The following is a 57,671-nucleotide window of genomic DNA, read 5'->3' as shown; positions in this document are numbered from 1 at the left end:
GAGACTCTTCAGCGGCTGCGCTTCGACAACCGAGGGCCGAGCATCGTCCGGCTGCACGAGGGGCGACTGCGTAACCTGCAGACCCGTCGCGCCGAAGTCCGCCACGAGCTGGCCGGTCGTAAGGAGCTCGAGATATCGCTGACCGCGGTTGCAGTCGCCCTCATCGAATCGGCGGAGCCCACTCCTTCTCCATATACCAAGGAGTAGGCGGCGTCGGGGTCGTCTCTTCGGCGCTGCGCAGCACCAACTGCGCGTGGTCCCGGCCACGGATCACCGGCCATCGGTCGACCCGCATGTGCACCCGCTTACCGGAGCCGTGCCGGATCAGGATGCGGCCGTCGCAGTAGAGCTTGAACCCCATGTTGCGGCCAAAGGTCAGGCTCACACCGTCCATAGTCTGGCCGTCGAACTTCAGTCCGAGCGGTTCCCCGTTCGTCGCGCGTATCCGCAGGCGGCCGGTGCCGTGCTGCGGCCCAGGGAAGTTCCGGCCGTGGCATTCGTAGCCGAGGTCGGACTGTCCGTTCAGCACCTGCCACGGCTCGTAGAACGGGGTGTACGCGGCATAGAGGGTCTCCTGCCGGAGCTGCCCGCTCTCCTCCCATTCGACGACGAAGTCGAAGCCGGGGCGGTGCAGGTTGAGTCGCTCGTAGCCCGCAGTGTCGGCGAGACCGGCCACGATCGCCTCGTCGGGCTCCACGCCGGCGTTGTCGAACACCTGCGCATTCGGAAAAAGGGCGCCGATGCGTCGCTCCACGTACGGAATGCGGCTCATACCACCGGCGAGCAGCACGTAGTCAATGTCGCGGCTCAGCTCCGCCGGTCCGAGCCCGCGCAACTCGGAGGGCGACCGGTTGCCGCGCTCGGTCAGCCGGGCGGCGCGCAGGGCGGCCCAGACCAACTGCTCGGCGGCGTCCATCTGCGGTCGGAAAGCATCCTCCAACCGCTCACGGGTGTAAGTCAGCACAGGCAACCGTCCGATCCCTCGCGACGGCAACACAATCCGGTGCTCCGGGAGCCGGGAGAGGCTCACCTTGGTGTCGCGGGCCGCGCGGAGCACGAGTGCCCGCACCAACTCCGGATGTGGGGCGGCCTCGAGGTCGAAACCGCGCCCGCCAAGGTCCTCGAATAGGTGCCGGGCGATCGCGTGGTCGAGCATGTCACCCGCGTACGCCGTGCCCAGCGCGGTGAGCACCGACACCTCCGGGTGAGCACCGCCGACGACGTCGAGCACAGCGATGTCCAGGGTGCCGCCGCCCATGTCGAAGACGAGCAGCCGGCCTTCCGGGCGCTCCCCATACGCGAGGAACCGATGGGTGACCCAGGCGATGCCGGCGGCGATCGGTTCGTCGACGAGGGCGGAGTCCTCGACCGGCAGGCCTGCCTTGGCCGCCAGGTCGAGCAGGCGTTGCCGCTGTGGCCCGTCCCACATCGCCGGGCAGCCCAGCCGAAACTCCCGCTCGGCAGTAAGCGGCTCACCTGCCCGCTCCGCCCGCTCGCCGATCTCTGTCAGTACCGCGATGATCACCTCGTCCGCAGCAACGGCCTGCTGTCCGTCCACACTGGGGAGCGAGATCGTCTCCGTGTTCTCGGTGATGGCCCGCTTGACCGAACGGATCACCTGGTCGCTCGGAAGCGCGTCAGCGTCCTCACCGATCAGCAGCGTCTCGCCGCGGTAGCCCGCCACGGACGGAAACCAACGAGTGGTACGGCCTAATGGCGCAATTTCCACCGGCCGGCGCCCCGCCCGAGTCGCCACCAGTGAGGTGGACGTGCCGAAGTCAACCCCGACGGCGTGGCCGTGGGCTCCCCCCATGTGAGCACTCCCTAGGTCGTCGTCACCAACGCCTTCTCGATGAGGACGTCCTCACCGGCAGGGCGCCACCGGTATCCAGGTCGGATGACAGTAACCGCGTCCTCCTTACCTAGGGCACCGACAATGGGCTCGTGCATGGTCGGGTCAAAGGCCAGTTTCTGACCGGCCTGACCGACGGGTTCAAGAGCTTGCGCGGACACCAGTGCCCGCACCCGCTCCACGAGCACCTCCGGGGTCGTCTGGTCGGCGGCGAGTTCCTCCACCTCGGCGGCGAGGTCGGCCAGCGACCGGATTACGTCGATCTGAATCTGCCGGTCCTGGGCCGAGCGGAGTGATGTTGCCTGGCGGTGCTCCGCACGCAGGCTTTCCTCCAGCCGGTCGCACCGGTCGGCCAGCGCGGCAGTCCGCCGTTCCGCCGCCTCAACCCGCTGCTCGGCGGCCGCTGCGTCCGCGCGTGCCCGCTCCACATCCTGGCGCAACGTCTCTATCCGCCGCTCCTGGCTCAGCGTGCCGACCAGCCCGGCCACGACCGGTTCGTCGCCGGCCACCCGGCGAAAGGCTGTGGCCAGCGCGTCGGCCGACAGGTTCGACACGAACTCGCCCGGCAGGCCGAGCAGGAAGCCGAGTCTGATCCGGGACGTGACCCGGGAGAGTTCCCGGGTCACGAGCGGGGTCACGTACTGCTCGACGATCTCGGGACGCGAAGTGACGCCGGCAAGGGGGCCGGTCGCGCACTCAGCGAGGGCGTCGACGCTCACGCCCTCCCACCAGTCCGGGGACAGCAGGTCCTTGCTCCGGAACTTCGCGACTGCGGCGAGCAGGGCGGCGCGGCCGCTGTTGCGACTCAGCGGCAGGTGTGTCACCGCTTGGGCTAGTCCGGTGAGTTCCAGACTCGTACGCTCGTCGCGCGACAGCGCCGGCAGGAGGCGACCGAGCCCAGCGGCAGCCGTGTCGAGGACGGAGACGTCCTGCTCTCGCCGCGGCGAGGCGACGGCGATGATGAGGGACATCAGGGGTGCAGCGGTTGACCCGGGCAGGTCGTCGACCGCCGACGCGCGCCGGAGCAGCCAGGCGGCGGCGGTGAGAATTGCAGAGTCGGGTTCCGCGTACGCACGGAGTTCCTCGGCAGCAGCGGCGAGGACCTGTTCGACGACGGACCCCGCGATCGGCCTGCGCCGACGGGTGCCGTCGATCGCGGCCGACTGGCGCGGCAGCGCGAGCAACAGGCTCTCCGCCACCTCACGATCGTGCTCGGTGAGTGCGCCGAGGAAGTCGTCGATCCGCTGACTTTCGATTTCTCCGAAACGCGCGCCAACGGCCAGCGGCCGCAACACGTAGTCCTGCAGCTTGGCTGGTCGCTCATCACCGGTGAGTTCGGCGATCTGCTCGGCGAAGCTCGGCTGTTTGAATGGAGCAGGCGGCTCCTCGTTCTGTACGGCCGCCACAGTTGCTGCTCGTTCCGCATCCGGCGCCTCTGGCCGCTGGCTGGCCTGTTGTTCCAGTGCTGGAGCAGTCGCCTGGCACGGCGTCATTACGCTGTCCGGGGCGACTGTCTCCCTACGCGTCTCAACGACAGGTGCTGACTCGTCAGGCCGATGCCGGACGGAATCGGGTTCCGGGTCAGCAACTGCCGCAGAAACCCACGACACGGCGGCCTCGGTCGAGGGCTCCTCGGCACCGATCCACCGATAGAGAGGCGCCCCCTTCTTTCCCGTCACCTCGACCTCTGGCTTGTTGCCAAGTGTCTTACTTGCGTTGGTCCACGCCTTCCTCACAGCGGTGGGGTCGAGGCCGAGTTGCACGAGTTCCTGCCTGATGCGGGTGCCGGGCATTGCTGAACGGTGCTCACGTAACAGCCGCAGGATCATGCCCTTGGGGTCATCGGCGAACCAGCCCACGATTGGGGTCGGGTCGACCAGCGCCTGATGGCGTAGTGAGCCGCGCTGCGCGCGCCTGATGGTTCCGCCCGCGACGACCAGTTCCTCCTCGCCGTTGTCCTCCCATCGCACGAGACACCTGGCCCCCTGGACGGACAGCACCCAACCAACCCGGGCAGGTTCGTTACTCCGGCTCGGTTGTCGGACGACGACTTCAGCTCGCTCCACGGCTGAGACTGTAGACGGGGCGGCACGGCCACCTGGATCGGCTTGGCGGGCGGACATGCACCGGCCGAGAAGTCGACCGGCCTGCACGACCCCGCGTCCAGCGCCGGACCCCAGACGACGTGATGATCACCAAGGAGGCACAATCGCGCCATGACAAGCATCTCGTCCTCCCCACAGCTCCAATCCCCACGCGAGCTCGTGTACGGCCACGCGAGGGCCCACGACTGCCTTGCCTTCACCGACGCCGACACCGCCGTCGAGGAGGCCGCCGAAATCGCCGCGATCGCTTCCGCCCGCACCTGGGGCGAAGCACGCAAGGTTGCGGTCCGTCACACCTGGAATCCGACTGACGAAGAGTACGAGGGCAACGATGAGCACGATGATCACGAGCCGTTCAACATCAGCGATGTCGGCGCGGTGAGCGAGGGCGACTGGCCCAAGATGGTGACCAGTCGCGCACTAACCCTCCTGCCGAAAGATCTCCAAGCCCGACACGCCAAGGACGTTCCCACCGTGCTCAACGGCGACTACCTGGAGATCCCCCTCGCCGCTGAGACTGGACTTGTGGCCGCTTTGAGGGAACGCGGCTTCGAGGTGACCCGCGACGACGAACTCATCAACCGGTTGGACGGCTACGCTTTTCTGTACGGCTGACAAACCGTCTCCATTACCGCCGATCAGTACCCGTCAGTTGGAACTCGTAACGGTCCGCCTCGCGGGCGACGGCGCGAACAAGAGTCTGGAAGGCTTCCGCGGTCAGTCCGTCCTTGGGTGTCCAGCCGTGGGCGACCATCCGGCCTTCGCCGTCGATGCGGAACCCCACCAGGCGGCTGTGTCGGTTTTTCTCCCACGCCTCGCGGTAGAGGCGGTCCCACTGGTCGACGACGTCGGGGTCGGCGACCACGGCCATGAGGAGGTAGCCGTCCGGAGCATTCTGTACGCGCACCGTGTGCGAGCGGCCGTTGGCGAACGAGACCTTCACGTGCTGCCGCTTCGGCCGCATATCCTCGACCGCACACAGCCGCTGCCAGTCATCGCGTATGCCGAACATCTCTCTCCAACTCCGTCCTGAACTCCTTGAGCAGGCGATCGCGTTCGGGAAGGTGCTCCCGTTCGAGCGCGTCGGCGAGCGTCGTGACCCGCCGGATCAGTGCCGCGACCCGGGAACGATCGTGCTCCGGTGTGGTCAGCAGGACATCTTCCTCGACGGTGACGTCGTAGCTTCCGCCGCGGGCCTCCACCGTGCCAAGCCGCGTCGGAGTCCCGGCCGACCAACGCGCCAGGTCATCCCACTGGTCCAAGCTGTTGATCCGCCCAATGGGGCTGACACAGTGCACGAGCAGGTGAAGGCCTTCCCGTTCGAGTTGCAGGCTGAATGGCTGCTGCCGCCCGCTGACGAAAACGACCGTGCCGAGAAGTGTTCCCCGTCCAGGTTGGCTCCGCTCCCACTCGATTGCGGGGCCAGGCAGAACCGCGCGTACCAGGGAGCTGAAGCGGTCGAGTTGCTGCCTGGCGATCGTTCCGTCCACGGCCAGCGGCCGGTCCTGTCCGTCCAGGTGCTCTGGACGCACCGGGAAGGATGTCTGGAGCGGCCCGGCCGGCAGCGGTGGGACGGCCTCGTCGACGAGTGCCTCCCGGCTGACGTCGAGGTGGCCGTCCCCGGCCGCCGGCAACGTGAGGTCTTCGTGCATGAGCCGGAGGAAGTCATTCATCCTGCGTAGTACGCGACGCACCTGCAGGCGTTCGACCGTGTCGGTGAGATGCGGGTAGTACACCTGCAGCAGATCGTCGCCGTCAGCCGGTCCACTAACGGCTGTCAGCCGGCGCTCACTTTCGGATCGCACGCGGTCGATCCGTCCGATCCGCTGCTCGATCGCGGAGGGCGTCCAGGCGAGACCGTAGTGGTAGACGCGGGAGCAGAAGGTGTGCAGATCCTCGCCCTCCTGCAGGAGGTCGGTGCAGATCAGCACGAACGGGTAGCCGGGGAGACGGAACTGCTGCACGTGCCGGTTGTTGACCCGACCGGACATGCCGGCGACGGGTTCCTGAGCCGTGAAGAGCCGGCTCACAAGGCTGCGGGCCTCTCGCAAATCGGCCCGCCGCACATCAGGAAGGTTGATGTCGAGCACCAGGTCGTGGTGCTCGGCCAAGGCCTTGAGCTCGTCCACCGCCGACCAGTCCCGGTCTCCAGACGGGACCACTACCTGTTGTTCGAGATCGTCGAGGTAGGCGGTGATCAGTCCATCCGCCTCCACCGAAGCCGCCGGGTCCAGGGTTGGCAGGTGATCGGTGACGACGGCGTACAGATCAAGGAAGGCGTGCCCGAGGCGGGCGGCGGCCGAGAGGATCTGTGCCCGGAGGTACTGCTCTCGAAACGACTCGCCGACGTTGGTCCCGGTGGGTTCCGGCCAGATCAGGTCGCGCAGCTGCGGCCGCTGCCGAAGCTCGGTGAAAAAGGTCAGGGTCTCCAGCAGCTCCGGGTCGGCCTCGGCCGAGACGGCGCTCCGCTTCTCCGGGCGGTACAGCTCCCGCCAGATCACCTCGGCACGTTCCCGATATTGCCCCTCGCGATGGGCGAGTAGTTCGAGCGCGGCGGCCTGAACGGCGTCGAACCGAGCGCCACGGGTCGACTGCTTGGCCTCCGTCAGGTAGTGGCGTGAGTGTTCGCGTACTAGCCGGTCGACCTTGTCCCGCTCTTTGCCGAGCGCAGCCGCCAGCGAGTCGCCGACCTGCCCGGGACGGACGCCCAAAAGCGTCATGACGTGGTTGTCGTCGAAGAAGGTGCCGAGCGCGCCGCTCTGGCTACGGAACCTCGCCTGGATGGTCGCTCCGCTGACGATGCCGGCGGGACCGGTGCCCCGGAAGAACCAGGCGAAGAAGGTGTCCTGCCCGCCGGCGTCATCGTCCTCCCGGACCTGGTCAGCGGCCACGACGGCGAGCGAATCGCGCAGCGACCGCTGTCGGCGGAACTCGTCGACGGCGCCGTCGAACGCGGCCCAGTGTCGCTCGCTCAGCCGGCTCCGCAACCGGTCGACGAGCCAGTCGCTGTACTCGTCGTCCAGCTTGCGCTTGAGTTCGGAGACGGAGGCAACGCGGCGGACGAATACGAGCCCCTTGCGAGCGTCGCGCCAAGAGGTGTTGAGAGCACCGACGAGGGCGTCCATCTTCGGGTGCGGCAGTTCGCGACCGAACCGCTGGAAGTGGTCGCGGGCAAGGTCGTTGAGCATCGGTACGTCGATGCCCTGCCGCTCGGCCGCATCCGCGGCCTGCTCCGCGTCGTCGAAGTTGGCCTCGACTGCCTCGTCGGGGATGTCGTCGGGGTCCTCGGCCGCGGCCGGTTTTTTCGCCGCGCTGGTTTCGAGGAACGACTCGAACGACGCGAGCATCCCGACCTGGAAACGAGTGCCGAACCGCTCGTCGTCGAGCAGTTCACTCACCTTCTTTTGGACCAACGCGACAGTCAGCCGCTGCCGGTCGTCCGCGATCCGGATCGGTTCATCGTGCTCTGCGACGCCCCCTGCGCGCCATTCCCGCCGATAGAGGTTCTTGGTCATCCGCTGCCCGGAGACCTCAAGCGATGTCACTCGGCGGATCAGGAACTGTCCTGCGGCGTCTCGTCTTTGGTGCTCGCTGGCGTCCGGGTCCCGGAGCGATCGGAAGGGCTCGGCGAGGCCGAAGACATCGAGCTGGTTCCACAGCTGCCGGTAGTCGTCGTCCACCGGCGTCGCGGAGAGCAGCAACACCTTGCCGGCCCGGCGGCCGTACTTCTTCTGCAGTCCCGGATCGAGGTCGGCGCGGTCCCGGCCGAGCACGGTGGCGAGGACCCGGTTCCGGGAGGACGACTGTGGGCCGCAGCCGTGCTTGAGGTTGTGCGCTTCGTCGACGATCACGAGATCGAAGTGCGGCAGCGCGGCATTGATTGCCTGGGCGAACCGGTCCTTGATGACATCCGCGTTGGCGCGCAGATCGACCAGTTCCTCGGGAATCCACGGCACCTGCTCACGCAGCCGGTCGCGCAGGTTGCGCCTTTGCTGCGCATCCTGGCGCATCGGGAGGCTGAAGCTGGGGAGGCGGACGAAGAAGTCACGGTCCGGTCCGACCGCAGTCTCCTCGAGAAGTTGAATCAGGCTCCGGCAGCTTACGAGGGGACGCGCCGGCAGCCCACCCGGCATCCGCACCCGGAGGTCGTCGAGGCGCACGTTGTTCTTGATGAAGACGCGCTGCTCCCGCTGCCACTTCTGCTGGATGTTCTGCCGTGGCGCGATGACGAGCACCCGCAGGTTCGGCGTGAAGTGGCGCAGCAACGCTGCGACGCCGAGCGCCACGTACGTCTTCCCCATGCCGACCTCGTCGGCCAGGTAGGCGACCCGATGGCTCTGCAGCATGTTGTGCAGGGCAACCGCTCCGTGGAGCTGATCTCGCGACCGCTGCGGATTGCGGATCACCCTGTCGAAGTCCAGCAACTGCGCGGCGGTGTCGACACTGATCCTCATGCCGACACCGCGTTCATCCTGAGGAAGCGGGGTTCGTACCAGTCGAGGAACTCGGCCATCTCGGCGTCGTTTCGCGCCACGAGCTGCTGCCGTAGGGCTACCCGCACGGCGAGCGCCTGTTCCAGCCGCGTGACCCCGATCGGATCCGACATCCAGAACGCCGGGAAGCCGTCGCGTACGTCGTCGGCGAGCTGCTGCGCGCAGAGCACCATGAGGTACCGGTCCAGCGGATCGCCCTCAGAGTCGTTCGCCACCTGCTCGACGAGAACGGGCAGGGAATCGTACTTGGCACCGAACATCCGGAACCGGGCCTCCTCGATCCGACCCTCGTCGAGGGCCTTGCGCACCGCGCGGCCCAGCGACGCGAACCCGTGGAAGATCCCAGCGAACCGATCGAAGATCGTATCGACGGGCTTAATCGGAGCGGACTCCACCGGCAGATCCGCCCCGGTGCCGAGCAGCGTCCCGCCATGCTGGGCCAGGTAGGCGTTCCGCTGCTCGGCCGTGAGCATCGACCAGTAGCGCAAAATGTCGGCCGGCGTCAGGTCGAGCAGGATCGAGGGCCGGTGGGCCATGCCGGTCTCGTGGACCAGCACGATTCCGCGCTTGTCGCCAATGACCGCAGTTAGAAAGCTGGTCTCGCGGAGCCGCTCGCGCAGGATCGCCGCATCCTCGGCGGCGAGGGCAGTCCAGACGGCTGGCTCCAGGCGAGTGATCTCGAAGAGATGTACGCCGCGGTCGTACACCTCGATGCGCGGGCTGTCGCCGACGCCGTCCCACAGGACCTCGGCCTGCCCGGACGCCCAGTCGAAGCGTGCCAGCAAGGGCACGAAACCCTGATCGACGCCATCGTCCTCGCCGACTGGCTGAGCGAATGTTGGTGTTTCCTCGATCTCTTCCAGCCAGAACCTCGGGCGCCGATCGACCGTCACCTCCGACAACACCCCGGTTTCGACGTTCGCACCACCCGAGTGCGCCGGCCTGGTCAGGTTGAACGACCCGACAAGGGTGACCTCCCAGTCCTTGGTGAAAAAGCGGTACACCTTCGCGTGCACGGTCCGGTACGTCGCTCCCGTCGCCTGTTTGCCGCCGCGCGCGAGGACCGCCTTGGGTAGTCGCCCCCACTCCCCGCCGCGTTCGCGTACCCAGTCGTAAAGCTCCGGACGGCACCGGGCCACACCGCCCTCCTCGGGAAGTAGCACCCGCCATTTGTCCGGCTGAAAGCGGTCGATCAGGCTCTTCAGCGGCGCCGAGGCGTCCGCGTCATCGAGGTACGGGGAGAGGACCTCCAAATTCGCGCCACGCAGCCACTGGCCGGCGATCTCGTCGAGCTGATCTATCAAGTCCTGAGCGCCACGCCGGCCGTTGTGAAGGAAGTGCGGGTGCATCCGATGGTTCGTCGAGCGGTGCACGATCGGTTGCACGGTACGAAGCAGACCGAGAATGTCGTCCAGGGCGGTGTGGGACTCGAAGTTCCTCGCCATTCTCCGCAGATGTTCGAGGAACCGCTGGATCTCCGGGGCAGTACGCGACCGGCAGTGCTCGAGGATCTCCTCTAGGTGGGCGCATTCGACGTTCTCCCACCAGCCCGCCTGTGTCAGGTTCGCAGAGCCGGTGAGCACCACCAGCGACCGCTCCTGGGTCGACGTGTCGCGCACCAGGATGAACGCGTTTTTCGGGTGGAAGTAGCCGGTGCGGGGCCGGACCGGGATTCGACGTACGTCCAGGCAGGCTGTTCCGTCAACCGTCACGATCGCACGGGGGTCGTAGTAGACGGCGACGCGGCCGGCGAGTGGTCGCAGCGCTTCCTCGAGCTGGACGCGCCGGATCTGCGGGTCCTGGTGCAGTTGAATGTCGAAGAGAGCCGGCAGGATCTCTCGCTCGAAGAAGCCGGGGTCGAAGCGGAACGTGCAGAACACCGCGGCCAACACCTCGCGACCGTTGATCTGCGCGCGGAGCGCCTCGGTGAGCACCGCCCGGGGAATGCCCTCGCTCACGCCTCACCCTTCCCGATTGCCGCCAGCATGGACACCAGTGACGGGATGAAGTACGGGTACCGCCACAGCTCCCGGATCTCGTCACGGGTGGGCAAATCGGCCGGCTCATCCCGGAACCGCACCCGCAGCTGGTCCTGGTCGGTCACCTCCAGCCAGGCGAGCGCCGCACCACGCTCCTGCATCACCGCGGCGTTACGCTCGGCCAAGGTCCTGATGAGCTCCGGATAAGCACCGTGGGCGAGCGCCTCGGCGATACGTGGCCACTCCTGGCCAGGCAGTGCGGACGCCGCAAGCGGGTCGATCGAATCGAGGCGGTCCCCCCAGGACGATCGGAGGTCGGCCACGACGTGGTCGAGGTGGACGCCATTCCGTCCGAGCAGGTAGCTGAAGAGCAGGGAGGCCGGCGCGAGCACGGATTCGCACGCGACGATCCTGCGCACCAGGTCGGCGATGTCGCTCCAGCCACGCGACTCGGCGTCGTCGGCGATTGATATCAGATACGGCCGTGAGGGGCGGATCGAGTTGGGGGGCCTGGTTTCGAGCAGTACGGCGAGCTTGGCCTGCCGTCCCTTGGTCGGATCACTCGGTCCTCCCTCGACCAGGTGGTACCGGTAGAAGTCGATTTCCTGCTGCGACATCTCGGAGGCGAAAATGCTGGCCACGGACTCACACCTCGTGCTTGCGCCGAGGTCGAATACCACCCGCTCCCGCCCCAGTTCCCGTACGAGGTACCGGGCATTTCGGCCCCACCCGGATTCCAATCGCGGCAGGTAGACAGCGTCCACGAAGGCGCTCGCTTCAGGGGTGAGCCGCACCGGGCTTCCCGGCGCGACGAGCCCGGACACCCGCGCCGGGGCGGTGTAGTTACCGAGCAATCCGTCCGTACGCTGGTTGCTCAGGATCTGATGCTCCGGCTGCGCCGACAGATGTACCTTGCCGCCATTGCTGCCGGCCTTCGCTGCCCGGGCAGCGATGCGCTGCAGCCCGAAGAACCCCCGATGATCGTGCACGACGTGCCGCACGTACGCCACCATCTGCTCCCAGACCAGGAAGGTGTCCATCGTGTTGTCGGACTCGTCCGCGGCGGCGAGTTCAGCCAAGCGCAGCCCGACGAGCAGGGTGGTGAAGCCCGGAAGCGAGTCCGTGACCGTGGTGAGATTGCCGATGAGCGGGCGTCCCGTGGCTGACCAGACGGCCTGCGCACCAAGCCCGTCGCGGGATCCCTTCACGCGCGCACGAGGATCGAGGTCGGTCAGGAAGAGCGCCACGGGCGCAATCATTCTCAACTGGAATTCAACCGCCAATCGTCCGTACCGACACAGATCTCGGGCGTTCCGCCCTCGCCTGGCGCCATGACTCGGCTGCGTTCGGTCATCGCCGGATCGAGAGATGCCTTGGTGGACGGTATGCCGGGCCGCTGATGCTGAGTAGTTTGGGCGGATGTTAACGGCGGGCATTGATCTTGCGGCGGAAAACGCCAACACCGCGGTGGCCTGGATCCGATGGTCTGCGACAGGGGCCGCACTGGAGGAATTGACCATCGGCGCAGGCGATGATCAGCTCCTGCGGGCCGCGTCGGCGGCGGACAAGGTCGGTATTGACTGCCCACTTGGCTGGCCCGAGCCGTTCGTGGAGTTCGTCATCGCCCATCATCGCGGCGATCTCGTCGCCCCTACCGATCTGGTCGGGCGCGACTGGCGCAGGAGGCTCGCCTGGCGTCGGACCGACGCGGTGACCCACGCGGTGACCGGCCGCCCACCGCTCAGCGTCGCCGCGGACCGCATCGCACACACGGCGATGCGGTGTGCCGCCCTGTTGGCGCGGCTCGCTGCGGATGGGCAACCCGTGGATCGCAGTGGCAGCGGGACAGTTGTCGAGGTCTATCCTGCGGCCTCGCTGAAGCAGTGGGGCCTGCCCTACCGGGGGATACAAGGGACGGCAGAACAGCAGCGCGCTGAACGACCTGATGGACCGGCTGATCGATGCTGCGCCGTGGCTGCAGCTCGGCGACTTTGAGGCAGCGTGCCGAGGTAGCGATCACGCAGTCGACGCGGTCGTGGCCGCGCTGACCGCTCGTGCGGCTGCCGTCGGCCAAGCCACACGCCCCAGCTCCGTCGACCTGGCCGCTGCCTCCACCGAGGGCTGGATCGCCCTGCCGACCGCACCACTGAGCAGCCTCAGCACCTCACGCACGAAGGGTTGACTGCATGACTGACGAACGATCATTAGAAGAGGTCCCGGAGGGTTGGCCCCTTCCGAAGGTAGATGCGCTGGTTGCGGCTCGCGCGGCGGCACTTGAAGCGCTGGAGGACACAGAGCTGGCAGGGAGTCGGCTCGCCCGTTACTACGACCCGATGGGCAAGTTCGCTGGCGCGACGTTCCTGACGGTCACACCAAACGACCCGTGGCAGATTACGGCCGCCGATCTGTTCGCGGTGACGCTACTCAGTGAGCCATTTTCATCGTGATCAGAGGGGCCTGAGCAGGTACGCAGCGGCGTGTCGTTGCTCCAGATAGGACGAAGCTCCCGGTAGGACAGCAGTCGACCAAGAACGACCGCCCAGTACGGGAGCTTCGTTGCTGACCTATCCTGCCAGCATCCCGCTGTCCACGCGCAGCCTGACCCGCCTGACCGAGCTGATCCGCGACCGGCGCCGCGTGCTTGGCGGTCGTTGGCGGAGGCTGCCCGCGCAGCAGCAGGCGTTGATGGCCCTGGCCCACCTGCGCAACGGTGACACCCTCACCCGCCTCGCGGCCGGCTTCGCCGTGTCGGTGACCACCGTGTGGCGCTACCTGCGCGAGGCCGTCGACCTGCTCGCCGGCTGCGCCGACGACCTCACCGCGGTCATGCGCCGGGCTGCCCGGTTGGCGTACGCGATCCTCGACGGCACGCTGATCCCGATCGACCGAGTCGCCGACCAGCGGCCCTACTACTCGGGCAAGCACAAGCGCCACGGCGTGAACGTGCAGGTCCTCGCCGATGCGGCCGGGCGGCTGGTCTGGGCCTCGGCCGCGCTGCCCGGCTCGGTGCACGACCTGACCGCCGGCCGCACCCACGGCCTGATCGACGCGCTGACCAGCGCGAACGTGCTGACCTTCGCGGACAAGGGCTATCAAGGCGCCCGCGGCACCATCTGGACCCCGTTCAAACGCCGCCGCACCCGCCTGTCCCGCCGGCAGAAGTCCGTGAACCGGCACCACGCCAAGATCCGAGCCCTCGGCGAACGCGCCGTGGCCACCCTCAAGACCTGGAAAATCCTGACGAAGCTCCGCTGCTGCCCCCGCCGAGCCACCCCGATCGTCCAGGCCATCCTCGTGCTCCAAGCCGCCGAAGACGCCCGCTACTCACGATGAAAATGGCTCAGTATCCGGCTCCGCGGAGGCGAGGGACGCGGCAGCCACCTCGGACGGTATGCAGACCAGAATCTCGGACTCACCTCTACGAGTGCTCGACGTCGTCCTCTGGACGCACGCCATCAACCTCACTGCTTCATAGGCAGATGAACGTCCGATCCCGACTTGTTGTCCGAGCTTGCGGATGTGCGCTCGACCTCGCGAGGCGGCGCGCTGTCACTTCCGCTGCGGCGACGCGGGATCGTTGTCGTTCGTTCCCTCCAATTTCCAGATTCCAACGGGTAGAAGCCGCTCGGCTTCACTGAGGAACCGACGTCGTTCAGCCGGCGCGTTGAAGCGTAAGGTCGCCCTACCACCGCTGAGGCGCCAGGACTTGGCGGTCGTACCTCCCCACGCGATTTGCGGGTGCTGCCCTGAATAGCAATGCTGTGCCAGTGCGCGGAGCATGTGCAGGACGGCCAGGTCATCCGTCTGCACGGTGACGCTGTACCTGCAGGCAGCGTAGTTGGCGGAGGGCAATGCGGAGCATCCTTCCTACTGGCGATCGGGAACAAACGACAGGAACGGGCTGGGCTGTCCGCTCCAAGACACGTGCAGCGCCTCCCGGGCCCGCGTGCTCGCCACGAACAGCAGGCACCGCTCCCGCAGCAGGTCACTTGCGTGCTGCATCGGATCTACCTCGGCCGGCGTGACCTCCTTCGCGAACGGCACCGACCGCGCCGTGACACCGACCACCGCCACGCACCGGAACTCCAGCCCCTTCATCGCGTGCATGGTGGCGAGCCGCACCCCGTCGACGTCCGCGCCAGGCTGATCCCGCACCCGCACAGCCGGGATCCCGGCGGCAGCCAACGCCTCCTGCACGTCGCTCAGGGTGGTGTTGAACCTGGCGCACACTGCGACCTCACTCGCCGCTACGCCCTGTTCCAGCCACTCCCCCACCCGCTCCACGAGAGCCGCAGTTTCTGCCTGGCTCGTTGGGTACCCCGCGGCGTGGGGCCGCTTGCCGTGCAGCAGTGACCGGTAGCCGGCGAGGCTGTCATCGCCGTCACCGCCGAGGTCCTCGATCCGAGATCCGACGAGCACTCCGGTCGACCAGGAGAGGATCTCCTCGGTGCTGCGGTAGTTGACCCGTAGCCGACTGCTGCGCCCGGCAACGGAGATGCCGAGTGCGTTCAGCGAAACTCGGGAGTCGTAGATCCGCTGGTGCGGGTCGCCGGTGATGAAGAGGTCGTCCGGGCCGGGCGACACCGCGGCTCGCAGCACCCGCCACTGCGCTGGATGCAGGTCCTGCGCCTCGTCGACGACGACATGGCCGTACCCGTGTTCGGTGAAATCGGCACCGCTGAGCAGCTGTGCCGCCCGTGCGCAGATCTGCAGGTGGGTGGCGGTGCCGGCGGCCGACAGCTCCTTCTGGAACATGTCCACGGCGTCCCACACCCGGTCGCGCTGGCGCGGGCCGAGCGCCGACCCTCTCCCCCGCCGGCTGGCCGCGCGGTACTCCTCCCGGCTCTGCACGTTGTGGGCGAGGATCACGTGCCGGAACTCCTGGGCGAGGAACTGCTCGGTCCAGGGCAGGTTCAGCCTGCGGCACACCCGGCGCCAGACCTGCCGCTCGTCCACGTCGCCGATTGGCGTCGGCACCCGCCCGGCGAGGGTCCGAACGGCGCGGTGCGCGAAGGCGTTCACCGTGGTGACCTCGACCCGCGCCAGCTGCTCCTCGTCGTTCACGAGCAGCGCCAGGTTCTCCCGCAGGGTCGCGGCCAGGGCATTGGTGTACGTGGTGAGCAGCACCCGGCTGTCGGGCGTACGGGAGAGCAGGTGATTGACCCGGTGCAGCGCCACCACCGTCTTGCCGGTGCCCGGCCCACCAGTGACCTGGGCCGGGCCGTTGTAGGAGACCCGGTAGGCGACCCGCCGCTGCGACGGATGCAGGAACACACGCCAGGCGGCGAAGGGCTTGTCGAGGACCTCGGCCAATTCGTCCGGGCTGGTGACCAGAGTGATCCGGTTACGGGTGTTGGCGATGGCGATTTCGAGGCTCTCGCTCGGCTCCGGCGTCGCGTCCGCCGGCCGCCGTTCGGCCACCACGTCGCGGTAGACCTCGTCCGGCGTGAATCCCTCGGCGAGGTACTGCAGCACCTCGAACTGGTCCTCGGGCAGAAGCGTGCCGAATGCGTCCAGCTGCCGCTTGTCAATGATCGTGCGGACCGCCCGCAGCACCTGGTCGTCGACGCCGAGGTGGCGCAGCACCGTGTCGGAATGCTTGGCGAACAGTAGGTTCGGCGCCTCCGCGGCGGCCTTCTCCAGCGCCGGGGTGAGCTGCTCGATGGCGACGACGTTGCGGACCTCCAACGCCCGCGTCGCCGTGTTCACGGTGTAGAGCCGCTTCGCGGCCCAGGTGTACGCGTCGTCGTGTGGCACGACGTTGAGCAGCAGGAAGATGTCGCTGCCGTCGTCGGGTGCCAGCACCACCCCGCGCCAGAAGTCGGTGATCCGGATGGTCCGCATCCGCGGGTCCCGCGCGTTGTTCACCGACTCCAGGTGCAGGCCCTTGTCGGCGTGCAGCTCGGCGATGCTGAGCTGCTGGAACTTCTCCATCGCCTTGCGCACGCCAGCCTTGATCGGCTTTTCCAGGACGTCGTAGCTCTGCCAGAAGCTGTTGGCCAAGGCCAGCTGCGGCACGACGCGGACCTCCTGAATGATCGATCGAGGCGATGGGTGCGACCCTACCGGGCGACCAGAGGCGTGAAACTGGACCGTATCGGCAAAGCCGACGCGGACGGACGCTATCGGTTCCCCGCCGCTCGGCCAGGTCACTACGAGTGAGCTGTCCGTAATCCGACAGCGATTCATCACCCCTTGGATTCAACCAATCACAATCTCCACACTGGTGTATGGCCCGCTCGGACGGTACGCCAGACAAGAGCCAGAGCCGCCTCTCGACCCCCGACCCCAGGTGCGCGCGCCCGACGGCTTTCCCCCGTCACTGCAGCCCTTGCTGGCGCGGATCGCCGACCGACGTATCGCCCGCAGCGAGGCAACCCTGCAGGCCGACATCCGCCAGCTTCTGCTGGCCGGCGACTTCGGGCTCTCCGATGCGCACCTCGACGACGTCAATCTCGAGGCCCCGGCTGGTGGTGGCCGGCGCATCGACATCGAAGTCGGCTACACCATCATCGAGGTCAAGCGACGGCTGCAGAGCGGGCGCTCGCTGTTGGAGGCGGAGCGACAGCTGGGCGGCTACGTCCGATCGCGGAGCCTGGAGAGCGGCCAGCGATACGTCGGCATCCTTACCGACGGTGCCACCTGGCGCGCGTACCAGCTGGCCGGCGATGCGCTGACCCTCATCGACACCCACACGGTCGCTGGCACCCGCCCCGATGGCTTGGCCCTTTTCTACTGGCTGGAAGGCGTGCTGGCGACGAGCCAGCGGGTCCGGCCGGCTCCCGCCGAGGTGGCGCGCCGCCTCGGCGCACAGAGCACCTCGCACAAGCTGGATCGTGCCGCGCTTACCGCGCTCTATGCGGAACACGAGCAGCTGCCGACGGTGAAGTTGAAGCGGGAGCTGTGGGCGGAGCTGTTGGACAGCGCCCTGGGCACCCAGTTTGTTGACGATCCGGATCTGTTCGTCGAGCACACCTTGCTGATGAACAGCGCGTACATCATCGCGCACCTCGTCGTCGGTATCGACGCACTGGAGTTGCAGCCGCAGGATCTCATCACCGGGCAACGGTTCGACCAGGCCCGCATTCTGGGCGTGGTCGAGCACGACTTCTTCGGCTGGACCACCGAGGTGCCCGGTGGTCGCGAGTTCATCCAGGGACTCACCCGGCGACTGGCCCGGTTCGACTGGCTGCGGGCCGACCACGACATCCTCAAGGTGCTCTACGAGTCGATGATCGGTCCCGGGACGCGCAAGCGGATGGGCGAGTATTACACGCCCGACTGGCTCGCGGAGCACCTCGTCGACACGGTCGTCACCGATCCGTTGCGACAGCGGGTGCTGGACCCGGCCTGCGGTTCCGGCACGTTCCTCTTCCACGCCGTACGCCGGTATCTTGCCGCCGCCGAGACGGCGGCCGTGCCGCTGGACGCCGCGCTGACGCGGCTCACCCATCATGTGGTCGGCGTCGACCTGCACCCGGTCGCCGTGGCGCTCGCGCGCGTGACCTACCTGCTCGCCATCGGCCACCAACGGCTGACCGACCAGCGGGGCGCCATCACCGTCCCGGTCTATCTCGGCGACAGCATGCAGTGGCGGGAACGCCGCGACCTCTTCACCGAGGAGCACGTACGGATCAGTGCCGGCTACAACGCCAGCGAGGTCGAGGAGTGGCTCCGCTTCCCGAAACGCCTGCTCGACGAGCCGAGCCGCTTCGACCAGATTGTGGCGAGGCTCGCCAGCATCGCGGCAAAACCGCGAGATTCGGACAGTCCGCCATCACTGGCGGCGTTCTTTCACCACCTGAAGATTGAGCCGAGCGACCAGCCGATGATTCACGGCACCTTCGAGGCGATGTGCCGGCTGCACGACGAGGGACGCGACCATATCTGGAGCTACTACCTGCGCAACCTGGCCAGGCCCGTCTGGCTCGCCATGGACGACAACCGGGTGGACGTTCTGATCGGCAACCCGCCGTGGCTTTCCTACCGCCACATGCCTCGCGACATGCAGACACAGTTCAGAGAACTCTCCCGCGCCAGAGGACTGTGGCATGGTCGGGAGTTCGCAACGAACCAGGACCTCTCGGCCCTCTTCGTGACCCGCGCGGTCCAGCAGTACCTCCGCGACGGCGGCTCGTTCGCCTTCGTCCTGCCCAACTCGGTGCTCGATCGGAAGTACTTCGAGGGCTTCCGCCAGGGATGGTACGAGGATCCCGTCGAGCCAACCGCCGTCGCCTTCACCGGCTCCTGGGACCTGCGCCGCCTACGCCCCCACCCCTTTCCGCGCGGTGCCGGCGTCGTCTTCGGCGGCCGGGCAACCCTGAGCACCTACCGACGCCTGCCCTCGGTAACCGAGCGCTGGACGGGACGCGTGCCGACTGACGCAAAGTCGTGGCAGCAGGTCGAACCTCTCGTCACCAGGGAGGCAGCCAATCTGGTCGGCGGCGGATCGGGCCTGACCGAATCGCCATACAGGCCACGCTTCACTCAGGGTGCCACGATCGTGCCGAAGCTGCTGTTCTTCGTCGAGACAGATACCGGCGGGCGGCTCGGGCTCGGTTCCGGCCGGCACACCGTACGCTCTGCGCGCAGCAACCTGGAGAAGGCCCCGTGGAAGGAGCTTCCCGCGCTCGAAGGCGTCGTGGAGAGCGAGTTCATCCGGCCCGTGCTGCTCGGCGAGACGCTGCTGCCGTATCGGATCCTGCCGGCGAAAAAGGCCGTACTGCCGCTCGACGGCTCCACGCTGATGACCGGACCCGGCTCCCGACTCGACTACTATTTCGGCCTCGCCGAATGGTGGCGGAAGGCGGAAGCCACTTGGAAGGCCCATCGCAGCAGCGCACGTCTGAATCTGGGCGAGCAGCTCGACTTCCGGGGCAAGCTGAGCGCGCAGCTCCCTGCGCCACCACTGCGGCTCGTCTACAGCAAGGCAGGTATGTACGTCGCTGCCGCAGTCGTCGACGACCCTGCCGCAATCATCGACCACAAGCTCTACTGGGCGCCGATCGCAACCCGACAGGAGGGGCTGTTCCTCTCCGCGATCCTGAACAGCAGCGCGCTGACCGAGCTTGTCCGGCCCATGATGTCCTACGGCAAGGACGAGCGCGACATCGACAAGCACGTGTGGAACCTGCCCATTCCCCGGTTCGATGACGCCGACGTACTGCACCAGCGACTGGCGGATCTCGGTCGGCAGCAGTTTGAGACTGTCGCCGCGCTACACCTGCCTGAGGGCGCGAACTTCGTGACGATGCGTCGGCAGGTTCGAGCCGAACTCGCGCGGCACCCGACCTCGCCAGAGATTGAAGCGATCGTCATGGAGATGGTCGGTTGAAAGTCGCCTGTCAGTATTCTGTCCCGACACTCCCTGATGGAGGATCGAGTGGTCAGCAACGCGTCCGCACCCGGGAACCGGGAACGGCCGATCCTGCTCAGGGCACACCGCATCGTGAACGCCGGAGGCGGCGACTACGCCTTCACCGATCTTCGCAAGACGGAGCTCGGCGGCGTGCGAAGCAGGCAGCTCCGCCTCTTTACGCCAGCACGGCGGGACCGGATGCGCCTGCCCACCTCGCTACCGGAGTTCGCGGCATTGCGGCATGTGGCCAATCTGTCCGACAGCCCGGTGACGGTGGCGGCGGAGCTCGGCGGGCACTGGTCGGAGCACAACCTGGCGGCCATCACGCACGTCGCCGCGTGCAATTTCCGCTGTTCCTACTGCTATGTCGACTACCGCCATCTGGCCGGTCGGGACGCCTTCACGACGAACGCTGACGGTGTGGTGGACGAGTTCGTCGCGATCAGGCGCACGACTCAGGATGCGGGTCAGCAGCTCAGCCTGTTGCGGGTCAGCGGCGGCGAGCCGCTGCTCGCGCCCTCCCTCGTGATCGAGATCTACCGTGCCCTGGCGACGCGGGGCCTGCTCGACTCCGTCGTCCTCAAGGTGGAGTCGAACCTCTCCGCCCTGCCGTACGCCTGGCAGCAGAGCGGACTTCGGCTGTCCGCAGCCGAGCGCGAGGAGCTGCGACGCGTCAAGGTGCACACGACGCTGCATCACCCGCCCGACAGCGGCGATTGGCCTGCCATCCGTGACGGGATCGTCCTGGCCCTCGAACTTGGCTTCGAGCTGTTTCCGGCGGTCGGCGCCAACGACTGGACCGCAGAACAACTCGACATGAGCTTTCACGAGCTGGCCCGGATCAGCCCAGGGCTCCCTCGGCGACTCGCGGTGCGTCCCTTCCACCTCGACTATCCCGCGCTGGCGGAGCGCCGGAGGTTGCCTCGACCGGCCGAATCCGAAGCGCCTTCGATGGTGTGGGAGAAGATTCTGCGGCGGCACACCGGTGTCGGGTACCTCGATGAACCCCGACATCTGGTACCGCTCACCTGAGCAGGAATAACGACCACACGCTTGGAGGATCGATGCGGGAAATCGAGGCAGTCACGATATGCAGCAGCTCTAAGTTCTACGACACAGCCCAACGTGCCGAGGCAGCGTTCCGCGATCTGGGCATGACCGTCTACACGCCGCGCTACGACTTCAACGAGCAGCATGTGCGGGTCGACGAGCGGGACAAGATCCAGCTCACCCGTGATTTCCTCGCGAAGATCGCAAAGTCGGACGCGATCTTCGTGGTGGCGAACGGCGGATATGCCGGCGTCAGCGTCTGCATCGAGGTCGGCTACGCCGCAGGGCAGGGCAAGGCGGTGTGGTTCTCCGAGCGGCCGACGGAATTCGCACTCCGGGCGCTGGTCGACGCGGTGGTCCCGGTCGAGGAGATCGGCGCCGGAGCACGATCGGTGACCACTACCGAGGCAGCGGGCAGGTCGCAGTGATCGTCGCGGTGCCCAGTGCCTCAAGCCGACTGTACGGCCCGGTCGCCGACATCGTCAGCAGCCGCTTCGCCGGCCTGGACGAGGCTCACCCGAGGTCGCTGTGGCACCGCCTGGGCGCGGATTCACTCATCCAATGCCGGGGCTTCGACATACCGGAACTTGTCGCCTCAGGAACCGCCGACGTCGGCATCACCGGCTACGACGTGTGCGTCGAATGGTGTCTCGCGAACGACCAGCCGCTCACTCTCCGCGCGCTGCCGCCAGCCCGGACATCGTTAGTCACCTACTGCACGGTCACCGGTCGAAAGCCGCGCACAATCTACACGGAATACCCGGCCATCACCCGGGCCTGGCTCGGCGCGCGTGCGGACCCACGACCGATGCGAATCGTACGGCTGCACGGGGCCACCGAGGGCGTCATCCGCGCCGACGACAACGGTGCCGGAGTGTTGCTCGTGACGTCGGGTCAAACCCTGGCAGCGAACGGACTCGACGTGGAGGTGCCGCTTCTGGCCACCGACGTGTGCGTCGTGACCCGTACCCCGTCTCCCGCCGGGCAGACGCTGATCGACCTGCCGGCGCTGCCGGTGCTGCCCCTGCCGAGCTTTGCGAGGCAACGGGCGTCCGGTGAGCCGATCAAGCGGCAAACGAGACGGAGGGCGGCGTCGGTGACGCGGGAATCGTCAGGGGGACCATCGCGTGGAGCTTGAGGTGGCTACCGTCGCGTCCGGCTGGCACGACGTGCTTTCGGTCTTCTCCCAAGGCCAGCCGGCGCGGGTCGCGACGCGGCACGGCATCTGTTTCGACATCCCGGGTCTCACCGTCTGGCTACGGAACCCGGCAGACCTGACCCCGCCGCAGGGCTACCTGTACCCGGAACTGATCAAGGACTACCGCGACCGAATCTTCGGCGACCAGCGGGAATCGTCGCTGCTCTACCAGCGGCTGCGGGGTTGGGTCACGGCGGACGGATCGCCGATCGACCAGTTCGAGCAGGCCACCGAGATGCTCCGGCAGGACGAGCACAGCAGGTCGGCAGTCTTCTCGATGTGGCGACCGGAGGAGGATCTGGGCGGTCGCTTCCCGGTGTCACCGGTCGGTGGTGCGCTCCGGATCGTCGGCGACGACCTTGTCCTCTTCCTCACCGCCCGAAGCGTCGACGTCTGGGTCGGGTTCGTGCCCGAGTTGTTGACCTTCGCGCAACTGACCTCGGACGCCGCTCTCGCGCTCGGGCTGCGCGGCAGCAGGGTCTGTTACCACTCGTGGAGCATGCACCTGTACGAGGTGGACTACCTCACCTATCTGGCGGGGACGCGATGACCCGGTCACTCACTCTGCTGGACAGCGGTCTCGTCGACACGCACACCATCGACAAGGTGCTGCAGTCGGTCGTGTTCTTCTCCGACCGCGTCGTACTGCGCGCCTCCTTCGAGATTCCGGCCGCGTACCGGGAGCGGGCCGCCGAGATCAACCGACGGGTCGACGAGCTGCGGGAGGCTGGGCTCCTGGGGCTCTGGGGCCATGAGTACGAGGTCGACGATGGTGGTCGGGTGCGCTTCGGCCAGGGCGCGAAGCGGGGACGCCGCGCTGACCTGGTCATCGCGCAGGGACAGATGCGCGAGAGCCTGACCCGGATGGACGAGGTGATGCGAGCGATCCGGGAAGAGGCATACCGCCGGACCGAGACCGACACACGGACGCTGCGGCAGGGTGCGGCGGAGATCGTCAGCCTGCGCAACCACATGGCCTCCCTCGTCATCTCCTCTGAGCTGCGGCAGGACGGCATGCTGTCCAACCCGGCGGTGAAGGCCCAGCTCACCCGGAGCCTCGGTCAGCCGCAACCGCAACGCTTCGAGGCCGCGGTGGTCCGGGAGGTGCTGGGGCAGCTTCAGATCGGCTCACTCAACCAGCTCAACGTCGATCAGATCGTCGAGTCGCGCTGCTACAACGCCGGCTTCCGGAGCCTGCTGGACGAGTCGTTGCTCGCGCTGTCGCGGGGCCTCGACCCGGTCCTGACACCGGAGGCGACGGCGCGTGAGTTGACCCGTCGCTACCGCGAGACGATCGCGGAATTCGCCCGGCCTCGCGTCGCTGGCCAGGTCGCGCAGGAGGTGGTGTGGGATGTCCTCGGTGCCACTGTGCCGTCGACAGTTGTCTTCAAGTACGGCCTCCGGGCGCTCACCTGGCGAAAGGCAGCCCAGCGCGCCAAGCCTTTCCTGCTGCTGATGCACTTGGAGCGGGCCACCAGGCGGCAGCCTTGAGCTTGCTCACCTAACCGCAGCGTTGGTGTGCCTGGGCGGGTCGAACTGCGTGAAGGCGTCCTCGATGTCGGCGAGCGCGGGGTGTGCCGAGCGTGGCAGGAGGTGGCGGAGTTGCCACATCGCGATCGCTACGTGGTTCCCGGTCGCGGCACCGCCGTCCGGCGTCCCGGCTGCGGCGAACGACCACACGAGCACCAGGGCCAGAGCGTACGCGGTGTCCGGGATGTCGAAGCTGAGGTCTAACCAACCTCGCGCGTATTCGGGAAGGAGGAACGCGCGGCCATCCCGGCGAGCCTCGGCGAGGCTGCCGGCCAGCGTCACCAGACTCTGGTCCGGCACGTTGCCGGCGACTCTCCACGTGATGTTGAACATCGAAGCGAGCGTCGCCGCCGCCCCGATGATCGCCGTGCACTCGCTGCGGTCGAGGTGCCGCCGCCGACGGAGCAGCCTCATGCCGCAGTTCCTGCGGACAGGCGTTGCTCCTGCATGGAAGGACCCTGCCACGATGCCCGCCATCGTTCAAGAACCGCCGGCCCCGCCCGTGTCAGCCGCCGCGCGCCGACGTCGACCCGTTACCCATCCGGCCGCAGCGCGGCGACCCGGGCCAACACCGGCCGAAACGCACCATCTTGATCGTCCGGGCCAATCTCGACGCCTTCGAGCCACACCCACTCGCCGTCGTACCACTCGCTGAGGTCCGGCCGGACCCGGACGATCCGGAGCCGGAGCGGACCGTCCGCGTACCGGTAGTCGGACTCGGCGAGCTGGACCACGTCCCCGGCAGCGACGGACACACACGGGACGACCGGCACCCGGGCAATAGCCGCCGCCCCGGCGTGACCATGCGGGCGGGCCGGCGGCTGCCGTCCGGTCCCAGCGGCCAGCGCCGCCCGCCGCGCCCGCAGGATCAGCCGGTTGCGGATCTGCGCGGGCGACAGATCGAAGACGTTCATCGCCAGTACGTCCGCAGGCAGCGCACGATGATCGAGTCGGCCCAGTCCGCCCGGGGGCAGGTGCCGTCGACGCGGCAGTCCGGGCACTTCCTGGTACGCGGATCCTCGGCGGCGCTCCGCCAGTGCACCTCGAACAGCCGGTGCGCCCTGGCGAGCTGAGCAGGCGTGACGAAGAGGTCGTCGTCCGCGTCCGGCCGGGCGGACCGGGACGGCTCACCGTCGGCTGGCCCTCGGAACCTTCCACGGTTCCGCTCGCCTCGCCGGCCCGGTTCGTAGCGACCCGCACGCTGATTCCGCACCGAAGACGCCACCGGCCGTTCCTCGGGCCGCTCGTAGACGAGCGCACCGTCGCACCGCGAGGTCACCCGCAGCTCCGGTACGACATGCTCGACCGACACCCGCCGGAACCGCCCCGGCACATCCCCGTCCGGCACGGCCTGCCCGGTCAGGTCCAGCGCGACCGGCCCCGGCCGCAAGAACCACTTCCACCGCCTACCCACGCCCCGCCCCTGGCTCGCGCCCTGACAGGTCGACCGTCGCTCTGCTGCCACGGCGGCGGGTCATCGGTCACCGCCTCGGGCGCGGGCCCGCGCGGACTGCCAGTCACGCAGCGCCGCCTTGACGCGGGCGGTCTCCCGGTGACTCTCAGCGAGCGCCTGCTGGACGGTGGCCAACTCACCGGCGACCCGATCGAGGAACGCGTACACGTCGTCGGGGGCCAGGCCGCGACGTCCGAGCCAGACGCGGCGGAACCGGCGCCCGCGCACCTGCCAGGGCAACAGCCCGGAGTACGCAGTGGAGCGGTAGGTCGACATGTCGCCGCCTTTCCACGGTGGGCGGAAGGGGTGGATCGAAACGCGGCGGCCGTCCGGGGGAATCGGCCAGCCGCCGCGCTGTGACCATCCTGGAACGCTCCGCAACGGATTAGCAACGTTCCAGGGCCAAATTTCGCGCTTATGCATTGACTTTCTTTGCCGAAACCGATAAGCGTTGCAGCAGCAGGTGACGCAGTGTTGCGAGCTGGGACCAGGGAGTGTGCGAATGGCCGAAGACATCGGATCGACCGTGCCGCGCCGGCAGCTCGGCCGGCTGCTGCGCCAGTTCCGCAACGAGGCCGGGGTGACGCTGGACGCCGCCGCCGAGGCCCTGGAATACAGCCGGCAGAAGATCTGGCGGCTCGAATGCGGCATGGGCTCCGTCCGGGTGCTCGACGTCAAGGCGATGTGCGAGCTGTACGGGGTGTCCCCGGAGATGACCGAGGCGATGCGCGGCCTGGCCGTCGAGACGAAGTCCAAGGGCTGGTGGCACGCCTACGGCGATGCGGTGCCGAGCTGGTTCGAGCTGTACGTCGGCCTGGAATCCGCCGCTTCGCGGCTGCGCGGCTACGACGAATCGCTGATCCCCGGCATCCTTCAGACCAAGGAGTACGCACACGCGCTGATCCGCCTCGGCCGAATGATGAGTGACGAGGAACGAGAACGGGCCGTTGAGGTACGGCTACAGCGCCAAGCTCTGCTCACCCGTCGGCTTCCCGCCGCACCTCGCCTGGAGTCGATCCTGTCGGAGGCGGTACTCCGGCGCGGCGTCGGTGGTCCGGCGGTCATGGGCGGCCAACTCGACCACCTCATCCGGCTGTCGGGTCTGCCGAACGTGTCGGTCAGGGTGCTTCCGCTGGTAGCAGGCCCGCAGCCCGGTGCCATGGCCGGCACCTTCATGGTTCTCGACTTCCCGCCGACCAAGGGCGGTCGGGCCGCACCGGAGCCGTCGGTCGTCTACAGCGAGTCGTTGACCGGGGCGCTCTACCTCGACAAGCCCGATGAACTCGCGGCATACGAACGTGTCTGGCGGGGACTGGATGCGCTCGCCCTCGGCGAGGCAGAATCGAAGGACATGATCAAAGGGCTGATCGGGGAGATCCGGCATGACTGACCTGACCGGCGCCGTCTGGCGCAAGAGCACCCGCAGCGGCGACAACGGCGGCGCCTGCGTCGAGGTCGCCGACAACCTCCCCGGCCTCGTCGCCGTCCGCGACTCCAAGAACCCGACCGGGCCGGTCCTCGCCTTCTCCCCCACCGCCTGGACCGCCTTCGTCACCATGGCCCGGTCGGCTGCCTGAACGCCGAGCGACCGTCCCACGTCGTCAAATCACACGCTCAGCCGCCCCGGTCAGATCGGTCAATGCTTATCCGCTGATCGACAACCCGGGACAGCTCCGACGACGATGCTCGCCCTGGTGGCGCATCCAGAAGATGATGTCGAAGACGCGAATGTCGGATACGTGGGCCGGAACATCGGCCGTGACCCGCAACTCTCGCAACCTGTAGGTCAAGCGACAGTTGTGGGCTCGGAGCTGTTCGTGCAGCCAAAGCCAGAAGCCACGGCGACCGCGCAACGCACATGCCAACACGCTGTCGTAGACCGGGATGAGCTTCGGACGTTTGCGGGCAAGCAGCTTGCCCGAGATTGCCTTGTTCACGCCTGACTGGCCCGTCAGCAGGTGCCATGCACGGTCCGCCGGCCCGCAATCGCGGACATACAGCCGTGCCCGCTCGTCGGCCAGATCAACCGACACCGGGATCTTGCTTAGCTCGTCGCTGATGCGTTGACCCAGATCCCCTTGCAGGAGGTCGAGCGCGACCGTCGGCGGGACGCGCACCTCCAACAGCTGGACGGCGATCAGGTCCTCAGCGGTCACGACGTCACGGTGCACGGCGATTGAGCCGCTGCCCAGCGACTCGAACTGACTACCGGTGAAGGGTTTCGGACGACTTGCGAAGTAGCGTCGAAGGTCATCAACGGAGCGTTTCTCATCGAGCACAACCATGACGTCGTGCAATGGCAGCCACCCGTCAGGCACTCACGCCTCCCTCGACGGATGGCGGGAGCCGTTGCCCGGGGGCGGGGTGAGGGTGGAGTTGTAATTCTCACCATCGACGAGCGGGGCAGCCAGGCTAACGCCAGCGGCGGCCATCCGGTCGTACTCGGCGAGGACCAGCTCCTTGGTGCGGTAGCTGCCATACTTGGCGATCTCGTTGTGCTTCAGACCACCGTTCTCGGTCTGGAACGTCTCCAGGATGTAGTCCACGTCGGGCCGGTCGATGCCGTAGAGGTGGAAGAAGTATGCATCCATCTCCGCGCGAATCCTGGCTCGACGCTCCTCGTTCCACCGGAACGGAGTGCCGGAATCACCGAGGTCACGCGCGAGCCCAGCCATGTCATGCGCGGTGTAGACGAGTTCCAGGACGCGCGGAGTAAGGAAGGGGGTATGCGGGGCCAGTGCGTCCGGGGGAGGGACGGGAAGCTGCTTCCACGTCATCAGAGCCATGTGAGCCCCGCTGACCTTCTGGCGGCTCACGAAGTCGAAGACGAGCGAGCTTTGAGCGGCGATGAGAGCCGCCGTCAGGATAGGCGACACGCGCGGCAGCATCAGCGGGTACGTATGCCCCACAGCCGTACGTGGCAGGAACGCCGGGATGGCGGTGCGCTCATCGGTCGTCCGGCACACGTCGCGCCAGCCGCAGAGCCAAAGTCGGTCCCAGGCGACCTCCTGCAACCGGAGTATCACGCCGGGGATGTCCACTTCCTTGTTGCTCCGCACAGTGCGGATGAGCCCATCCTCCGCGATCCAGTAGCGGGGGTCGGCCGACGCCGAGGGTTCCTGCTTCTCGGCAAGCGTGAGCCGGCGGCGGTCCTCGTTGCCGGTGCCGTAGTAGGAGTTCCAGCGGTGGTCGAAATGGTGGATCATTTTGCCTTCGTACAGGGGTAGCATTCGCTTGCCGGCGCGGGTGAAGACGTTGCCGTGCAGTTCCCAGCCTTCGTTCTCCAACTGCTCGCGGGACCGGAACAGGTCAGAGTCGTCAGTCATATTGAAGAGATTCTTGAAGGCGATGCCCCAGGGGTTGCCGTCCGGCCGGGTTTCGTTCCAGAGGACCGGGAGGCGGTGGTAGATCGCCGCGGTCAGGTCCGCGTCGCGGCGGGAGCGGAAGATGGGGAGCGTGCCGGTGTTGGGGTTGATAAGGGCGATCTCCTCCGGGCTGAGCGCGAACACCCGCTCGGTATCATCGAGATCGGTCGCATCCAGCAGGAAGAACGCGAACCTTGCCGCCGGCTCCCGCAGGTCGCTGCCAGTCAGCGAGAGCAGACAGAATTTGTAGCTGGCATGCATATCGAATAGCTTTTTACGGTTCTCGAAGTCATACAGCGCGGCCACCGCACCACGCCGGGCGAGATCGCTGAAAAGGTGCTGTGCGCCCGCGCCCGTCGCGATGGTGGTCGGGATGATGCAGCCGACCCGGCCTTCGGCCGCAACGATTGACGCGAACCGCTCGGCGAAAAGCTGATCCGTTTGAAGCGAGTTGACGCCCTTGACCGTGAGGCCCTTGGTGCACAGCGGGTATGCTCCCGAACTGCTCGCGAAGAGGAACGTAGACTTCACCCTGCGGCGGGCGGCGCGGTAGCGTTCGCCGGCCTCCGGGTTATCCTCGGCCCAACGAGCGATGCGGGTGCGTCGGGCGGTGCCGGAGATCTCCGCGATGGAGGGCTCGACGACACTGAAGTATTTCTTGTCCTCGAAGTCGACCTTGTCCCAGGGCGGGTTTGCCAGGACGCAGGAGAATCCGCCGACCCAGCCGGTAGCCGGGTCCAGGCCCGGCGCGTCCTCGTCCTCTGGGACGAGGAAAATGTCAGGGAACTCCAAATGCCAGTGGAAGAAGTTGTACTGCTCGCGGAGCCGATCTATCTCGTCGTGGGTCGCTTGCGGTGCGGCCTCGCCCTTCGGGTCCTGTAGTGCGCGGAAGACGTCATCGGTGATAACGGGTGGGGCGTCCTTGGTTTTGTGCCACACGAACGTCGCGCACCAGGCGTTCGCCACATGCTTAGCGTGGACGTACCCCGCGGTGGTTTGCCAGTCCCGATAGGCGGCGGCTTGGCGGCGGACGTCGATGAGGTTGTCTGCCGGGGCGTCGATGATGCTACGCAGGCTCGACGCGAACTCGACATTGGCTACCGCCGGTTCGGCAGCGAGGGAGAACAGCCCGCCCTGCCCGCTACGCTCCTTGTCGTTCTGGTTCATCAGGAATTTGGCGTACGCCTCGTCATCGCCTTCGACCGGTTTGAACGCCTTGTTGGGGATTCCATTGCGGATCAACGCGGGTGTTGCCCCGAGCAAGCCATCGCCGTGCTTGATGTGCGCGTCGAGGAAACTGAGCGGCTTCCCCGGTTCCAATGCCTCCAGCCACAGAGACACCTTGGCCAGCTCGACGGCCATCGGGTTCAGGTCCACGCCGTAGATGCAGCGGGCAACCACCTCGTGCAGGGCGTGTCGTACAGCGTCGACGGTGGGTTCCGGGTTGCGTTCGCGGACCGCGGCGACCCGCTTGGCGATCCGGCGGGCCGCGGCGACGAGGAAATGCCCAGAGCCGCAGGCGGGGTCGCAGACGGTGAGGGACAGCAGTTCCGTGACGACCGCCTCGACCGGGTCGGGCTCGCCAGCGGCCGAGGCTTTCAGTTCTCCACGCTTCTGCGCGTCGTCGATGACCGGATCGAGGGCGGAGTTGAGCAGGATCTCGATGAGGGAATTCGGCGTGTAGTAGGAGCCGGTCTTCTTGCGGTTGTTGCCGAGGCGCTCCACCAGCTCGAAAGTGCTGTCCACCGTGCTGTGCTTGGGCACCAGCTCCAGCAGCGACTCGTAGATGGAACCAAGTTCCTCCGCGCCCATGTTGCGGTAGTCCACGGGACGCCATCGGCCAGATCCGTCGTCTCGGACCCGGGAGAGGTGCCGTATCGCATCCAGCAGGTCCGCGTTGGCCAGCGAGAGATGACGGAGGGGCGAATCAGCGTCAGTATCGTCGAAGATGCCGCCGAGGCCGGGCAGACCGAGTTCGGGGCGGCCGTGCTCATCGCCGAGCGCGTCGAGGACAATCCGCAGGGCCTGGTAAAGATCCCCGTGTGCGGTGCCGCGACGTCGAAGCGCCTGGTGGCGCAGCCGCGCACTTGAGAAGTACTTCCCATACCGCTCGCGGGTCTGCTCACTTGTTCCGGACGGGTGGAGCGCACCTCGATCCTCGGCAACGAAGAGAAAGATCAAGCGGTAGGCGAGGCGTAGCAAAGCAGCATGGTAGGTGTCCACGTCGAGGTTCCGTCGCAGATCGCCGTTGGCAGGGTGGCGAAGGAATCCGGTGCCGAGCGCGATGATGGCGTTTTTGACCGCGTCGCGGTGATGGTCCAAGGCGCGCACGCCCGATGAGATGGCCTCGGTGCGCCACTTTTCCAGCCAGCAGGTCGACGGGGCTGTGTCCTCCGCGATCTCGAAGCGGGAGACGTGCAGCAGCCGGTACAGCAGCACGAACTCGCTGAACAGCTCGCCGTCGAAGATCGCCTCCAGGTCGAACTCGACGTACGCGGCGGTGGCGAGCGCGCTGGAGTCGCGCAGCAGCCGCAGCTGGCGGCCGTTGGTGAGGACGCCCCACAGGTGGGCCTCGGAGCGGTTCAGCAGCTCCTGCACCAGCGACTGCGGCGGCACGCCACCCCCACCGGCCGGCCGCTTGTCCAACGCAGCGTTCCACGGGGCCAGGTGAATCGGCACGTGGTGCCAGCGGTGACTGATCGCGAACGTCTTGGCACCGTCGTCGGAGGTGATTCCGGTGGCACCCAACGCGGTCAGCCGGCCGAAGCCGAGTTCCGCGAAGAGTGGCTCCAACCACTGGGTGACCGCCAGGCCCGTCGGGTCGGCAGGGGCCTCGGCCTCCGGGGCGACGGGGAGCCGGTCGCGCAGCTCCTTCCAGACCGACTTGAGGTAGTCCCAGTGCCGCTCGGCGTCGTCGCGCACCGACCGGGAGCCGATCACCCGGTAGTCGGCGGGCTTGGAGCCGCCGACGTCCTTGCCCTCTGAGATCCGGACCAGCATGTCGGCGGGGATCAGGCCGCCGATGGTGTGCACGGCGGAGAAGACCTGGTTGCGGGCGGTGGCGGACATCAGGCGTTGCCTCCGGCGGCGGTGGTGGAAGCGGGGAGGTAGACGTAGGCGCCGAGGATGTCGGCGGGCTTCTGCGCGGTGACGGTGAGGCCGCGGACGATCTCGCCGGCGGCGCTGCGTACCCGGCGGTGCGAGGCGAGCAGGTCGGCAGCCAACTCCCCGCCGTACGCCTCGAGGTGGTCGGTGACCTCGGGCAGCCCGTCGAGGATCCGGCTCATGGTGCGCTCGCCGAAGCCGGGATCGGTGTTCTCGTCGGCGGTGGCGTCGAGCAGCTCCAGCGCGTCCTGGGTGGGCAGCCAGGTGGCGTTGGCGGGTGCGCCGGCGAAGGCCAGCAGCCGGGCGTCCTCGGCGACGAGCTGCCGCGTTCCGGTCCGCGACGGCAGGGTGAGGTGGAAACGGTAGCGGACCAGCAACAGCGTGGTGCGACCGGCGACCGCCCTTGTCCGGATGACGCCGCAGCGGCGGGCGGGGCGCGGACCGGAGATCTGGTCGTCCAGCGCGGCGTTGAGGACGTACCCGGCGAGCGCCACCACCGCCGGGTCGGTGCGGACCAGGGCCGCCTCGCCACGGGCGACGGCCGCCGTGGTGTGGAACGGGACCTGGCGGCCCAGGTCGACGTCGCCGCCGAGCACCGGGGCGAGCGCGTCGCGGAGGCCGGCGGGGGTGCCGCTCAGGTCGGCGGTGAAGTCGCCGCCCGGTTCGTCGCGCAGCACGCCGTCGAGTGCGCGCAGTGACTGGCGTACGAAATCGCGGATCTCGGCGGCGCGGCCGAGGGTGTCGCGGATCGCGGCGACCTCGCGGGCCACCTCGTCCGGGCGGATGGTGTGCTGGGCAAACCGGGATCGGGAGGTCTTTTCCTTTTCGGCTGCGGACTGCCACTCGGTTGCCAGGGCGGCGGCCTTCTTGTCGATCGCGCGGTACTCCTCGACGTCGAAGAGGCTGCCCTGTTCCTGTTCCTGGCCGCGTAGGAGCAGCCACTCCACGATCGCGTCGGTGACGCCCTGGGAGGCGGCGTCGGGGACGGAGACGGAGACGCCGAGGTCCTTGCGGATCTGCCGGTGCTTGCGAATCAGCACGTCGAGGACCTTGCCGTCGATGCCGTTGTCGCTGCCCCAGAGGGTGATGACCCGGACCACGTCGCGCTTCTGGCCGTACCGGTCGACCCGGCCCTCCCGCTGGTCGTGGCGGGTGGGGTTCCAGGCGAGGTCGTAGTGGACGACGGCGTCGAAGTGGTGCTGGAGGTTGACGCCCTCGGAGAGGCAGTCGGTGGCGATGAGGACGCGGCGGGCGGCGGGGTCGTCGCCGGCGTCCCTGGCCAGGTCCTCGATGCGCTGGATGCGCTGCTGCGGGGAGAGGGTGCCGGTCACCGCACGCACCACGGTCTTCTTGCCGAGCGCGCCCGCCAGGTGCTCGGCGACGTACTCGGCGGTGGGGATGTAGCGGCAGAAGACGATCGGGTGGTAGCCCTCCTTGAGCAGATCCTTGAGGTGCTTGACGAGCCCGGCCAGCTTCCTGTCCTCTACCGGTCCCTCCAGTTCGGCCGCCCGGTCGGCCAACTCTGCGAGCCGTCGGCCCGCGTCGACCTCCACGCCACCGGCCTCCGCGCCCGGGGCGACGTCCAGCCCCTCCAGTGCGTCGGTGTCGGAGAAATCGTTGGTCAGCGGGGCACCGAGCCGGTCGGCCTCCTCGGCGGAGACGGCCGTCGCGGTCGCCGAGCGGGTACGCAGGGTCTGCGCGGCGGCGCGCGGCGACGACACCAGCGAGCGCAACAGCGCGATCGCCGACCACCAGGCGATCCGGGCCTCGCGCCGGCCCCGGCTGTCCGCGGCGGTCACCCGCTCGCTGGCGTAGGCGATGGCGTCGTTGAGCAGCGCCCGGTAGGCCGGGGAGAGCTTGTAGGTCTCGTCCTTGAACTCCCGGTCGGACGGGAACGCCGTCTCCTCGGCGAGGCTGTTGTCGGCCAGGCCGTCCTCCCTGGTGAGGTACTGCCGCACGTCGGCGCGCTTGCGGTGCACGAAGTGCTGGGCGAGCATCCGCCGGCCGGCCTCCGAGCCGAGGTCGACGGTGGCGAGTTCCGGCCGGACCAGGCCGAGCAGGTTGCGGAAGGCGCTCTCCTTGCCGCTGTGCGGAGTCGCGGTGACCAGCAGCAGGTTTCGTTCGGTGTCGGCGGCGACCCGTTGCAGCAGCTCGAAGCGGAGCTGGTTCTGGGTGTTGGTGGTGTCGTCGGCGGCGACGCAGGTGTGCGCCTCGTCGACGATGACCAGGTCCGGGCAGTGGCGGACGAAGTCGTCGCGGTGCCGGGTCGACTTGATGAAGTCGGTGGAGACGATGACGTGCGGGTGCCGGTCGAACAGCGACTGGCCCAGGTCCAGCCCGCGCTCCAGCTTGGAGACTGTCGAGGCCAGCACCAGCTCGGCGTCGATGCCGAACTTGGTGCGCAGTTCCGCCTGCCACTGCTCGGCCAGCGCCGGCGAGCAGAGCACGGCGAGCTTGCTGGCGCTCCCCTGGGCCAGCAGCTCACTGGCGATCAGGCCGGCCTCTACGGTCTTTCCGATACCGACGTCGTCGGAGATCAGCATCCGCACGGTCCGTTGCCGCAACGCCATCAGCAGCGGCACGAGCTGGTAGGCGCGGGGCTCCACGGCGATCCCGGCGAGCGACCGGAACGGGCCGGCGCCGGAGCGGAAACCGATCCGCAGCGCGGACCGGAGCAGGCTCGCCGCGTACGCGTCACCCAGGTCGGAGGGCGTGGGCGGGGCGAACTCGGCGCTCTTGACCTGCTCGAAGGCAGGGAAGACAGCCGCTATGTCGTCGTCGGCGCCGCCCAGCGGTCGCAGGACCAGCATGTCGGGGGCGCTCTCGGGCAGCACGACCCAGTCGCGGCCCCGGGCCGAGACCAGCGTTCCGGCGCTGAAGGTGGCCATGAAGATGTTCCTCGCGTCGTCGTGGTGAGGTGGCGGTCGGGTGGTCAGGCGCTGGTGCCGAAGTAGCGCTTGTTCTTGGTGGCGATGGCGGACCAGTCGGCGTCGTGCGGGAAGCGCACGACGTCCCAGCCCATGTCGAACAGACGCTCCTCCGCCTCGCGGTCGCGTTCGGCGACCGACTCGTGCTCGTGGACCGGTCCGTCGACGAACACGGCGACGTTCGCCCCGGGTAGCCGGTAGACGTAGTCGGGGCGGGCCAGCGCCTCGGTGACGAAGACCTGCGCGTCGTCCGGCAGCCGCAGGCCGCGTTCCTTCAGCCAGGCGATCAGCTTCCCCTCCAGCTTGGTGTCCGACCGCGCGGTGAGTCGTTCGAGCTGCTCGGTGCGGGACTCGCCCTCGCCGGTGGTCCGGGCCGCCGCAGCGGCGAACCGTAGCAGCAGATCGCGGATCAGGTGCCTGTTGATCGACTGGTGGTTGAGCTGGTTGCCGTAGGTCAGCAGGCACTCGTAGCAGCCCCAGGCGCACGGCCGGTCCTTGTGCGGTCCACCCCGGTCGGTGCCGTCCGGGTCGAAGTGGCAGATGTCCAGCGCCGTGGCGGCGGCCCGGGCCAGCGCCGCCGGGTCCGACTGCATGAGCCGCAGCACGCCGGCGCCGCCCTCGGCCGCCTCGGTGAAGAGCATCCGGTCGCGGGGCCCGTCGTCCGGCGGGAGCAGTTCGGTGGTGAGTTCCGAGTCCTCCAGCTCGAAGGCCGCCTCGATGCCCCGTTCGAGCGCGTACATCAGGGTGAGGGCGACGTCGTACTCCATCGGCTCGTCGAGCTTGAGCACGAGGATGTTCCGGCGGTCCTCGACGTACGGGATGACCCGCTTCTTGCGCCGCTTCTCGTTGCCGTCGGCGTCGACCACCGGCATCTCGCTGGAGTCGCCGGACGCCTCGCCGGCGTCACGTTCGTTCATCCACCGCCCATCGGCAGGGTCGAGCCAGAAGCCGTCCGGCTCGTCCTGCTTGGCGCGGACCCGACCGACGTTGGTGATCCGGACGGTCGCCGAATCGCCGTACGAGAGAGTGGCGAGCCGGTCGTCGCCGTTCGAGACGACCGCGTCCTGCCGGCCGGCCCGGGCACCGTGGTCCTGGAAGCGGTACGACGTCACCAGTCGGAAGCCGGCCCGGCGCCGCTCCTCCTCGTCCGAGGAGATCCGTTCCCGGCGCTTGGTGTAGACGGTATGCAGGTGCAGCAGGCCGTAGGTGGTGTCACCGAGCGGCTCGCCGCACATCTCGCAGCGGACCGCGCCGTTGCGGGCGTCATGGTGGTAACCGCAGCTGGTGCACCGCCGGGCCTGGCTCGTCACCACCTCGCCAGCCGCGTCCGGCGGCAACTGGATGCGGGTGACCTGGTAGCGGGCACCCTCGTGGTAGATGAGCGCGCCCGGCCCGAACTCCCGGATCGCCAGGAACCGGGGACGCTGCAGGTAGTCACCGTCACCGGAGCGGCGGCCGGTGGTCGGCACATAGGCGGCGAGCGGCAGACGGGGGAACGAGTAGCCCGGCAGGAAGCCCTCGCTGGCCAGGTAGCGGTACGGGTTGAAGTCCGACAGGACCGACCGGTTCTCCACCGTCTCGTTCTTGAGCAGGTTGAGCTGCGTCTCGGCCTCCTTGCGTCGCCCGACGGCGATCCGCCGGTCGCGCTCGGAGAGCGTGTGGTCCAGGACGCGCCGGTTCTGTTCGGCCTGGTCGACGAGCGCCGCCCGGAACAGGTCCCGCCAGCGGTCGAACGCCTGGTTGAACCGCTCCGGTGTGGTCCGGACGGTGTCCTCGATCCAGTTGTCGTCCCACCAGGTCGACTTCTCGAACTCGGGCACCAGCGCGGCGAACACCCGCCGGGCCGCGTCCATGGCCCGCGCCTGCGCGTGCGAGTCGCGCAGGGCCGCCTCCATGTGATCGTGCAGCTTCAACGCCGGATCGGGGCGGCGGCTGTCCTCCAGGTAGCTGATGTCGATGGTCTCGGGAATCGCCCGGCCCAGCTTGAGGCCCGCCTCGGCCAGCCAGGTGGCGTGCACGTGCGAGCGCACCAGGTCCTCGTTGGCCAGGTCCAACCTCGGCGGCGCCACCGCACCCGCCACCATCCGGTCGGAACGCCGGAAGTAGTACTGGTCGTGGCTGTTGCCGGTAGCGCAGTAGGTGGTGACCAGCGCCGGCTGCCCGGACCGGCCGGCACGGCCGCTGCGCTGGGCGTAGTTCGCCGGGGTGGGCGGGACGTTGCGCATCATGACGGCGTTGAGCTCGGAGATGTCGACGCCGAGTTCCATCGTCGGGGAGCAGTAGAGCAGCTTCAGCTCGGCCTTGCGGAATGCCTCCTCGCGCCGCTCCCGTTCCATCGGATCGACCTGGGCCGTGTGTTCCCGCGCGGTCAGGCCGGCGAGCGTTCCGGCGGCCGTCTTGTACAGCTCGCGGAAGAAGGTATTGACCCGCGGCCCGTCGCCGCTGGCGTAGGTCCGCGTCAGCGGGTCGTGGCTGCCGGTCTCACCCGTCCCGGCCCGCCAGACGAGAGCGGCTGCCGAGACCTGGTAGCCGGTCGCCGGGGTGCCGGCCGAACGTCGGAACCGACCGGCGCGTTCCGGCACCTGGGTGACCTCGGTGACCTGGCCGCCCCGCTTGAGCACCTCCAACAGGTCGGCGATCAACTCCTGGGCGTCGGTCCACGACAACTCGGGGAAGTGGACCCGGCGCAGGTACTTGCCGACCTTGCCCCGTCCGGAGAGGAACAGATTCGACCGGTCCAGGCCACGACCCGAAGGCTGCGGGTAGGCCGCACCGACCTTCGGCTTGTCGCCGGCGGAGAGCACCCAGGGGTCGACGAGGCGTTCCTCGCTGGCCCGCTGGAGGGAGTCGAAGTCGTCGCGGAAGTACTGGACGTCGATCGCCAGCCCGCGGCGCATCTCGTCCAGCAGCACCCGCATGATCTCTTTGCGGTCCTCCGGCTCGGCGTCGCGGAGCTTCTCGTGGGTGCCCGACCAGCGGTCCTGCTTCTCGGCGAGCCAGGTCAGGTCCTGATAGTCAATCTTCAGCAGACCGGTCTGCTCGAGGTTGGGCATGGTGATGCGCCAGCCGCGTTCCAGATCGAGATACAGGCGGAACGCGACGACGTCCCGGAGCGTCTTCGCCGCCAGGTTCGCCAGCGACGGCGGGAGGTCGGCTTCCCGTGCGTAGTCGCCGAGACTCAGCCCAAGCGCGGCGGTGACCCGCGCGGCGAGTTCCTCGTGGGTGATGCCCTCGTCGCCCGCTTCGACCACCGCTCGGTAGAGGGCGCCGCGAAGCTGCGTGACCTGCACGAAGTCGTTGAAGTGACCGGCCTGCAGCGATGCGTCCTGGCGGTTGTCGACGAACGTGAGCAGCTTGCGGGCCTTCTTGTTCAGCGCTTCCGGCGGCGCCTGCATCAGCGACCGGACGATGGAGGCCGACACCAGCGAGGTCGCCGAGGAACGGCCCTCCTGGTCCAGCGTCGCGAGCTTGGCGAAGTCCTTCCCCCTGGTCTGCTCGTAGCTCACCCCGCAGTGCAGGCAGAAGAGGAATGGAGACGGGATGAAGGCGGCCTTCAGGTTGCCGTGCCCCTCCCAGCCCTGTGGGTTCACGGTGATGGCCTGCGGCAGCCGCTGCCGGTAGTTAGTGCGGACCACCTCACGCCCGCCAGCGTCGACCTCCAGCCACGATTCCGGGATCCGGCGGGCCTCGATCGCCTCCTCCTCGTTGGCTGGCCACGGGCGGTCCGAGTTGATGTATAGGTAGCCGTCGTCCCCAGATCCGCCGGTCGCGGCGGTGTCCCGGCGCGGCGCGTACACGACCTTGCCGTCCTTCCCGGACCGCCACACGGTCAGGTACTCCTGACCGCACTCACGGCAGAAGGCCAGCGGCAGGAGGATCTTGCTGTCGGAGCCGGGCAGGACAAGCTGGTATTCACGGGTGAGGTGTCGGGTGAGCTCGTCCTCCAGGGTTACGTAGACGGTGTCCCCCTTGGAGAGGAACTGGTGCAGCCGGAACGCGAAGAGCGGCCGCTCCGTCACCGGATCCCGAGCCTCCGAGCCGGCCTTGAGCGTGGCCCGGATCGCCTGGGCACAGTCGGCGGCGGTCAGGTCGATCTGCCGCGCCAGCTCCAGGGCGGCATCCTCGATCTTGGCCGGCTTCTGCCGCACAAGCTGGCCGGTGACCGGATCGGTGGCGAGCCCGAACCGCGTCTCGATCCAGCGGGCCAACGGATCGTTCACCAGGTCCGCGTACGCCCGGGGCGCGCCGGGCGCCCGCAACCGCTCCGCCGGCACCGTGTCGGGTGCCTCGGCCGTCGCCCGGATCAGCGTCTCGCCGATGACGTTGCGGCTACTGACCTCGGTGCCGAACAGGGTGGTGGCCACCCCCGCCACCGCATCGCGCTGGTCGTCGAGGGTGCCCTCGGTCGACATGGTGGCGGAGGTGCCGATGCACTGCAGGTCGGTCGCCTGGCATGCCTCCCGAACCCGGCGGATCAGCAGGGCCACGTCGGCGCCCTGCCGGCCGCGGTAGGTGTGCAGCTCGTCGAAGACGAGAAACTCCAACCCACGGGCCATCTTGATCAGCGACCGGCGGTCGTCCGGCCGGGTGAGCATCAGCTCGAGCATCACGTAGTTGGTGAGCAGGATGTCCGGTGGGTTGTCGCGGATCGCCTTGCGGCGCTCGTCGCTCTCCTGCCCGGTGTACCGGGCGTAGGTCACCGGCTCACGGCCCGGCCCGTACCCGTCGCAGAGGTACTTGTCGAGCTCCTTGAGCTGACTGTTGGCCAGCGCGTTCATCGGGTAGACGATGATCGCTCGAACGCGCTTCTGGGGCTTCGCGCCCTCCTGCTCGCGCGCCTTGAGCACCTTGTCGACGATCGGAACGATGTACGCCAGTGACTTGCCGGACCCGGTGCCGGTGGTGAGGACGTAGGAGGCACCCGACTGTGCCTTCTCGATGGCCTCCCGCTGGTGCCGATGCAGGTTCAGCGGCCGTCCGTCGCAGACCGTGCCGCCCTCGGTCTTGTCCTTCTGGAAGATGCGTGCGCACTCCGGGTGCAGCACGCCCTCGTTGGCGAGTTCGAGGGTGCTGCCGCCGGAGGCGAAGAACGGGTTCAGCGACAGCCAGGGGTCAGGCCACTGCGATTTCGCATCGAGGTCTCGCTCGACGAAATCGGCGATCCGGTCGTCGCGGATGATCGTGCCGCCCTCGGTGAAGGCCCGGTAGTCGGTGATCAGCTTCCGGTGCACCCCGAAGACATCCATGCCCGACGCTGGACCGGTCATGACCGTCTGTTCGGAAGCCGCAGGCTGGGCGGGGGCACCGAACGTGTAGGCGCTGCGGAAGTGACCGACCGGATTGAAGTCGTCCCAGCCGGGAACCTTGTCCTCCCCCGCCGTCAGCGGCAGCAGCGCTTCCCGGACGGCCACGGCGTCCTCCGGTCGCAGCGCCGGGTCCTTGGCAAGCAGACGTTCGATGAGTCGCTCAAGGACCGGCGGAACGTCGGAACGCAGCACACGCACCGGTGGCGGCGGCTCCTCCAGGTGCTTCTGGCCCACCTCGTGGGCAGAGCCGCTGTGGAACGGCGGGACGCCAGTGAGCAGCTCGAACAGGACGCAGCCCAGCGCGTAAAGGTCGGCTGCCTGGGTGACCGAGGACGCCCGGAACTGTTCGGGGGCCATGTAGCGGGCGGTACCCACCGTGACGCCGGTACTGGTGAGCCGCTCGGCCTCGTCAGCGTCGACGATCCGGCCCATGCCGAAGTCGAGAACCTTGACGAGGCCACCGCGCAGGAGCATCACATTCGACGGCTTGAGGTCGCGATGAATCACCCCAGCGGTGTGTGCCGCGGCGAGAGCCGCGGCGATCTGGGCGCCCACCGCGGCGACCCACGGAATCGGCAGTTGTGGCTGCTCGGAGATCAGGTCCCGAAGCGTCTCGCCGTCGAGGAACTCCATGGCGATGTACGGAAGCCCGGAGGTATCGACGCCACCGGCGATCGAACGCGGCAGGTTCGGGTGGGTGAGCCGGCGCATGATGCGTGTTTCGCGTTCGAACCGCTGCACCGCCTTGCTGTCTGCGGTCGAATCGATGACCGCGCCGGTCCGGCTGCGGAGGATCTGCTTGACCGCCACCACCCGGTCCGGCGAGCCCTCCGGTGCCTGCAGGTCCTCCGCCCGGTGGACCTCGCCCATGTTGCCTCGGCCCAGCGCGTTCAGCAGCCGGAACCTGTTCGCCACCAGTTCCATCTCCACGGCCAATCCCCACGTCCCCACTAGCCGCCGTTACCTCTGTCTGCCCTACGAGACACCGCTCGGGTCAGGACTCGCCGTCGCTGCTCATGCCAACTCACCTGCTCCTATGCCTTCGTCGAAGCAAGGAGTATGCCCGGCGGCCTGCACCCTCGTATTCCTCCACTCAGCTGAGATGATCAACCGATCTTCACGGACCGCTCCCAGTCGTTCACTTGTGGTTCGACTGGAAAGCGCGCTTGGATGCTCGTCCTGTCGCGCGCAGCGTCTGACAGGCCTGCCAGATTTACGCGAAAGCCTCCGAATTGCCCAGGCCGCTGTCGGGTATCCGACGTGGTGCGACCTCATTGGTCGCCACTCTCAGGACGGATACTGCCCTGGGCAAGGCCATCGGCGGTGAGCTGCACCAACTCCGCCCCCAGCGTCGCCGCCTGCCGCATCGCCGTCTCGAACGCATCCAGCCGCCGGAACGCCTCCCCGTGCACCCGCTGCTCCTCCAGCGGCAACCGCCGCACCAACGCCCGCCGGATGTCGAATCGCAGCGTGCCGGACAGGCTCGACGCCTGCTTCTCGTTGGCCGTGTTGCGCAGCTGCCCAGCCAGAAACCACGGGTCCAGTGCCGCCGGGTTGGGCCGCAGCAGATACATGTTCGCCCCGAGCACCGCCCTTTCTTCGGTCATGACCCGGGCGGTGATCCGCCGGGCCACCACCGGCACGACGACGTCCCCGGGCGCGAGCTCGATCGGCTCCCCCGCCGGCCGATCACCGCGCGATGACGGCCCGGTCCCCTCGAGGACGTCCTGCGCGCTAAGCACCGGAAGCTCCCAATGACTGTCGGCGCCGCGCGTGGCGCGTACCGGCCCGAGCATCTGCACCGCCCCGCTCCGGACCAGCTCGGCGACCGGGACGACGAGCGTCGTGCCCACCTCAGGCACGGCGCTGACCTGCGGGATCAGCGTCGGCAGTTCCCGCACGACGGCGGCGAGCCGCTCCCTGGTGCGTACCATCCGCTCCCCCGTCCGCTCGCCCCCGCTGGCGGGTTGGCGACGCGCGGGCGTGAGGTCGACGTCCTCGTCAAGCAGCTCGATCACCGGGACCGCACGAGCGAAGCCAGCCTCGTCGACGTCGGTGTCGAGGGCGTCAGTGAAGGCCGCCCAGGTAGCGAGAATCCGGGCAGCCAGCTCGGCCAAGTCCCCGTCGGCCGCATCAACCAGCAGGGTCCGCGCCGGTGGCGAGGTGTCCGGGACCGGACGCCGCAGCACCCACAGATGCAGGGGTACGCCGTGCGGCGCGGCCACCCCGCTGGGCAGCGCGATGACGGCGCGGAGTGCCCCGCGGCGCAGCAGTTCGGCGCGGATCCGCCGGCCGGTGCGGCGCCCCGCGGCGGTCGGCGGCATGAGGAGTACGGCGTGCCCGCCAGCTTTCAGGTGCGCCAGGCAGTGCTGGACCCAGGCCAACTCCGGTTCGGTCCGTGGTGGCACCCCGGCGTACTCCCAGCGCGGGTCGTAGGCCAGTTCCTCGTGCCCCCAGGTGGTAACGCCGAACGGCGGGTGGCAGACGACGGCATCCACGGTGCGGCCGGGAAAGGCGTCGGCGCGTAACGAGTCGCCGGGGCGGACCTCGCCCGGGACGTCGCGCAGCGCGAGCCAGAGCCCGGCGAGGGTAGCAAGATCCTGGTCGAGCTCCTGACCGTACGCCTCGGTGCAGCCGGCGCGGACCGCAGCCCGCAGGGTGGCGCCCGAGCCCGCGGCCGGGTCGAGGATGGTGCCGCCGTCGGCCTTGGCGAGCTGAACCATGAGGTCGGCCAGCTCATCCGGTGTCGCCCAGGGCCGGCCGGGGGCGGGTGCGGAAAAGCGCTGCCACAGCTCGTCGAAGGCCGCCGGTGGCGTGAGCTCGTCGACGAGAGCGTCGATGTCGGGCAGCAGCGGCTTGACGGCCGGGTCGATCTCGACACCGCTGGGACGTTTCCCGCACTGTCGACTGAGGAGATGGGTGCCGACGCTCGCGAGCGCGACGGCCGGGTGCTCGGTGGCGGCGGCGAGATGTCGCCACAGTCGCTCGGCGCGGGACAGCTCGGGGAGCTTGCCCTGCTCGCGAAGCCAGATCTCGACCTCACCGAGGTCGAACTCCGGGCTGGCTGCCGTGCCGCCGACGGGGGTCGGAAATTCGGGGTGGCGTTTACGCCAATTGCTGACGGCAGCGCGGCCGACCCCGGCGAGCCGGGCAATCTCCGCTGCCGTGATGGTCGGGTTCACCTGCACTTCCGTAGTGTGCCACACGTGTCAAGCGCGACCGCTGTTGACACTGTTCACAGGCTGTGCTCTCATTGACGCCGCACCGGTCAAATCAGGAGGACAACGATGCGTAAGACCACTACGTTCGCTTTGCTCGCCACAGCTCTCATCGCGTTGGGCTGCGGCGCCGGCGCCACCGACGAGCCCGGCAACGCCGGCAATAGCGACACCACCGCCAGGAGTGAGGACAAGCCCAAGACCGCGAAGATCGGCCAGGCCGTTCGGGACGGAAAGTTCGAGTTCACGGTGAAGTCGAACAAGTGCGGTGTCCGCAAGGTCGGTTCCGACCTGCTCGGCGACAAGGCCCAGGGCCAGTTCTGCCTGGTGACGGTCAACGTCAAGAACATCGGCAAGGAACCGCAGACGCTGATCGACAGCAGCCAGAAGGCGTACGACGCCGACGGCACCGAGTACTCCACCGACTCGGAGGCCGCGATCTACGCCAACGAGGACCAGCAGACCCTGTTCAACGAGATCAACCCCGGCAACCAGGTCACCGGCGTCCTCGTCTTCGACATCCCGAAGAAGGTCAAGCTCACCAAGCTCGAACTGCACGACTCGCCGTTCTCCGGCGGCGTCGAGGTCGCGCTCAGCTGACTCCTCCATGCGTCGGGGCGAGCCTCCCCGCCCGCCCCGACTGTTCACTACTCTCACCGTTCACATCGGGAGTACGCCATGACCGATCCGTCCGCGCCCAGACCGCCCGCCCAGCCCACCGATTCGCCGCAGGCGAACCAGTCTTCGCCCACACCGCCAGCCGGCCCGGTGCCCACCCCTGATCCGTCGTTCTCGTCCAGGGTCACGGCGGCGGAGGCCGTCAGCCCGCCGAAGCGTCCAACCGCTCAGCTCTGGATCCTCGGCGGGGCGGCTCTGGTCATCACCCTCACCGCCGGCATCGCCATCGGAGGTGCCGCGGCCAGCAACGGTGACCAGCCCGCCAGCGTGAGCAGCTCCGCATCGGCCGCACCGAGGAGCCCCGCTGCCACGAGAACCGCGCCAACGCACACCGCTGCCCCCGCGACCGCAGCCCCTGCCTTTCACACGCCCACCACGAAAGACTTCAAGCTCGGCGTGAAGATCCTTAGCAAGCAGTGCTTCGGCAGCGCCGGATGCAACATCAACTACCGGATCGACGTCACCTATCTCGGCGGCGAACTGGATCCGTCGAGGACCTACGAGATCACCTACGAGGTCACCGGAGCCGAAGACCCGATCATCAACACCCTTGAGGTCACCGGTGACTCCGCTTCGGTACAGGAGGAAGAGAGCGCCGGCACGAAGCGCTCCAGCGACAAGCTGACCGCCGTCGTCGCCGACATCTCCGAGTCGTAGCGGACCAAAGTTCGACAATTGCGCCGACCTGATCCGCCTAAGACATCAGCTTTGCCGTGCCGGGGCGAGCCCACCGTCTCGCTCCGGCGCCCCTTCCCATCCCTCGCGAGACGTCAGGGGGCGTCGTGCGTACCGATGAGATCCTGCATGTCCTGGACCTGCTCCCCGCTCCCCTGCGCGAGCGCACCACCGCCCTGCGGTACCTACACCGCTGGCAAGCCGGCCAAACCGAGGCGATGCCGGCCGGCTGGGAACTGCGTCCACGTCGGTGGTCGCCGCAGCCCACCCTCGTCCGCCTGGCACAGCTCGTGGCCCGGCGGCCTGATCTGTCCTTCACGCACGTGAAGGCGCACACCGGCCACGCGCTCAACGAGGCGGCCGACGCCCTGTCGCACACGGCCCGCCGTCGGCTCGGCGAGGTCTTCGACGTACGCCCACGGGCACACGACCTGGTCGACGCGTTCCTGCGTGACTGGCACGCCACATGCTGACCGCGTCGATCACGGGGAGAGGGATGTCGAACGACCACGGCCCGGTGTCACCGCCCGACGACCTGCCCGACCCGCCGCGAACCAGTGAGCAGGCCTCGTGCCATCTCGTCACGCGCCGGTACGTGCAGCAACGCATCGCCGCGCTGCCCGCCGGCCCGGAAGCGCAGGAGTTCCGGCGGCGTGTCCTGCTGGAGATCTTCGACGAACTCACCGCGCAGGGTCATCCCGAGCCGCTGACGCTGCTCGCCGCCGTGCTGGGCATCCCGGTCGACACCCTCGTCTCCCACCTACGCGCCGCCCGCCGCCCCTGGGACCAGACCCGGTGACCGTAACCGCGTCCGGTGGGCCTGCCTGCGCCTTTCGTCAGTCGACTTGGGGTCTACTCGGCGTTGCCGGTCGTGGCCTCGGATCCAGTTGGTTTCCTGGAACTCGTGCCAGCGCTCTCGTCCTTGTCGGCCGCCTCGATGGGGGCACCGGGCCGCCGTTGTAGCTCCTCGCGTTCAGCGTCCGGGATCGTCATCGACTCGGCAAGCACGGCGGCAAGCGCGTCCACCTCGCCGTTGTCGATGTCGGCGCGGAAGAGCCATCGGATGTTCTCGTCGCGCGTGATGAGGTCGATGGCCAGGCGTCCGCTCTTGTCCTGTGTGGTCGCCGCCCGGACGTACCGGACCTGGTCAAGCGAGATGTCCCGCCGGATTTCGCCTTGCTCGAGGAAGGCCTGTGTCCTAGCCGTGATGATGCGGCGATCAGTGATGGCGACCAGAGTGTTGGCCGGCGGCTTGTCCCTCGCTGCCACCAGCATCTCCTTCGCGCCGCTGAAGATCGCGGAAACCGGGTCGAGTGGATCCATCTCGTCGGGGAAGCCGAGGACACGGAGGGTCTCAGCGTCCTCGGTGAACCATCGCAGGATGCGCAGGTACGGCTTGAGATCTAGCGATGTGGGTGCGCAGACGACGCCCGGGCCCTCGAGCGGAGGAGCCGGCGGATGAAGCGCATCGGCAAGAGGCTCGATCGCCTCGAGCAGACGGGTGGAGATTTGACGGGCCGCATTCGAGTCGCTCCGCTTCCCCAACAGTGGCAGTGTGTCGCGTCCGGGAAGTTCGGCGATGATGCGTAGCTCCCGCCTCAGCGAGTCGACGAGGCTGGTCGTCTCGGCAAGAGAGGACTCGAGTTCTTTGCCGGTCTCGCGCGCGATGATGTCGACGAGGCGTGCCTCGTCGGCGTCGTCGGATCCGGCGGTCCGTGCTCGCGCCGCATGTAGCGCCTGATACCCGGTCCATGCCTTGAGGGAAGACAGGAGGGCGTTGGCGTCGAAGAAGATTGCGGAGGCGTTCGCCTGGAGGTACTCACGCCGGCCGTGCGGGTCGGGTTGTTGAATCCGTGCGATGTGGTCGCGGACGTTCTGTCGGTACAGCTCGACTTGTTTACCCAGGTCCGCCTCCTTGTCCGCGACCTTGTGCCACAAGGAGGCGGGTACCGATTCGACCTCTCGCGCGTGGTCGATCGCGCGGTCGATGGTGGCGACGAGCCCTGTCAGTTCGGCCCACTGCTCGTTACGGATCGTGGTGAGGACCTGGCTCGTCAGCGCGATGTTGGTCCGAACGAGGCCGGTGACCTTACTCAGCTGCATCTGAAGGGCGATCATGGCCAGTACCGGCCCGATCGCGACCGCGATCTGCGCCGCGCTCACCGCAGTCACGGGGATGAAGCGGGCCTGAGCGACGAAGCGACCGGAGGAGATGACTGTGCCAAGGTTCGCGCCATCCTTGACCGCGAGCGTTCCGCCGGTCTTCAGTATCGCCTGCGTCGCGTCGCTGATCCGGTAAAGTCCCTGCACGCTGCCGAATGCGTTTCCGAGGTTGCCGGCCACCGTCGCCGTGTTACCGATCGAGGCGAGGAACGTGGAGATCTGCTTGCGGTCCGCGGCTGGCACGAGCCCAAAGTCGATCAAGTCGAGCTTGAGTTCCGCCGGAACCTCACCGAAGACGACAGCAACCCCGGGGAGCACTTCCGCCACGACCGTCGATGCCGCGGTCGGGTCGATGTCCGAGTTGGCTGTCGGATCGTCCACAGTGGCGGCACCGGCGTCGTCACTGTGGCAGGTCTCCTCAGGCTCAGCGATCTCCATCGAGCTCGAAGGGTCCGGCATTCGATCTCCTCCCACCGGGGGCACGCAACGGCCGGAGGCCGTCATGTTCACTGCCGAAGCCTACGGCTCGACGCCCCGCGGTTCACTGGCAATCCACGTCCCTGCGGTGGCACCGGTCCCGAACGCTATGCCCCGGGGTGAGGATCGTGCGGACGGGCGTTCCAGTGGCTGACCGGCGTGCGGGACTCTGCCTGGCAGGCGCTGTCGCCCTTGCCCTCTTCGGCTGCGTTGGCGGTGATGGGCAACCGACCGAAAGAACCACAAGCGTGAGCCCGCCACTGGTCCGGACCGACCGGGAGCCGATCGCCAAGCGGTTTCCGTAGCTCGGCGAATTCGTCGAGGTGCACTGGCAGGCGTCGACGGCCGGTGCGGCAGATCCTCGGGTACCCGGCCCGACCGACACCCGCATCGCAGCCGTCGTGGTCCTGCGTGCCGCCACTCTGGTGGCGACCGTCAAACGGCACGAGTGGAGCCCGGCGCCGGCCGGGTGGGAGGAGGTGCTGAGCGCCGAGCTACGCCCGTTCCTGCCCGAGGGCGGCACCTGGCACGTGACCGACCAGTACGCCAAGGACGTGCGGACCTCGAAGTACAGCGGCGTCGTCTACCTCGACACGGGCGACCGGCACGGTGTTTCTCCGCGTCATCGACAGCTGACACTCAGCGCGGTGTTCGGTCGTGCTGTTTACCAAATGGGTCAGGGTGTTCGCGGTTAGCCGGTGCGGTCGGTCGCTGGAGCCTTGGCCGCCGATCCGTACGACCGCTCGACCGGGTAGCGTCGAGCGGCCTCGGTCAACTTGTCGCTGGCGGCCGCCACCGGGTCGATGCCCAGGATGTCGCACAGCCGGGCGAGATAGATCATGACGTCACCGATCTCGGCGCGCACCCGTGCGCCATGCTCGGGGTCTGCCATCACCTGTGTGGATTCCTCCGGAGTGAGCCACTGGAACTCCGCGACCAGCTCGCCCACCTCGCCGGCGAGTGCCATCGCCAGGTTCTTCGGGGTATGGAACCGTTGCCAGTCACGCTCGTCGGCGAACTGGCGCAGCCGGTACACGAGGTCGGCCAACCCGGGGTCGTTCGGTTCGTGCGCCACGGGCCGAACCTACCGTCGAACGCTGACCCGGCAGGTCCGAGGACCGGGTCGGTGGCGAGCGCACCGGACACGCTGGCGGCTTCTGTCGGACCGGTGTCGTAGCGTGGGCCGATGACCGACATGGTGGCGATCGTCCGGCGGGCCTGCCTGCGGCTTCCCGAGGTCAGCGAGCGGCTCAGTCACGGCACCCCGACCTGGTTCGTCCGGGGCAAGAGGTCGTTCGCCACCGTCTGGCCGGACGGCCATCACCAGGACGATTTCGCCCACCTGTGGTGTGCCGCGCCGTCGGGTGCGGCCGTCGAGTTGATCGCGGAGAATCCGCAGACCTACTTCCGCCCGCCCTATGTGGGGCATCGCGGCTGGGTCGGCGTACGCCTCGACAGCGGCATCGGCGAGGCCGAGCTGGCCGAGGTCATCGAGGACGGCTACCGGGCGGTGGCGCCTCGGGCCCTGCTCGCCCGGCTCGACACGCCCTGAGGGTGGGGACAACCAGACCGACGCCCGACGTCGGGCCGGAAGCAGTTGCAGATCACTACAACCTGGGAGACAGCGTGTCGGGTCGGTTCGTGTACTGGATGAACGTGTCTGTCGATCTGCGGATCGAGCGCGCCCTGAATGAGCAGGGCGGCGGCGACTGGATGCGCATCGGGGAGCCGTTGCACCGGGAGTTCAACGCGCGGGCGCGGGCGATGTCGCTGATGGTCGAGGGCCGCACGATCTATGAGACGATGGAGGCGTTCTGGCCGGCCGCCCGCGACGACGAATCTCTGCCGGACTACCTGCGTGAGTACGGCGAGATCTGGACCTCGATGCCCAAGGTGCTCGTCTCCCGCACCCGCGCCGACACCGGGCACAACACCCGGGTCATCGGTGGTGACGACGCGGTCGAGCAACTCGCGCGGCTGCGGGAGCAGACCGCCGGCGACATCGGGGTCGGCGGCGCCACCCTGGCCACCAGCCTGCTGCGGGCCGGGTTGCTCGACGAACTGCTGCTCTTCACCCACCCCGTCGTACTCGGCACCGGTCGGCCGCTGTTCGACGCGCATGACGAACCGGTCCAGCTCGACCTGATCGAGCAGGCGTCGTTCGATCAGGGCGTCACGATGCACCGGTACGCGGTACGGGGCGCCCGCAACACCGCCGGATCGTCTGACGGGCCGCACTGAGCCGTCGATCCGACAGGCACCGCCCTCAGCCGCTGAGGGCGGTTTTTCCTGCGTGGACAATGCTTTCGCTGCTGGATCCGAAAGTTCCCCTGAATCTGGCAGAAGCCATAGACACATCGACATCGCTTTTGTTAGCTTCACCCCGGATGTTACGACGCGGTGAACCGCCACAGGGGCCAGCGCCTCGATCGTGACCTCCGACGGCCCCTCGGACACCTACCCCAACCTCCAGTTTCCGCGCCCGCACCGCCTACCGGCGGTTCAACGGGCCGTTCGGTGCTGCCCGACATCCGGAGGAGAAGCCCAGATCCCGCACGTCCCGACCTGCCCGACCCGTCCTCACACCAAGGAGAGGCAGTTGAAGAGACGACTCGCGCTCGCCGTGGCGGGCCTGACGACCATCACGCTCGTCGCCCCGCCCGCCAGCTCGATGGCCGCGCCGACCACCCCCACGGCCGCGCCCGGCACCACAAGCCCCCCACCCGACACGGCCTTCCAGAAGGTCACCCTCAACGACCGCCCCGGCGAGCCGATGGACCTCGCCGTCCTGCCCGACGGCCGGGTGCTGCACGTGACCCGCGCCGGAGTGGTGTGGCTGCACAACCCCGACACCGGCCGCAACACGATCGCCGCGACCCTGGACGTCTACCAGCACGACGAGGAGGGTCTGCAGAACGTCGCGATCGACCCGAACTTCGGCCGGGGCGGCAACAACTGGGTCTACCTGTACTACTCGCCGCCGATGAACACTCCTGTCGACGATCCGTCCACGCCGGACGTCAACGAGGGTGACGCGCCGGTCTGGGGCACCGAGGAGGAACTCGCGCCGTTCGAGGGCGTCATTCGACTGTCCCGGTTCCGCCTGGTCAAGGACACCTTGGACCTGCGCAGCGAGCAGCAGATCCTCGACGTGCCGGTGGACCGGGGCATCTGCTGCCACGTCGGCGGGGACATCGTCTTCGACGCCAAGGGCAACCTGTACCTGTCCACCGGGGACGACACGAACCCGTTCGAGTCCGGTGGCTACGCCCCGATCGACGAGCGGCCGGGGCGCAACCCCGCGTACGACGCGCAGCGCACCTCGGCCAACACCAACGACCTGCGCGGCAAGATCCTGCGGATCAAGGTCGGCGCCAACGGCAGGTACAGCATCCCCAAGGGGAACCTGTTCAAGCCCGGCACGCGCGGCACCCGGCCGGAGATCTACCTGATGGGCCTGCGTAACCCGTTCCGAATCGAACTGGACCGCAAGACCGACGACCTGTACGTCGCCGACTACTCACCGGACGCCGGCCAGCCCGATCCGCTGCGCGGACCGGCGGGACACGGCAAGTGGTTCGTGGCGCGCAAGGCCGGCAACCACGGCTGGCCCTACTGCATCACCCCGCAACTGCCGTACCGGGACTACGACTTCGCCACCGAGGAGTCGGCCGCGCAGTTCGACTGCGCGGCACCGGTGAACGAGTCGCCGAACAACACCGGGCTGCGGAAGCTGCCAGCGACGCAGCAGCCGGACGTGTGGTACGGCTACGGCCTGTCCCCCGAGTTCCCGGAGCTGGGCACCGGCGGCATCGGTCCGATGGCCGGTCCCGCGTACCGCTTCGACCGCTCCACCACCCGGGGCCGCAACCCGGTGGCGTGGCCGGCGTACTACGACGGCAAGCCGCTGTTCTACGAGTGGACCCGCGACTACGTCAAGGCGTTCCAGCTCGACCGGCGCGGCAAGCTCAGCGGAATCGAGCCGGTGCTGCCCTCGGTGGTCTTCGACAACCCGATGGACCTGGAGTTCGGCCGGGACGGCGCGCTCTACGCCCTGGAGTACGGCGACGGCTTCTTCAGCGAGAACCCGGAGGCGCAGCTGACCCGGATCGACCACATCGGCTGGGACGGCAACCGCAGCCCGGTCCCGTCGGTCTCGGCCAGCCAGACCGCGGGTCTTGCCCCGTTGACCGTGGAGTTCTCAAGCGAGGGCACCGCCGACCCGGACGGCGACCGACTGCGGTACGAGTGGTACCTGGACGACGACAACCGGGTCGACTCGCGGTCGGCGAACCCGACGTTCACCTACCGCGAGAACGGCAGCTACGAGGCGACGCTCAAGGTGACCGACCAGAAGGGGCGTTCGGCGTCGGCGTCGGTGCGCGTCGTGGTCGGCAACGCCGAGCCGGTGGTCGAGCTGATCGCGCCGGTCGAGGGTCAACCCTTCGCCTTCGGCGACACCATCCGGTACGAGGTCCAGGTCACCGACGATCAACCGGTCGACTGTGCCCGGGTCAGTGTGACGTACATCCTCGGCCACGACGACCACGGCCACCCGCAGACCACCGCCAACGGCTGCACCGGCTCGATCCTGACCACCGTGCCCTCCGGTCACGACCCGGAGACCGACAACCTGTCCGCCGTGTTCGTCGCCTCCTACACCGACCCCGGTGACGACGGCCTGCCGCCGCTGACCGGGACCGACCAGGTCGTCCTGGTTCCGGGCGTGTAGACCCACGAGAGGAGTCATCATGTGTTACGGCTATGACGGGATGGCCGCCCTGCGGCGTTCCGTCCTCGACCGGCGGGGCCTGCTACGCGGCTCGGTTGCCGCGATGGCCGGTGTCGGCCTCGCCACGGCGGGCGTCGGCGCGACAGCCGCCGCCGCCAAGCCCGGCCACGGGCACGGGCACGGGCACGGGCACGGGCACGGGCACGGGCACGGGCACGGGCACGGGCACGGGCACGGGCACGGGCATGCTGGCCGGCGGCGGGTGCCGCCGGGGCTGATCAGCATCCAGTTGTGGACGGTCCGCGACGCGTTGAACGGCGAGCCGGGGTACGACGCCACACTGCGGCACCTCGCCCGGATCGGCTACCCGAAGGTGGAGCTGGCACTCGGCTACTTCGGCCGCAACGCCGCCCAGCTGCGTCGCTTCCTGGACAGCATCTGTGTCAAGGCGACGTCCAGCCACGACGGGATCAGCGAAACTCCCGCCGCGCTACAGGAGAAGATCCGCAACGCGGTCACGCTCGGGCAGAAGTTCATGGTGGTGCCCTACCTCTACTCGGAGAACGCCGACGACTGGAAGCGGTGGGCGGAGCAGATGAACGTGGAGGCCGCCGCAGCGGCCCGAGCGGGTCTGCGGTACGGCTACCACAACCACGCCCACGAGTTCACAATCGACCTCGGCGACGGTCGGACCCCGTGGGACATCCTGACCGAGGAGCTGGACCCCCGGCTCGTCCACCTGGAGATCGACATCTACTGGGCGGTCACCGGCGGCATCGAGTCCGGTGACGGTGTGACGGACCCCGAGGGCTTCACCCTGGACGTCATCCGCTCCGCTCCGCAGCGGGTGCTCCAGTACCACGTCAAGGACCGGCACGCCGCCGACGGCGACATGGCCGACCTGGGCACCGGGATGATCGATTTCGCCCGGATCTTCCGGAAGCACTCGGTGCTGGAGTACATCGTGGAGAACGACACTCCCGACGTGACGCCGCAACGCACCGCCGAGGTCGGCTACCGCTACCTGCGTAATCTGCGGTACTGACGGTCTCGTCGCCGATCGATCGGGGGTCAGGGTCGACAGCCGTCGACCCTGACCCCCACGGTCAGTGGGCGTTCCGGAAGGTCAGGCGACGCAGCAGCGTCCTGGCCGAGGTGGCCGAGACCGGCGTCACCGGCCTGCGCGGCGACCTGATCGAGGCGCTGGGCCAACTCGTCGCCTGGATCGTCAGCCCCGTCGGCACCGCCGCCACCAGGATCCTGGCCGAGCGGCACAGCCACCCCGACCTGGCCGAAACCCTCTACAGCCGGGTCTTCGACGTCCGGGGCGGCACCTTCACCAGCACCGTGCTGCGGCACTGCGCCGACCGGGGACAACTCGACCCCGCGCTGCTCACCCCGGTGGTGGTGGACATCGGCGAGGCAATGACCCTGAAACGGTTGCTGGACGACGGTGCCCCGCCGGACGGGCAGACCCTCGCGGCCATCGTCGACCAGGCGATCCGGCCCGCCGTCGGCTACCCACCACCGGCCGCGCCGGAGAAGCCCGAGACCGGTCGGCGTCGCACCAGCCCTTGACGCCACCGGGCCGGAGCACCTCGGCGATCGGCAGTTGCTCGACCAACCACCGTGGCTCCCCGGATAGCCACCGGCGCAGCGCAGCGGCGGCCCGCGCTCCGGCTACCACAACCTGCGTAACCCGCGGTACTAACGTTCTGGATGACGCCCCTTTCTCAGCTGCCGGAATGGCGTTTCGGTGGACATGGGTACGCGACACGCGCCTTTAGCCTGCCAGGGTGGAAGAACGGTGGAGCGTCGTGGTGGGGCTGCTGATCGGCGCGGGGAGCATGCTTTTGTCCGCGATGCAGGTCTACTATGCACGCAAATCTTTCCGGTCAGGCGCAGTGCGGCGGCAGGCAATCGAGGTGCCCGAAATGGCCACCGACCAGGCCGAGACCAGCGGCATCTCCGACAACAGCCTCGTCTTCCGCTCGGTCTGGGGCCCCATCCTGTCCGGCTGGGGTGGCGGACTGCTCGCCGCGCCCACCAGCCACCTCGGTACACGACAGGTAGGCGTACTGATGATGCTCGTCGGTCTGTCCGTCATGGCACCGATGGCCCTGTCCAGATGGGGCCGGCAATTCGTCACGCTCTACGGTCTGACGATCATCGGGAGCGTCGGGCTTTACTTCACATTCGGCTTCTGGGCGCCGGTCGCCATGTCCCTGATGCTCGTGGGACTGTCGGAGTTACTACGCATCGAGTTGAACGATCCCGCCATCGGTGCGTTGGTGGGAGTACTCGGTGGCGCGATCTTCTACATCACCGGCACTTTCGACTGGATCGGCCTCGTGGTCGCTATCGTGATCTTCGTCCTCGCTGCCATGATCACGTTCGCGGTCGTCAAGGACTGCCTCAAGGAATCCGAGGATCCTGACAGTCTTGAATACGATTCCGGCGAGCAGGACCAGGATTGGGCGGACCCCGCCGCTGAGGCTGATGCTGATGCTGATGGTCCGGCGAGAAGAACAGCAGCGGAAGTGGATTCACCGGAGTGAGATGCCGCTCGATGCGGGCAACCTTCGCCCACGCTTCGGGCCGATTGCCGATGCAGGTCGACTAACGCAGCCGGCGGGCGGGGAAGCGGGTGGGTGGGTCGGCGATGGCGGCCTGGGCGGCCACCAGCTGGAGTTCCCGGGTGCCGGCCGCCAGGGTGGCCTCCAGCACCGCGAAGATCGAGGCGGTGGTGCGTTCCAGCGCCGTGGCGGGCGAACCGGTCGTGGACAGGTGCGCCAGGTACAGGGCGGCGGTGACGTCGCCACCACCGTTGGGGGTGATCGGCAGCAGCGGGGTGGTCACCGCCCAGGCACCGGCGTCCGAGACGGCCACCACCTCCAGCGAGCCCGCCGGCAGGTCGCCGTGCAGCACGCTTGTCACCAGGACGTGCCGGGGCCCGGTGTCGCGTACCGCGTCGACGGCGGTCAGCAGGTCGTCGATCGTGTTCGTCGAACGGCCGGCGAGGAACTCCAGCTCGAACTGGTTGGGGGTGACGATGTCCGCGCGGGGCACCACCACGTCGCGCAGGTACTCCGGGATGCCGGGCCGGACGAACATGCCCCGGCCGACGTCGCCCATCACCGGGTCGCAGCAGTAGAGCGCGTCCGGGTTGGCGGTCTTGACCAGGGTCACCGCGTCGAGGATCACCGCGCCCATCGCCGGGTCTCCCTGGTAGCCGGAGAGCACCGCGTCGGCGTCGCCGAGCACGCCACGGTCGGCGATGCCGGCGATCACCTCGGCGACGTCGGCGGGAGCGAGCAGCGGTCCCCGCCACGCGCCGTACCCGGTGTGGTTGGAGAAGTGCACGGTCAGCACCGGCCAGACCTCGTGGCCGAGCCGCTGCAACGGGAACACCGCCGCCGAGTTGCCGACGTGACCGTAGGCGACCGAGGACTGGATGGACAGGATCTTCACCGTCTCATCATGGCGGTCGGTGACCCTCGATGTGGCCGGGGGCAGCGACTCAGCGCCTCGGCATGGTCAGCACGATCCGGCCGTCGGCCCGACCGGCTGCCTGTCTGGTCCACGCGTCGGCGACGTCGGCAAGTGGCACGGTCTCGTGGGTCGCGGCGAGCCGACCGGCGGCGACGTGGTCGGCGATCTCCCGGATCGCCCGCGCCCGCTGCGCCGGGTCGAGTTCGTTGTTGGTGTAGCCGAGGATGCGCAGCGAGCGGCTGCGCAGCGTCGCGGAGTCGAATGGTGCCTGGTCGCCGGCCGAGCTGCCCAGGTTGACCAGCCGGCCGTGCGCGGCGAGGGTACGCAGTGCCGCGGCGGCCGGCACGCCGAACAGCGGGTCGAGCACGACGTCCGCTGGCCCGTCGCAGGCGTCGACAAGCCGGCCGGCGAGGGTGTCCACGTCGTCGGTGTCGGTGAGGGGCACGACGGCGTCGGCCCCCAGCAGGCGGGCCCGTTCCCGGGCGGCGAGCGACCGGGCCGCCGCGACGACCCGCCGGGCACCGTGCAGCCGGGCAAGTTGCACGGCCGCCTGACCGACGACGCCGCCGGCACCGAGGATCACCACCTGCTCCCCCGGACTCAGCTCACCGCGCCAGGTGAGCGCCATCAGGGCGGCGACCGCGGAGAGCCCGAGGGCCGCCAGGATGGTGTCGACGCCGTCGGGCAGAGCGACGACGTCGGCGTACGGCACGACGCAGTGTTCGGCCATGCTGCCGTCACCGGGACGCATGCCGGCCGGCGTGGCGAACCACACGGGCGTGCCGTCGTCCAGGTGGCCGACACCCTGAACCCCGGGCACGTACGGGGTGGCCGGCGTGCCGAAGTACGAGGTGCCGGTGGCGCAGAGGACGTCCAACGGAGTGATCGGGGCGGCGGCCATCCGGACCCGCACCTGCCCGTCGCCCGGTCGTGGTGCTTCGCGACGTTCGACGGCGGGCGGGCGACCGCAAGCGGTGATGACTGCGGCGTCCATCAGGTGGCGATGTCCGGGTACGGCAGCGAAAAGTGCGCCAGCCGGCGGGCGTACTCCTTCTGGAAGCCCAACGGTTCGGGGTGGTCGCGTTCGAACATCGCGATGAACAGGGTGAGGGTCAGGAACGGGTGGGCACCCAACTCGAACAGCTTGACGTAGTCGTGGGTGGCCAGGGCCTCCCGCTCGACCTCGTCGAACCGCAGCCAGGTGCTCGCCTCGGGGACGTGACAGTTGAGGATCTGGTTTGCGCGTTCAGCCTCCCACCAGGTGACCGTGCCGCGCGGGTCGTCCCGGTAGCGCTCGACCAGCTCCGGGTCGCGGTCGACCGTGTAGAGGAACTTGTTCACCAGGTACCTGCTCATGCCGCCGCTCCGTTCGGATACCAGGTGAAGTACGCCTCCATGGTGTGGAACAGGTCGAGCGTGTCAACGTAGTCGGCCTTCGCGCCCTCACCAGCCACGCCCATCATCAGCATGAAGTCCATGAAGCCGTGGGTGGCGTTGCCGGGGGCGTGCAGGCTGTCCAGGGTCACCTCGGACAGGCAGCCCTCCAGGTCGCCGCTGGCGATCCACTCCACCGCCCGGCGGTCGAACTCCGGGTCGGGGCCGTGCGCGCCGAACTGCCGTGGCCCGCCCAGTTCCAGCGACAGGTGCCCGGTGCCGACGACGGCGACCCGCTGGTCGCCGGGCCAGGACTCGACAAGCTCGCGGATCGTCCGGCCCAACTGCACGAAGCGTTTCGGCTGTGGCAGCGGCGGGGCGAAGATGTTCGTGTAGACCGGCACGATCGGCAGGTCGGCCTCGGGCCGCAGGGTGATGATCGGGCAGGTGATGCTGTGGTCGATACGCAGCTCGTTGCTGTACGCCAGGTCGAAACCGGCGTCGAGGCCCTCGCGCAGCAGGTACGACGACAGGTCTTCCTGGCCGCGCAGCACCATCCGGGGCAGGCCGAACTCGCGTTCCTCGTTGTACCAGTTGGCGTCGTAGAACGGCGCCTTGCCGATGAGGAACTGCGGCATGTTGTCCAGCCACAGTTGGTGGAAGTGGTCGGAGCCGACCATCACCAGCACGTCCGGTCGGGCCCGGGTGAGCGTCTCCCGGAACGCGGTGATCTTGCGTACCCATTCGTCGGCGAAGGGTGGCCGGTCCTCGCCTTGGGCGGTGCTGGCCCGGTAGTAGAAGGGGTGGTGGGTGGAGGCGATGACCGCGGCCAGTGTGGCCATGGACGGCTCCTCTCAGGACGGGTCGGGGGTGGTGTAGGCGGCGTTGCGGTCGACGGTCAGGTAGACGTCCATGCCGATCGGGGTGCGGCGTTCCTCGGCCAGGTGCCCGAGCAGGCCGGCGGCGCGGGCCAGCAGCGCGAAGCCGCGCAGCAGGTCGACCGGCAGGCCCAGGTCGGCCAGGGCAGCACCGCAGACCCCGGCGCCGTTGAGCGGCAGGGTCCGGCCCAGCACCTCCGGGTGGACCCGGCCGATCGCCTCGAACAGCCGAAGGTGCGGCCCGCGCAGCTTCTCCTCCTCGG

48 protein-coding genes (2 of these 48 cut by a window edge) are annotated in these 57,671 nt (G+C 68.3%); 25 read left to right on the top strand and 23 right to left on the bottom strand.

All coding sequences use genetic code 11. From position 1 onward, the window contains the following. On the top strand, positions 1 to 207 hold the end of the coding sequence (locus CLT74_RS06260) for a helicase-related protein (protein WP_158240220.1). Its footprint begins 3,177 nt before the window's first position; only the last 207 of its 3,384 coding nucleotides appear in the window; its start codon lies beyond the left edge, outside the window; its stop codon occupies positions 205 to 207. On the opposite strand, the gene CLT74_RS06255 is transcribed toward CLT74_RS06260, so the two are convergent. Continuing rightward, on the bottom strand, positions 161 to 1,813 hold the full coding sequence (locus CLT74_RS06255; protein ID WP_099845700.1) for an Hsp70 family protein: 1,653 nt from the start codon (positions 1,811 to 1,813) through the stop codon (positions 161 to 163). The two genes, CLT74_RS06260 and CLT74_RS06255, sit on opposite strands and share 47 nt — an antisense overlap. 11 nt (positions 1,814 to 1,824) lie before the next feature. After that, positions 1,825 to 3,822, bottom strand: coding sequence for a hypothetical protein (locus tag CLT74_RS06250; protein WP_143697093.1), 1,998 nt, complete (start codon positions 3,820 to 3,822; stop codon positions 1,825 to 1,827). Between the two features lie 246 nt (positions 3,823 to 4,068). Between CLT74_RS06250 and CLT74_RS06245 the strand changes: the two genes are divergently transcribed. Further along, positions 4,069 to 4,572: a hypothetical protein gene (locus CLT74_RS06245; RefSeq protein WP_143697091.1), complete on the top strand. Its 504-nt coding sequence runs from the start codon at positions 4,069 to 4,071 to the stop codon at positions 4,570 to 4,572. A gap of 13 nt (positions 4,573 to 4,585) precedes the next feature. Here the strand turns inward: CLT74_RS06245 and CLT74_RS06240 are convergent, their stop codons facing one another. Genes CLT74_RS06240 through CLT74_RS06225 form a run of 4 tightly spaced genes read right to left on the bottom strand, consistent with a single transcriptional unit; the run spans position 4,586 to position 11,676 of the window. Next, entirely contained in the window at positions 4,586 to 4,969 is a 384-nt protein-coding gene (locus CLT74_RS06240) for a hypothetical protein (RefSeq protein WP_143697089.1), read from the bottom strand. After that, the gene (locus CLT74_RS06235) at positions 4,950 to 8,381 is read right to left on the bottom strand and encodes a DEAD/DEAH box helicase family protein (protein ID WP_158240219.1); all 3,432 of its coding nucleotides are present in this window, start codon (positions 8,379 to 8,381) and stop codon (positions 4,950 to 4,952) included. Before CLT74_RS06235 ends, CLT74_RS06240 begins: the two co-directional genes overlap by 20 nt. A gap of 26 nt (positions 8,382 to 8,407) precedes the next feature. Next, positions 8,408 to 10,384, bottom strand: a complete 1,977-nt coding sequence (locus tag CLT74_RS06230; RefSeq protein WP_143697088.1) for a phospholipase D-like domain-containing protein — start codon at positions 10,382 to 10,384, stop codon at positions 8,408 to 8,410. A gap of 20 nt (positions 10,385 to 10,404) precedes the next feature. Next, the gene (locus CLT74_RS06225) at positions 10,405 to 11,676 is read right to left on the bottom strand and encodes a hypothetical protein (protein WP_099845694.1); all 1,272 of its coding nucleotides are present in this window, start codon (positions 11,674 to 11,676) and stop codon (positions 10,405 to 10,407) included. 172 nt (positions 11,677 to 11,848) lie between these two features. Between CLT74_RS06225 and CLT74_RS06220 the strand changes: the two genes are divergently transcribed. The 4 genes from CLT74_RS06220 to CLT74_RS06215 all read left to right on the top strand — a co-directional run bounded on the left by CLT74_RS06220 (position 11,849) and on the right by CLT74_RS06215 (position 13,762). After that, entirely contained in the window at positions 11,849 to 12,424 is a 576-nt protein-coding gene (locus CLT74_RS06220) for a DUF429 domain-containing protein (RefSeq protein WP_486582037.1), read from the top strand. After that, entirely contained in the window at positions 12,375 to 12,611 is a 237-nt protein-coding gene (locus CLT74_RS31160) for a DUF429 domain-containing protein (RefSeq protein ID WP_486582036.1), read from the top strand. The genes CLT74_RS06220 and CLT74_RS31160 overlap by 50 nt, the downstream gene beginning before the upstream one ends. 4 nt (positions 12,612 to 12,615) lie before the next feature. Then, positions 12,616 to 12,876 carry a hypothetical protein gene (locus tag CLT74_RS30160; protein WP_143697087.1) on the top strand — a complete coding sequence of 87 codons (261 nt, stop codon included), beginning with the start codon at positions 12,616 to 12,618 and terminating at the stop codon, positions 12,874 to 12,876. A 109-nt stretch (positions 12,877 to 12,985) separates the two neighbouring features. Beyond that, the gene (locus CLT74_RS06215) at positions 12,986 to 13,762 is read left to right on the top strand and encodes a transposase family protein (protein WP_099845186.1); all 777 of its coding nucleotides are present in this window, start codon (positions 12,986 to 12,988) and stop codon (positions 13,760 to 13,762) included. A gap of 534 nt (positions 13,763 to 14,296) precedes the next feature. Here CLT74_RS06215 and CLT74_RS06210 read toward each other — a convergent pair. Then, positions 14,297 to 16,447, bottom strand: coding sequence for a UvrD-helicase domain-containing protein (locus CLT74_RS06210; RefSeq protein ID WP_099845693.1), 2,151 nt, complete (start codon positions 16,445 to 16,447; stop codon positions 14,297 to 14,299). 274 nt (positions 16,448 to 16,721) lie between these two features. Between CLT74_RS06210 and CLT74_RS06205 the strand changes: the two genes are divergently transcribed. From CLT74_RS06205 to CLT74_RS06185, 6 genes are read left to right on the top strand one after another with little or no spacing between them, the layout of a single operon-like run. Beyond that, positions 16,722 to 19,763: an N-6 DNA methylase gene (locus tag CLT74_RS06205; RefSeq protein ID WP_099845692.1), complete on the top strand. Its 3,042-nt coding sequence runs from the start codon at positions 16,722 to 16,724 to the stop codon at positions 19,761 to 19,763. A gap of 48 nt (positions 19,764 to 19,811) precedes the next feature. Next, on the top strand, positions 19,812 to 20,819 hold the full coding sequence (locus CLT74_RS06200) for a radical SAM family protein (protein ID WP_143697085.1): 1,008 nt from the start codon (positions 19,812 to 19,814) through the stop codon (positions 20,817 to 20,819). 32 nt (positions 20,820 to 20,851) lie between these two features. Beyond that, positions 20,852 to 21,265 carry a hypothetical protein gene (locus tag CLT74_RS30400; RefSeq protein WP_158240218.1) on the top strand — a complete coding sequence of 138 codons (414 nt, stop codon included), beginning with the start codon at positions 20,852 to 20,854 and terminating at the stop codon, positions 21,263 to 21,265. Continuing rightward, positions 21,262 to 21,975 (top strand): hypothetical protein, encoded by a 714-nt coding sequence (locus tag CLT74_RS06195; protein WP_158240217.1) that lies wholly within the window; start codon positions 21,262 to 21,264, stop codon positions 21,973 to 21,975. Before CLT74_RS30400 ends, CLT74_RS06195 begins: the two co-directional genes overlap by 4 nt. A 1-nt stretch (position 21,976) precedes the next feature. Further along, entirely contained in the window at positions 21,977 to 22,585 is a 609-nt protein-coding gene (locus CLT74_RS06190; RefSeq protein WP_158240216.1) for a thymidylate synthase, read from the top strand. After that, complete coding sequence (locus CLT74_RS06185) at positions 22,582 to 23,526, top strand: hypothetical protein (protein ID WP_099845688.1); 945 nt, start codon at positions 22,582 to 22,584, stop codon at positions 23,524 to 23,526. Before CLT74_RS06190 ends, CLT74_RS06185 begins: the two co-directional genes overlap by 4 nt. Positions 23,527 to 23,532: 6 nt before the next feature. On the opposite strand, the gene CLT74_RS06180 is transcribed toward CLT74_RS06185, so the two are convergent. The 4 genes from CLT74_RS06180 to CLT74_RS06165 form a co-directional block, all read right to left on the bottom strand. Then, positions 23,533 to 23,979, bottom strand: a complete 447-nt coding sequence (locus CLT74_RS06180; protein ID WP_099845687.1) for a hypothetical protein — start codon at positions 23,977 to 23,979, stop codon at positions 23,533 to 23,535. A gap of 119 nt (positions 23,980 to 24,098) precedes the next feature. After that, on the bottom strand, positions 24,099 to 24,479 hold the full coding sequence (locus CLT74_RS06175; RefSeq protein WP_099845686.1) for a hypothetical protein: 381 nt from the start codon (positions 24,477 to 24,479) through the stop codon (positions 24,099 to 24,101). Further along, positions 24,476 to 24,979, bottom strand: coding sequence for a hypothetical protein (locus CLT74_RS06170; RefSeq protein WP_099845685.1), 504 nt, complete (start codon positions 24,977 to 24,979; stop codon positions 24,476 to 24,478). Before CLT74_RS06170 ends, CLT74_RS06175 begins: the two co-directional genes overlap by 4 nt. A gap of 60 nt (positions 24,980 to 25,039) precedes the next feature. Beyond that, positions 25,040 to 25,294 (bottom strand): DivIVA domain-containing protein, encoded by a 255-nt coding sequence (locus tag CLT74_RS06165; RefSeq protein ID WP_099845684.1) that lies wholly within the window; start codon positions 25,292 to 25,294, stop codon positions 25,040 to 25,042. A gap of 226 nt (positions 25,295 to 25,520) precedes the next feature. On the opposite strand from CLT74_RS06165, the gene CLT74_RS06160 reads away from it, so the two are divergent. Both CLT74_RS06160 and CLT74_RS06155 read left to right on the top strand, forming a co-directional pair. Continuing rightward, entirely contained in the window at positions 25,521 to 26,408 is an 888-nt protein-coding gene (locus CLT74_RS06160; RefSeq protein ID WP_099845683.1) for a Scr1 family TA system antitoxin-like transcriptional regulator, read from the top strand. Next, on the top strand, positions 26,401 to 26,595 hold the full coding sequence (locus CLT74_RS06155; RefSeq protein ID WP_099845682.1) for a DUF397 domain-containing protein: 195 nt from the start codon (positions 26,401 to 26,403) through the stop codon (positions 26,593 to 26,595). The genes CLT74_RS06160 and CLT74_RS06155 overlap by 8 nt, the downstream gene beginning before the upstream one ends. 66 nt (positions 26,596 to 26,661) lie before the next feature. Here the strand turns inward: CLT74_RS06155 and CLT74_RS06150 are convergent, their stop codons facing one another. The 5 genes from CLT74_RS06150 to CLT74_RS06130 form a co-directional block, all read right to left on the bottom strand. Beyond that, a complete protein-coding gene (locus tag CLT74_RS06150; RefSeq protein ID WP_199172125.1) occupies positions 26,662 to 27,336 on the bottom strand; it encodes a DUF6308 family protein in 675 nt (224 codons plus the stop codon). Next, positions 27,337 to 31,452, bottom strand: a complete 4,116-nt coding sequence (locus CLT74_RS06145) for an Eco57I restriction-modification methylase domain-containing protein (protein ID WP_099845681.1) — start codon at positions 31,450 to 31,452, stop codon at positions 27,337 to 27,339. Continuing rightward, positions 31,452 to 34,376, bottom strand: coding sequence for a DEAD/DEAH box helicase (locus CLT74_RS06140; RefSeq protein ID WP_099845680.1), 2,925 nt, complete (start codon positions 34,374 to 34,376; stop codon positions 31,452 to 31,454). The genes CLT74_RS06145 and CLT74_RS06140 overlap by 1 nt, the downstream gene beginning before the upstream one ends. Positions 34,377 to 34,420: 44 nt before the next feature. After that, positions 34,421 to 40,645, bottom strand: a complete 6,225-nt coding sequence (locus CLT74_RS06135) for a protein kinase domain-containing protein (RefSeq protein WP_099851396.1) — start codon at positions 40,643 to 40,645, stop codon at positions 34,421 to 34,423. Between the two features lie 347 nt (positions 40,646 to 40,992). Then, positions 40,993 to 42,909, bottom strand: a complete 1,917-nt coding sequence (locus tag CLT74_RS06130; protein WP_099845679.1) for an N-6 DNA methylase — start codon at positions 42,907 to 42,909, stop codon at positions 40,993 to 40,995. A 99-nt stretch (positions 42,910 to 43,008) separates the two neighbouring features. On the opposite strand from CLT74_RS06130, the gene CLT74_RS06125 reads away from it, so the two are divergent. The 4 genes from CLT74_RS06125 (at position 43,009) to CLT74_RS06110 (ending at position 45,091) form a co-directional block, all read left to right on the top strand. Next, complete coding sequence (locus tag CLT74_RS06125; protein WP_099845678.1) at positions 43,009 to 43,539, top strand: DUF4352 domain-containing protein; 531 nt, start codon at positions 43,009 to 43,011, stop codon at positions 43,537 to 43,539. 78 nt (positions 43,540 to 43,617) lie between these two features. Next, positions 43,618 to 44,274, top strand: coding sequence for a hypothetical protein (locus CLT74_RS30155; RefSeq protein ID WP_143697084.1), 657 nt, complete (start codon positions 43,618 to 43,620; stop codon positions 44,272 to 44,274). Positions 44,275 to 44,399: 125 nt separating this feature from the next. Next, a complete protein-coding gene (locus tag CLT74_RS06115; RefSeq protein WP_099845676.1) occupies positions 44,400 to 44,765 on the top strand; it encodes an RNase H family protein in 366 nt (121 codons plus the stop codon). A 23-nt stretch (positions 44,766 to 44,788) separates the two neighbouring features. Continuing rightward, the gene (locus CLT74_RS06110; RefSeq protein ID WP_099845675.1) at positions 44,789 to 45,091 is read left to right on the top strand and encodes a hypothetical protein; all 303 of its coding nucleotides are present in this window, start codon (positions 44,789 to 44,791) and stop codon (positions 45,089 to 45,091) included. Positions 45,092 to 45,144: 53 nt separating this feature from the next. Here CLT74_RS06110 and CLT74_RS06105 read toward each other — a convergent pair whose 3' ends face one another. Beyond that, positions 45,145 to 46,893, bottom strand: coding sequence for a hypothetical protein (locus CLT74_RS06105; protein WP_199172123.1), 1,749 nt, complete (start codon positions 46,891 to 46,893; stop codon positions 45,145 to 45,147). Positions 46,894 to 47,255: 362 nt separating this feature from the next. Between CLT74_RS06105 and CLT74_RS31155 the strand changes: the two genes are divergently transcribed. Beyond that, positions 47,256 to 47,627 carry a hypothetical protein gene (locus tag CLT74_RS31155; RefSeq protein ID WP_486582034.1) on the top strand — a complete coding sequence of 124 codons (372 nt, stop codon included), beginning with the start codon at positions 47,256 to 47,258 and terminating at the stop codon, positions 47,625 to 47,627. On the opposite strand, the gene CLT74_RS06095 is transcribed toward CLT74_RS31155, so the two are convergent. Further along, on the bottom strand, positions 47,624 to 48,007 hold the full coding sequence (locus CLT74_RS06095; protein WP_486582033.1) for a nucleotide pyrophosphohydrolase: 384 nt from the start codon (positions 48,005 to 48,007) through the stop codon (positions 47,624 to 47,626). The two genes, CLT74_RS31155 and CLT74_RS06095, sit on opposite strands and share 4 nt — an antisense overlap. A 111-nt stretch (positions 48,008 to 48,118) precedes the next feature. Between CLT74_RS06095 and CLT74_RS06090 the strand changes: the two genes are divergently transcribed. The 6 genes from CLT74_RS06090 to CLT74_RS06065 all read left to right on the top strand — a co-directional run bounded on the left by CLT74_RS06090 (position 48,119) and on the right by CLT74_RS06065 (position 54,222). Next, the gene (locus tag CLT74_RS06090; RefSeq protein WP_099845673.1) at positions 48,119 to 48,484 is read left to right on the top strand and encodes an MmcQ/YjbR family DNA-binding protein; all 366 of its coding nucleotides are present in this window, start codon (positions 48,119 to 48,121) and stop codon (positions 48,482 to 48,484) included. 74 nt (positions 48,485 to 48,558) lie between these two features. After that, positions 48,559 to 49,173, top strand: coding sequence for a dihydrofolate reductase family protein (locus CLT74_RS06085; protein ID WP_099845672.1), 615 nt, complete (start codon positions 48,559 to 48,561; stop codon positions 49,171 to 49,173). A 358-nt stretch (positions 49,174 to 49,531) separates the two neighbouring features. Next, positions 49,532 to 51,664: a PQQ-dependent sugar dehydrogenase gene (locus CLT74_RS06080; RefSeq protein ID WP_486582032.1), complete on the top strand. Its 2,133-nt coding sequence runs from the start codon at positions 49,532 to 49,534 to the stop codon at positions 51,662 to 51,664. A 19-nt stretch (positions 51,665 to 51,683) separates the two neighbouring features. Beyond that, entirely contained in the window at positions 51,684 to 52,709 is a 1,026-nt protein-coding gene (locus CLT74_RS06075) for a sugar phosphate isomerase/epimerase family protein (protein WP_099845671.1), read from the top strand. Between the two features lie 110 nt (positions 52,710 to 52,819). Next, the gene (locus CLT74_RS06070; protein ID WP_199172122.1) at positions 52,820 to 53,242 is read left to right on the top strand and encodes a TetR-like C-terminal domain-containing protein; all 423 of its coding nucleotides are present in this window, start codon (positions 52,820 to 52,822) and stop codon (positions 53,240 to 53,242) included. A 218-nt stretch (positions 53,243 to 53,460) separates the two neighbouring features. Beyond that, positions 53,461 to 54,222 (top strand): hypothetical protein, encoded by a 762-nt coding sequence (locus tag CLT74_RS06065; protein WP_143697082.1) that lies wholly within the window; start codon positions 53,461 to 53,463, stop codon positions 54,220 to 54,222. A 61-nt stretch (positions 54,223 to 54,283) separates the two neighbouring features. On the opposite strand, the gene pdxY is transcribed toward CLT74_RS06065, so the two are convergent. The 5 genes from pdxY to CLT74_RS06040 all read right to left on the bottom strand — a co-directional run. Next, positions 54,284 to 55,135 carry a pyridoxal kinase PdxY gene (gene pdxY, locus CLT74_RS06060; RefSeq protein ID WP_099845668.1) on the bottom strand — a complete coding sequence of 284 codons (852 nt, stop codon included), beginning with the start codon at positions 55,133 to 55,135 and terminating at the stop codon, positions 54,284 to 54,286. Positions 55,136 to 55,184: 49 nt separating this feature from the next. After that, complete coding sequence (locus CLT74_RS06055; protein ID WP_486582031.1) at positions 55,185 to 56,057, bottom strand: quinone oxidoreductase family protein; 873 nt, start codon at positions 56,055 to 56,057, stop codon at positions 55,185 to 55,187. A 92-nt stretch (positions 56,058 to 56,149) separates the two neighbouring features. Continuing rightward, positions 56,150 to 56,512, bottom strand: coding sequence for a hypothetical protein (locus tag CLT74_RS06050; RefSeq protein ID WP_099845666.1), 363 nt, complete (start codon positions 56,510 to 56,512; stop codon positions 56,150 to 56,152). After that, positions 56,509 to 57,372 (bottom strand): DODA-type extradiol aromatic ring-opening family dioxygenase, encoded by an 864-nt coding sequence (locus tag CLT74_RS06045; protein WP_099845665.1) that lies wholly within the window; start codon positions 57,370 to 57,372, stop codon positions 56,509 to 56,511. Before CLT74_RS06045 ends, CLT74_RS06050 begins: the two co-directional genes overlap by 4 nt. A gap of 12 nt (positions 57,373 to 57,384) precedes the next feature. Continuing rightward, on the bottom strand, positions 57,385 to 57,671 hold the 3' end of the coding sequence (locus tag CLT74_RS06040) for a citryl-CoA lyase (protein WP_099845664.1). 502 nt of this gene lie beyond the right edge of the window; the window shows 287 of its 789 coding nt (coding positions 503-789); its start codon lies beyond the right edge, outside the window; its stop codon occupies positions 57,385 to 57,387.

The organism is Verrucosispora sp. CNZ293, from assembly GCF_002754655.1.
This window is presented reverse-complemented; position numbering and strand designations above follow the sequence as displayed.

Coding starts and splice junctions, on each gene's coding strand:
- CLT74_RS06220 (WP_486582037.1), top strand. CDS start 11,849: ATGTTAACGGCGGGCATTGATCTTGCGGCGGAAAACGCCAACACCGCG.
- CLT74_RS06255 (WP_099845700.1), bottom strand. CDS start 1,813: ATGGGGGGAGCCCACGGCCACGCCGTCGGGGTTGACTTCGGCACGTCC.
- CLT74_RS30400 (WP_158240218.1), top strand. CDS start 20,852: ATGCGGGAAATCGAGGCAGTCACGATATGCAGCAGCTCTAAGTTCTAC.
- CLT74_RS06145 (WP_099845681.1), bottom strand. CDS start 31,452: ATGTCCGCCACCGCCCGCAACCAGGTCTTCTCCGCCGTGCACACCATC.
- CLT74_RS06175 (WP_099845686.1), bottom strand. CDS start 24,479: ATGAACGTCTTCGATCTGTCGCCCGCGCAGATCCGCAACCGGCTGATC.
- CLT74_RS31160 (WP_486582036.1), top strand. CDS start 12,375: ATGGACCGGCTGATCGATGCTGCGCCGTGGCTGCAGCTCGGCGACTTT.
- CLT74_RS06050 (WP_099845666.1), bottom strand. CDS start 56,512: ATGAGCAGGTACCTGGTGAACAAGTTCCTCTACACGGTCGACCGCGAC.
- CLT74_RS06090 (WP_099845673.1), top strand. CDS start 48,119: ATGACCGACATGGTGGCGATCGTCCGGCGGGCCTGCCTGCGGCTTCCC.
- CLT74_RS06140 (WP_099845680.1), bottom strand. CDS start 34,376: ATGGCCACCTTCAGCGCCGGAACGCTGGTCTCGGCCCGGGGCCGCGAC.
- CLT74_RS06135 (WP_099851396.1), bottom strand. CDS start 40,645: ATGGAACTGGTGGCGAACAGGTTCCGGCTGCTGAACGCGCTGGGCCGA.
- CLT74_RS06125 (WP_099845678.1), top strand. CDS start 43,009: ATGCGTAAGACCACTACGTTCGCTTTGCTCGCCACAGCTCTCATCGCG.
- CLT74_RS06240 (WP_143697089.1), bottom strand. CDS start 4,969: ATGTTCGGCATACGCGATGACTGGCAGCGGCTGTGTGCGGTCGAGGAT.
- CLT74_RS06165 (WP_099845684.1), bottom strand. CDS start 25,294: ATGTCGACCTACCGCTCCACTGCGTACTCCGGGCTGTTGCCCTGGCAG.
- CLT74_RS30160 (WP_143697087.1), top strand. CDS start 12,616: ATGACTGACGAACGATCATTAGAAGAGGTCCCGGAGGGTTGGCCCCTT.
- CLT74_RS06180 (WP_099845687.1), bottom strand. CDS start 23,979: ATGAGGCTGCTCCGTCGGCGGCGGCACCTCGACCGCAGCGAGTGCACG.
- CLT74_RS06055 (WP_486582031.1), bottom strand. CDS start 56,057: ATGGCCGCCGCCCCGATCACTCCGTTGGACGTCCTCTGCGCCACCGGC.
- CLT74_RS06110 (WP_099845675.1), top strand. CDS start 44,789: ATGTCGAACGACCACGGCCCGGTGTCACCGCCCGACGACCTGCCCGAC.
- CLT74_RS06160 (WP_099845683.1), top strand. CDS start 25,521: ATGGCCGAAGACATCGGATCGACCGTGCCGCGCCGGCAGCTCGGCCGG.
- CLT74_RS06105 (WP_199172123.1), bottom strand. CDS start 46,893: ATGGAGATCGCTGAGCCTGAGGAGACCTGCCACAGTGACGACGCCGGT.
- CLT74_RS06245 (WP_143697091.1), top strand. CDS start 4,069: ATGACAAGCATCTCGTCCTCCCCACAGCTCCAATCCCCACGCGAGCTC.
- CLT74_RS30155 (WP_143697084.1), top strand. CDS start 43,618: ATGACCGATCCGTCCGCGCCCAGACCGCCCGCCCAGCCCACCGATTCG.
- CLT74_RS06045 (WP_099845665.1), bottom strand. CDS start 57,372: ATGGCCACACTGGCCGCGGTCATCGCCTCCACCCACCACCCCTTCTAC.
- CLT74_RS06185 (WP_099845688.1), top strand. CDS start 22,582: ATGACCCGGTCACTCACTCTGCTGGACAGCGGTCTCGTCGACACGCAC.
- CLT74_RS06075 (WP_099845671.1), top strand. CDS start 51,684: ATGTGTTACGGCTATGACGGGATGGCCGCCCTGCGGCGTTCCGTCCTC.
- CLT74_RS06155 (WP_099845682.1), top strand. CDS start 26,401: ATGACTGACCTGACCGGCGCCGTCTGGCGCAAGAGCACCCGCAGCGGC.